General features: G+C 66.3%; 57 protein-coding genes (2 of these 57 running past the window's edge). 29 read left to right on the top strand and 28 right to left on the bottom strand.

The window, feature by feature from the left end; genetic code table 11:
* The 12 genes from ABUA28_RS06700 to ABUA28_RS06645 form a co-directional block, all read left to right on the top strand.
* Positions 1-338, top strand: partial view of a MarP family serine protease gene (locus ABUA28_RS06700; protein WP_349903249.1) — the 3' end only. It extends 847 nt beyond the left edge of the window; 338 of the gene's 1185 nt are visible here — the last part of the coding sequence; its start codon lies beyond the left edge, outside the window; its stop codon occupies positions 336-338.
* Positions 339-376: 38 nt separating this feature from the next.
* Positions 377-1378, top strand: a complete 1002-nt coding sequence (locus tag ABUA28_RS06695; RefSeq protein WP_349903248.1) for an acetylxylan esterase — start codon at positions 377-379, stop codon at positions 1376-1378.
* The gene (locus tag ABUA28_RS06690; protein WP_349903247.1) at positions 1371-2246 is read left to right on the top strand and encodes a Cof-type HAD-IIB family hydrolase; all 876 of its coding nucleotides are present in this window, start codon (positions 1371-1373) and stop codon (positions 2244-2246) included. The genes ABUA28_RS06695 and ABUA28_RS06690 overlap by 8 nt, the downstream gene beginning before the upstream one ends.
* Positions 2247-2313: 67 nt before the next feature.
* Positions 2314-3000 (top strand): response regulator transcription factor, encoded by a 687-nt coding sequence (locus tag ABUA28_RS06685; RefSeq protein WP_349903246.1) that lies wholly within the window; start codon positions 2314-2316, stop codon positions 2998-3000.
* Complete coding sequence (locus tag ABUA28_RS06680; RefSeq protein WP_349903245.1) at positions 2997-4376, top strand: sensor histidine kinase; 1380 nt, start codon at positions 2997-2999, stop codon at positions 4374-4376. The genes ABUA28_RS06685 and ABUA28_RS06680 overlap by 4 nt, the downstream gene beginning before the upstream one ends.
* A gap of 165 nt (positions 4377-4541) precedes the next feature.
* Positions 4542-4826, top strand: coding sequence for a hypothetical protein (locus ABUA28_RS06675; protein ID WP_349903244.1), 285 nt, complete (start codon positions 4542-4544; stop codon positions 4824-4826).
* Positions 4817-4948, top strand: a complete 132-nt coding sequence (locus ABUA28_RS06670; protein WP_349903243.1) for a hypothetical protein — start codon at positions 4817-4819, stop codon at positions 4946-4948. Before ABUA28_RS06675 ends, ABUA28_RS06670 begins: the two co-directional genes overlap by 10 nt.
* Positions 4945-5739 (top strand): polyprenol monophosphomannose synthase, encoded by a 795-nt coding sequence (locus tag ABUA28_RS06665; protein WP_349903241.1) that lies wholly within the window; start codon positions 4945-4947, stop codon positions 5737-5739. The genes ABUA28_RS06670 and ABUA28_RS06665 overlap by 4 nt, the downstream gene beginning before the upstream one ends.
* Positions 5729-6250 (top strand): GtrA family protein, encoded by a 522-nt coding sequence (locus tag ABUA28_RS06660; protein WP_349903239.1) that lies wholly within the window; start codon positions 5729-5731, stop codon positions 6248-6250. The genes ABUA28_RS06665 and ABUA28_RS06660 overlap by 11 nt, the downstream gene beginning before the upstream one ends.
* 31 nt (positions 6251-6281) lie before the next feature.
* Positions 6282-6983: a hypothetical protein gene (locus tag ABUA28_RS06655; protein ID WP_349903238.1), complete on the top strand. Its 702-nt coding sequence runs from the start codon at positions 6282-6284 to the stop codon at positions 6981-6983.
* Positions 6980-8578, top strand: coding sequence for a DNA polymerase Y family protein (locus ABUA28_RS06650; protein WP_349903236.1), 1599 nt, complete (start codon positions 6980-6982; stop codon positions 8576-8578). The genes ABUA28_RS06655 and ABUA28_RS06650 overlap by 4 nt, the downstream gene beginning before the upstream one ends.
* Positions 8578-11982 (top strand): error-prone DNA polymerase, encoded by a 3405-nt coding sequence (locus ABUA28_RS06645; protein ID WP_349903234.1) that lies wholly within the window; start codon positions 8578-8580, stop codon positions 11980-11982. Before ABUA28_RS06650 ends, ABUA28_RS06645 begins: the two co-directional genes overlap by 1 nt.
* Before the next feature lie 21 nt (positions 11983-12003).
* Here the strand turns inward: ABUA28_RS06645 and ABUA28_RS06640 are convergent, their stop codons facing one another.
* Together ABUA28_RS06640 and ABUA28_RS06635 are read right to left on the bottom strand one after the other, a co-directional pair.
* Positions 12004-13242, bottom strand: coding sequence for an aminotransferase class I/II-fold pyridoxal phosphate-dependent enzyme (locus ABUA28_RS06640; protein ID WP_349903232.1), 1239 nt, complete (start codon positions 13240-13242; stop codon positions 12004-12006).
* 10 nt (positions 13243-13252) lie between these two features.
* The gene (locus ABUA28_RS06635) at positions 13253-15046 is read right to left on the bottom strand and encodes a DEAD/DEAH box helicase (RefSeq protein WP_349903231.1); all 1794 of its coding nucleotides are present in this window, start codon (positions 15044-15046) and stop codon (positions 13253-13255) included.
* Between the two features lie 62 nt (positions 15047-15108).
* Here ABUA28_RS06635 and ABUA28_RS06630 point away from each other — a divergent pair, with 62 nt between their 5' ends.
* Positions 15109-15888 carry an SGNH/GDSL hydrolase family protein gene (locus ABUA28_RS06630; RefSeq protein WP_349903229.1) on the top strand — a complete coding sequence of 260 codons (780 nt, stop codon included), beginning with the start codon at positions 15109-15111 and terminating at the stop codon, positions 15886-15888.
* A gap of 18 nt (positions 15889-15906) precedes the next feature.
* Here the strand turns inward: ABUA28_RS06630 and ABUA28_RS06625 are convergent, their stop codons facing one another.
* The 3 genes from ABUA28_RS06625 to ABUA28_RS06615 form a co-directional block, all read right to left on the bottom strand.
* Positions 15907-17007, bottom strand: coding sequence for a fatty acid desaturase family protein (locus ABUA28_RS06625; RefSeq protein ID WP_349903228.1), 1101 nt, complete (start codon positions 17005-17007; stop codon positions 15907-15909).
* Between the two features lie 142 nt (positions 17008-17149).
* Positions 17150-18385, bottom strand: coding sequence for a D-alanyl-D-alanine carboxypeptidase family protein (locus ABUA28_RS06620; RefSeq protein WP_349903226.1), 1236 nt, complete (start codon positions 18383-18385; stop codon positions 17150-17152).
* Positions 18386-18413: 28 nt separating this feature from the next.
* Positions 18414-19217, bottom strand: a complete 804-nt coding sequence (locus ABUA28_RS06615) for a TrmH family RNA methyltransferase (RefSeq protein ID WP_349903224.1) — start codon at positions 19215-19217, stop codon at positions 18414-18416.
* 85 nt (positions 19218-19302) lie between these two features.
* Here ABUA28_RS06615 and ABUA28_RS06610 point away from each other — a divergent pair, with 85 nt between their 5' ends.
* Positions 19303-20130: a Sir2 family NAD-dependent protein deacetylase gene (locus tag ABUA28_RS06610; RefSeq protein ID WP_349903298.1), complete on the top strand. Its 828-nt coding sequence runs from the start codon at positions 19303-19305 to the stop codon at positions 20128-20130.
* Positions 20131-20184: 54 nt separating this feature from the next.
* Positions 20185-20829, top strand: coding sequence for a histidine phosphatase family protein (locus ABUA28_RS06605; RefSeq protein WP_349903223.1), 645 nt, complete (start codon positions 20185-20187; stop codon positions 20827-20829).
* Here ABUA28_RS06605 and ABUA28_RS06600 read toward each other — a convergent pair.
* On the bottom strand, positions 20826-21902 hold the full coding sequence (locus ABUA28_RS06600; RefSeq protein ID WP_349903222.1) for a glycosyltransferase: 1077 nt from the start codon (positions 21900-21902) through the stop codon (positions 20826-20828). The two genes, ABUA28_RS06605 and ABUA28_RS06600, sit on opposite strands and share 4 nt — an antisense overlap.
* Positions 21899-22798, bottom strand: coding sequence for an alpha/beta fold hydrolase (locus ABUA28_RS06595; RefSeq protein ID WP_349903220.1), 900 nt, complete (start codon positions 22796-22798; stop codon positions 21899-21901). Before ABUA28_RS06595 ends, ABUA28_RS06600 begins: the two co-directional genes overlap by 4 nt.
* A 104-nt stretch (positions 22799-22902) precedes the next feature.
* On the opposite strand from ABUA28_RS06595, the gene treS reads away from it, so the two are divergent.
* Together treS and ABUA28_RS06585 are read left to right on the top strand one after the other, a co-directional pair.
* On the top strand, positions 22903-24627 hold the full coding sequence (treS, locus tag ABUA28_RS06590) for a maltose alpha-D-glucosyltransferase (RefSeq protein WP_349903218.1): 1725 nt from the start codon (positions 22903-22905) through the stop codon (positions 24625-24627).
* Positions 24628-24636: 9 nt separating this feature from the next.
* Positions 24637-25323, top strand: coding sequence for an exonuclease domain-containing protein (locus ABUA28_RS06585; protein ID WP_349903216.1), 687 nt, complete (start codon positions 24637-24639; stop codon positions 25321-25323).
* A gap of 21 nt (positions 25324-25344) precedes the next feature.
* On the opposite strand, the gene ABUA28_RS06580 is transcribed toward ABUA28_RS06585, so the two are convergent.
* From ABUA28_RS06580 to glgA, 3 genes are all read right to left on the bottom strand, one after another.
* Positions 25345-25596, bottom strand: a complete 252-nt coding sequence (locus ABUA28_RS06580; RefSeq protein ID WP_349903215.1) for a type B 50S ribosomal protein L31 — start codon at positions 25594-25596, stop codon at positions 25345-25347.
* 85 nt (positions 25597-25681) lie between these two features.
* Positions 25682-26464: an ABC transporter ATP-binding protein gene (locus ABUA28_RS06575; RefSeq protein ID WP_349903213.1), complete on the bottom strand. Its 783-nt coding sequence runs from the start codon at positions 26462-26464 to the stop codon at positions 25682-25684.
* Positions 26465-26473: 9 nt separating this feature from the next.
* Positions 26474-27661: a glycogen synthase gene (gene glgA, locus ABUA28_RS06570; protein WP_349903211.1), complete on the bottom strand. Its 1188-nt coding sequence runs from the start codon at positions 27659-27661 to the stop codon at positions 26474-26476.
* 47 nt (positions 27662-27708) lie between these two features.
* On the opposite strand from glgA, the gene ABUA28_RS06565 reads away from it, so the two are divergent.
* Both ABUA28_RS06565 and serB read left to right on the top strand, forming a co-directional pair.
* Complete coding sequence (locus ABUA28_RS06565) at positions 27709-28947, top strand: glucose-1-phosphate adenylyltransferase (protein WP_349903210.1); 1239 nt, start codon at positions 27709-27711, stop codon at positions 28945-28947.
* Between the two features lie 61 nt (positions 28948-29008).
* Positions 29009-29662, top strand: coding sequence for a phosphoserine phosphatase SerB (gene serB, locus ABUA28_RS06560; RefSeq protein WP_349903208.1), 654 nt, complete (start codon positions 29009-29011; stop codon positions 29660-29662).
* Between the two features lie 28 nt (positions 29663-29690).
* Here serB and ABUA28_RS06555 read toward each other — a convergent pair whose 3' ends face one another.
* Complete coding sequence (locus ABUA28_RS06555; protein ID WP_349903206.1) at positions 29691-30401, bottom strand: beta-ketoacyl-ACP reductase; 711 nt, start codon at positions 30399-30401, stop codon at positions 29691-29693.
* Between the two features lie 123 nt (positions 30402-30524).
* Here ABUA28_RS06555 and ABUA28_RS06550 point away from each other — a divergent pair, with 123 nt between their 5' ends.
* The 3 genes from ABUA28_RS06550 to ABUA28_RS06540 are packed head-to-tail and all read left to right on the top strand — an operon-like array spanning position 30525 to position 31931.
* Positions 30525-30821 (top strand): DUF3099 domain-containing protein, encoded by a 297-nt coding sequence (locus ABUA28_RS06550; RefSeq protein ID WP_349903205.1) that lies wholly within the window; start codon positions 30525-30527, stop codon positions 30819-30821.
* A 7-nt stretch (positions 30822-30828) separates the two neighbouring features.
* Positions 30829-31089 (top strand): hypothetical protein, encoded by a 261-nt coding sequence (locus ABUA28_RS06545; protein ID WP_349903297.1) that lies wholly within the window; start codon positions 30829-30831, stop codon positions 31087-31089.
* The gene (locus tag ABUA28_RS06540) at positions 31086-31931 is read left to right on the top strand and encodes an SURF1 family cytochrome oxidase biogenesis protein (protein ID WP_349903203.1); all 846 of its coding nucleotides are present in this window, start codon (positions 31086-31088) and stop codon (positions 31929-31931) included. Before ABUA28_RS06545 ends, ABUA28_RS06540 begins: the two co-directional genes overlap by 4 nt.
* Here the strand turns inward: ABUA28_RS06540 and ABUA28_RS06535 are convergent.
* The gene (locus ABUA28_RS06535; RefSeq protein ID WP_349903201.1) at positions 31928-33526 is read right to left on the bottom strand and encodes an ABC-F family ATP-binding cassette domain-containing protein; all 1599 of its coding nucleotides are present in this window, start codon (positions 33524-33526) and stop codon (positions 31928-31930) included. The genes ABUA28_RS06540 and ABUA28_RS06535 overlap by 4 nt on opposite strands.
* A gap of 106 nt (positions 33527-33632) precedes the next feature.
* On the opposite strand from ABUA28_RS06535, the gene ABUA28_RS06530 reads away from it, so the two are divergent.
* On the top strand, positions 33633-34247 hold the full coding sequence (locus tag ABUA28_RS06530) for a biotin transporter BioY (protein ID WP_349903199.1): 615 nt from the start codon (positions 33633-33635) through the stop codon (positions 34245-34247).
* Positions 34248-34361: 114 nt separating this feature from the next.
* Here the strand turns inward: ABUA28_RS06530 and ABUA28_RS06525 are convergent, their stop codons facing one another.
* The 7 genes from ABUA28_RS06525 to ABUA28_RS06495 form a co-directional block, all read right to left on the bottom strand.
* On the bottom strand, positions 34362-34691 hold the full coding sequence (locus ABUA28_RS06525; protein ID WP_349903198.1) for a metal-sulfur cluster assembly factor: 330 nt from the start codon (positions 34689-34691) through the stop codon (positions 34362-34364).
* 4 nt (positions 34692-34695) lie between these two features.
* The gene (gene sufC, locus ABUA28_RS06520) at positions 34696-35460 is read right to left on the bottom strand and encodes a Fe-S cluster assembly ATPase SufC (RefSeq protein WP_349903196.1); all 765 of its coding nucleotides are present in this window, start codon (positions 35458-35460) and stop codon (positions 34696-34698) included.
* Between the two features lie 21 nt (positions 35461-35481).
* Positions 35482-35805, bottom strand: coding sequence for a non-heme iron oxygenase ferredoxin subunit (locus ABUA28_RS06515; protein WP_349903194.1), 324 nt, complete (start codon positions 35803-35805; stop codon positions 35482-35484).
* 4 nt (positions 35806-35809) lie between these two features.
* Complete coding sequence (sufD, locus tag ABUA28_RS06510) at positions 35810-37030, bottom strand: Fe-S cluster assembly protein SufD (RefSeq protein WP_407075419.1); 1221 nt, start codon at positions 37028-37030, stop codon at positions 35810-35812.
* A complete protein-coding gene (gene sufB, locus ABUA28_RS06505) occupies positions 37031-38449 on the bottom strand; it encodes a Fe-S cluster assembly protein SufB (protein ID WP_349903192.1) in 1419 nt (472 codons plus the stop codon).
* Between the two features lie 221 nt (positions 38450-38670).
* Positions 38671-39636, bottom strand: coding sequence for a COX15/CtaA family protein (locus tag ABUA28_RS06500; RefSeq protein ID WP_349903190.1), 966 nt, complete (start codon positions 39634-39636; stop codon positions 38671-38673).
* Positions 39636-40562: a heme o synthase gene (locus ABUA28_RS06495; protein WP_349903188.1), complete on the bottom strand. Its 927-nt coding sequence runs from the start codon at positions 40560-40562 to the stop codon at positions 39636-39638. Before ABUA28_RS06495 ends, ABUA28_RS06500 begins: the two co-directional genes overlap by 1 nt.
* 302 nt (positions 40563-40864) lie before the next feature.
* On the opposite strand from ABUA28_RS06495, the gene tkt reads away from it, so the two are divergent.
* The 6 genes from tkt to pgl are packed head-to-tail and all read left to right on the top strand — an operon-like array spanning position 40865 to position 49050.
* Positions 40865-42958 carry a transketolase gene (tkt, locus tag ABUA28_RS06490; protein WP_349903186.1) on the top strand — a complete coding sequence of 698 codons (2094 nt, stop codon included), beginning with the start codon at positions 40865-40867 and terminating at the stop codon, positions 42956-42958.
* A 31-nt stretch (positions 42959-42989) separates the two neighbouring features.
* Complete coding sequence (gene tal, locus ABUA28_RS06485; RefSeq protein ID WP_349903184.1) at positions 42990-44120, top strand: transaldolase; 1131 nt, start codon at positions 42990-42992, stop codon at positions 44118-44120.
* Positions 44117-45715, top strand: a complete 1599-nt coding sequence (locus ABUA28_RS06480; RefSeq protein ID WP_349903182.1) for a glucose-6-phosphate isomerase — start codon at positions 44117-44119, stop codon at positions 45713-45715. Before tal ends, ABUA28_RS06480 begins: the two co-directional genes overlap by 4 nt.
* A gap of 46 nt (positions 45716-45761) precedes the next feature.
* The gene (gene zwf / locus ABUA28_RS06475; protein WP_349903180.1) at positions 45762-47303 is read left to right on the top strand and encodes a glucose-6-phosphate dehydrogenase; all 1542 of its coding nucleotides are present in this window, start codon (positions 45762-45764) and stop codon (positions 47301-47303) included.
* Positions 47300-48280: a glucose-6-phosphate dehydrogenase assembly protein OpcA gene (locus ABUA28_RS06470; RefSeq protein WP_349903178.1), complete on the top strand. Its 981-nt coding sequence runs from the start codon at positions 47300-47302 to the stop codon at positions 48278-48280. The genes zwf and ABUA28_RS06470 overlap by 4 nt, the downstream gene beginning before the upstream one ends.
* Positions 48277-49050: a 6-phosphogluconolactonase gene (gene pgl, locus ABUA28_RS06465; RefSeq protein ID WP_349903176.1), complete on the top strand. Its 774-nt coding sequence runs from the start codon at positions 48277-48279 to the stop codon at positions 49048-49050. The genes ABUA28_RS06470 and pgl overlap by 4 nt, the downstream gene beginning before the upstream one ends.
* Before the next feature lie 47 nt (positions 49051-49097).
* Here pgl and ABUA28_RS06460 read toward each other — a convergent pair whose 3' ends face one another.
* The 9 genes from ABUA28_RS06460 to uvrC all read right to left on the bottom strand — a co-directional run.
* A complete protein-coding gene (locus ABUA28_RS06460) occupies positions 49098-49463 on the bottom strand; it encodes an RNA polymerase-binding protein RbpA (protein WP_349903174.1) in 366 nt (121 codons plus the stop codon).
* A gap of 8 nt (positions 49464-49471) precedes the next feature.
* A complete protein-coding gene (secG, locus tag ABUA28_RS06455) occupies positions 49472-49723 on the bottom strand; it encodes a preprotein translocase subunit SecG (RefSeq protein WP_349903173.1) in 252 nt (83 codons plus the stop codon).
* An 85-nt stretch (positions 49724-49808) separates the two neighbouring features.
* Positions 49809-50606, bottom strand: coding sequence for a triose-phosphate isomerase (gene tpiA / locus ABUA28_RS06450; protein WP_349903171.1), 798 nt, complete (start codon positions 50604-50606; stop codon positions 49809-49811).
* Positions 50597-51811, bottom strand: a complete 1215-nt coding sequence (locus ABUA28_RS06445) for a phosphoglycerate kinase (RefSeq protein ID WP_349903170.1) — start codon at positions 51809-51811, stop codon at positions 50597-50599. The genes tpiA and ABUA28_RS06445 overlap by 10 nt, the downstream gene beginning before the upstream one ends.
* A 28-nt stretch (positions 51812-51839) precedes the next feature.
* On the bottom strand, positions 51840-52850 hold the full coding sequence (gap, locus tag ABUA28_RS06440) for a type I glyceraldehyde-3-phosphate dehydrogenase (protein ID WP_349903168.1): 1011 nt from the start codon (positions 52848-52850) through the stop codon (positions 51840-51842).
* Positions 52851-52965: 115 nt separating this feature from the next.
* Positions 52966-53592, bottom strand: coding sequence for a superoxide dismutase (locus ABUA28_RS06435; RefSeq protein ID WP_349903166.1), 627 nt, complete (start codon positions 53590-53592; stop codon positions 52966-52968).
* A 95-nt stretch (positions 53593-53687) separates the two neighbouring features.
* On the bottom strand, positions 53688-54668 hold the full coding sequence (whiA, locus tag ABUA28_RS06430; protein ID WP_349903295.1) for a DNA-binding protein WhiA: 981 nt from the start codon (positions 54666-54668) through the stop codon (positions 53688-53690).
* A gap of 50 nt (positions 54669-54718) precedes the next feature.
* Positions 54719-55594, bottom strand: a complete 876-nt coding sequence (gene rapZ / locus ABUA28_RS06425) for an RNase adapter RapZ (RefSeq protein ID WP_349903165.1) — start codon at positions 55592-55594, stop codon at positions 54719-54721.
* 65 nt (positions 55595-55659) lie between these two features.
* A protein-coding gene (gene uvrC / locus ABUA28_RS06420) for an excinuclease ABC subunit UvrC (protein WP_349903163.1) crosses the window boundary here: on the bottom strand, positions 55660-56060 show its final stretch. It continues 1477 nt past the right edge of the window; only the last 401 of its 1878 coding nucleotides appear in the window; its start codon lies beyond the right edge, outside the window; its stop codon occupies positions 55660-55662.

Here is a 56060-nt window from a genome sequence, read left to right as displayed (position 1 = left end):
TCGGAGCACCCGCGGCGTTCGACGGCTATCCGCTCGGTGGCCCGTTCCAGTCCGGGGCGGCCAAGGTGCAGAGCGTTCCCACGGTCGAGATGCGCGACATCTACGGCGACAATCCGCAGCCGGTCGAGTTGTATTACCTGTCTGCCGCGGTGCAGGAGGGGAACTCGGGCGGACCGCTGCTGAACCAGGCCGGGCAGGTGGCAGGCGTGGTGTTCGCCAAGTCGACGACCTCGTCGTCCGTGGGTTATGCCCTCACCATGAAGGAGCTCTCCCCCGTGGCGGATTCGGCCTCATCGCTGTCGACGTCGGTCGCGTCTGGTCACTGCGTCAAGCGCTGACTGCCAGACTGGACGTCGAACGACGGGAGCTCCACAGCGTGCTTAATGACTGGCCACTCGATGAACTGCAGCGGTACAACCCCGAGATAGCCGAGCCACCCGGTCTCACCGACTTCTGGCAGCGCACCCTCGGTGAGACGCGCACGCACGGGCTGAATGCGCGTTTCGACCCGGTTGACACCGGGCTGACGCTCATCGACACCTACGACGTCACCTTCGCGGGGTACGGCGGCCAGGAGGTGCGCGGCTGGCTGCGCGTTCCGGCGGGCGCGGGCGCGCCGTTGCCCACGGTCGTCGAGTACCAGGGCTACGGTGGCGGCCGCGGACTCGCCCACGAGCCCACCCTGTGGCCGCTGGCCGGGTATGCGCACCTGCTCATGGACACGCGCGGACAGGGCTCGGTGTGGAAGGTCGGCGCGACACCGGATGCCGAGCCGGGGTCGAACCCTGAGCAGCCCGGTTTCATGACCCGTGGCATCCTCTCCCCGGAGACCTACTACTACCGGCGCCTCATGACGGACGCCGTGCGCGCCGTCGAGACCGCTGCGGTGCACCCGGCGGTCGACCCGGCGCGCATCGTGGTGAGCGGGGCCAGCCAGGGCGGCGGCCTCGCGCTCGCCGTCTCCGCGCTGCTCTCGGAATCGCTGCCCGGCTCTTCCGGACTGCCCGCCCTCGCCGGAGTGATGGCAGACGTGCCGTTCCTCTCGCACTTCGAGCGCGCGATCCTCATCACCGACGGCAATCCCTACGGCGAGATCGCCCGATACCTGTCGATCCACCGCGATCGCATCGAGCAGGTCATGCACACCCTCTCGCACTTCGATGTCGCCGGCCTCGTGCGCCGTTCGAGCATCCCCGCGTTGTTCTCGGTGGCGCTCATGGACACGACCTGTCCCCCGTCGACCGTCTACGCCGCGTACAACAACTACGCGGGGCAGAAGGAGATCAGGGTCTACCCGTTCAACAACCACGAGGGTGGGCAGGTCGACCAGGATCGCGTGAAGCTGGCCTGGCTGAGGGAGCTGTTTGCCCGTGGCTGAGCCTGTACCTCCGTTGGGCCTCCTGCTCGATGTCGACGGACCGATCGCGAGCCCGGCGGCTCGAACCATCGCCATCCGGAGCATCCTCGACGATCTCGTGCTGCTCGCCGGCGCCGGGGTGCCCATCGCGTTCATCACCGGCCGCTCGGACACCTTCGTGCGCGAGCAGGTCGTCGCGCCGCTGCTGGACGCGGGGCTCCCACCGGACGCGCGGATGTTCGCGGTGTGCGAGAAGGGCGGCACCTGGGCCGAGATCACGGCCCGGGGACTCGGGGAGCTCACGATCGATGACAGCGTCGCGCTTCCCGATGACCTCGAGGAAGAGATCCGAGACCTCGTTGCGACACGCTTCGCCGGCACGATGTTCTTCGATGAGACCAAGCACGCCATGATCTCGATCGAGCAGCGGACGGATGTCGACCACGCCCGCTATCTTGAGGCCCAGCCCGCGATGAACCAGGCCGCGTTCGACGCGCTCGTGCGGCATGGTCTCGGAGCTCACCTCGGCGACCGGGAGGTACCTGATGCCGACGGCCGCGTGCCCTTCCGGGTGGACCCGACGGTGATCTCGACAGACGTCGAATCCGTGCTGCTCGACAAGGATCGCGGGGCAGAACGCGCACTCGCCCACTTCGCCGAGAGCGGTCCGCTTCCGCGGCTGTGGCGCTCGGTCGGGGACTCGCGCAGTGACTATCTCATGGCCGACCACCTGCACAGCGAGGGATTCGAGGTCGCGCACGTCGACGTGCGGCCGAGCGACGGCATCCTGCAGCGGCCGTATCCGATCGTCACGGAGGGCGAGCTCATCCACGACGAAGCCGGGGCGGCGTTCCTGGCCCACTGGACTCGAAAGCTGGGCCTGCGCTGAAAAAGTTCATGGCACCGGGGTGTATCTGCCGGGGAACGTGCCACGATGCAGGAATGCACTGCGACGGATGGGAGACATCGTGAAGATCCTGGTCGTCGAGGACGACCCGGAGATGGGCCGGTTGATCGAGCGCGGCCTGCGCGTGGAGGGCTATGACGTCGTCGCGGTCGACAACGGGGTCGATGCCCTGATCGCGGTGAGCAAAGAAGAATTCGCGCTCGCCGCAATCGACGTGATGCTCCCGCGGATGTCGGGCTTCGAGATCTGCCGCCACATCCGCGACACCGGCAGCACGATGCCCGTGCTCCTGCTCACCGCGCGCAATGCCGTGGAGGATCGGGTGTTCGGGCTCGACTCCGGTGCGGACGACTACCTCACCAAGCCCTTCGCCTTCGTCGAGCTGACCGCGCGGATCCGGGCCCTGCTGAGGCGCGATGCGAGCGGTGGCAAGCTCACCCTCTCCGTCGGACATCTCGTGCTCGACTCGGCGTCGCTGCGCGTCCTGATCGGAGAACGACAGCTCGCGATGAGCCCGAAGGAATTCGCGCTGCTCAGATTGCTCGCGACGAAGCTCGGCACGACGGTGAGCAGGGTGGGCATTCTCGAGGAGGTCTGGGGTTCCGCGGAGAACATCGACCACAACATCGTGGAGCAGTACGTGAGCTATCTGCGCCGCAAGCTCGATCCTGCACAGTCCGGCGTGCGTATCACCACCGTCCGGGGCGCCGGCTACATGCTGGAGCTGACCGAATGAGGCGTCTGGGCTCTCGCCTGTCGATTCGCTGGCGAATCACCCTCGGGAGTCTCGTGATCGCGGCGCTCTTCTTCGGGGCCACCGGCATCGTCTTTCGGTTCCAGGTGGATTCGATCCTGCACCGCACGGCGTCGACCCTGCTCTCCAACGACGCAGAGCAGTTCCAGACCTCCCTCGTGTCGAGCGCCGGAAAGAGCGTCGACCAGCCGGGCCGGGGCCAGCTGGTCGCGGTCGTCGATCCGAACGGTGAGGTCAAGGTGAACACCCTGCCGCACCTGCTCACCGGGCGTCTCGGCACCCTGCTCGAGATGGATTCGACCGTGAAGACGATCAATTCGAGGGACGACAGCTACCTGGTTCGAAACGAGACGGTGAAGACCGCCGCGGGGAGCTGGCACATCGTCACGGCCCGCAACCAGGAGACCTTCACGATCCTTCTCGACCAGCTCACCATCGCCCTGCTCATGGCCGCGGGCCTGCTGCTCGTGGGCTTTGGTGCTGCCTCCTGGCTGCTCACGGGAGCGGCACTGCGTCCGGTGACCAGGATGCGTACGCAGGCAGAGGAGCTCAACAGCCGAGGCTCTGCAGAACCCCTCGCCGTTGGACCAGCCAGGGACGAGCTCGCCGCACTCGCAACCACGCTCAACGAGTTCATCCTGCAGCTGCGGCACTCCGCCGAGCGGGAACGACAGATGGTCTCGGATGCCAGCCACGAGCTGCGCACGCCCATCGCCGTCCTGAAGACCCAGCTCGAGCTCGCCCACCTGGCCCGTGGGGACGCGACCGCTCTCGAGGAGGAGATCACCGCGGCGGAGCACTCCGTCGACCGACTCGCGCGCCTCGCCAACGGGCTGCTCGAGCTGTCCCAGGTGCAGGCTGCGGGCACCGGCGACGTCAGTTCGTTCGCGACACTGGCCGTGGAGCTCGCGAACTCGGTGGATCGTGCTCGGCTGCTGGCCGCATCCGCGGAGATCACCGTGGACTTCGAGATCTCCGAGATCGTCGAACCGCTCGACTACCCGATCGCGGCCGAGAACTTCGGGCGCGTGGTGAGCAATCTCACCACCAACGCGATCACCGCGCTGTCGGACGCGGGCATCGGCACCGTGCGAGTCGTGCTCGGCCAGGCCCGGGAAGACCTGATCCTCACGGTCAGTGACGACGGCCCCGGGATCCCTCCGGACTTCATCCCCGTCGCCTTCGACCGCTTCTCCCGCCCGGACGAGTCACGGAGCACCCACGCGGGCGGTGGTGGTCTGGGCCTCGCCATCGTCAGCGCCATCGTGACCTCGGCGCGCGGCACCGTGACCCTCGAGAACCGCGCGAACGGCGGCGTACGCGCCACCGTCATCGTGCCCGTGACCTCCCCACGCTGACGGTCAGCGGGGCCTGCGCCTCCACGCATCCTTGAGGGTTTCTGTATGAACTCTCATCGTCAACCGTGCCAATCCGGGCCTCGACTCAGGCGGCCGTGACGAGCATGGAAGAACACGGCATTCACTCCTGAACGCCGCGATTCTGACAGCGGGAGGGGGAGTTCAATGACCGCGACCGTCACCCCGCACAGCGTCATTGCGCCGGTCCCGGATCCCCGCGTGCACGGAGTGCGGTCGATGCGCCTGCGTACCCTGGCCATCGGGATCGGCCTGCTCGCCGCTGCGATCTCCTTCGCCGGCTCCTGGGTTCCGTCATTCTGGGGCGATGAGGCCGCGAGCATCATGTCAGCAGAGCGTCCCGTCTCCACGCTGTTCCCGATGCTCGGCCGCGTCGACGCGGTTCACGGGCTGGCTGGACGGTATCGGACACCGTCTGGGCGATGGAGATGAAGCCAGCGGGGGCATCCGTGCCCGCAGACGTGCTCGAACTCCGTCAGCTGGGGTTCCAGGTGCAGCACGAATATTCGGTGCACCGCACCGTCATCTACGAACTCGGCAGGAGCGGTTCATGAAGCAGGGAGACACCTTGAGCAGGACACTCGTCATCATTCCGACCTACAACGAGCGGGAGAACCTTGAGTCGATGGCTCAGCGCGTGCTGCACAGCGACCCGGACATCGAACTCCTCATCGTCGACGACAACTCACCGGATGGCACGGGCGCGCTCGCCGAGGACCTCGCGTTCCGCGAACCCCGCCTGCACGTGCTCCACCGCCCGGGCAAGCAGGGGCTCGGCGCCGCATACCAGGCGGGCTTCCGCTGGGGACTCGGCCGCGGCTACGAGGTGCTCGTGGAGATGGACGGCGACGGCTCCCACCAGCCCGAACAGCTCCACCGCCTCCTCACCGCGATCGCTCATGCCGACATGGTGATCGGCTCGCGCTGGGTCGCCGGAGGACAGATCGAGAATTGGCCGCTGCGACGGATGCTGCTCTCGCGCGCGGGGAGTCTCTACGCGAGGATCGCCCTCGGGCTGCCCTTCCACGACATCACGGGCGGGTATCGGGCGTTTCGGGCATCGGCGCTGGACGCCATCGACCTGTCCACCGTCGCGAGCGAGGGCTACTGCTTCCAGATCGACATGCTGTGGCACGCGTATCGACAGGGGCTGCGCATCGCCGAGGTGCCGATCACGTTCGTCGAGCGCCAATTCGGTGTCTCTAAGATGGGCGCAGGTATCGTGAAGGAGGCCATCACGCGAGTCACCCTGTGGGGACTCGCGGGGCTGCCCGCCAGACTGCTCTCCCCCGCACATCGATACACCACGCCGATCCACCAACAGGAGGCCGCACATGTCGCGTGAGGCCAGGGTCGCATTCCTGCGGGAGCTCGTGACCTTCGGCCTGGTGGGCGGCGTCGGCCTGGTCGTCGACATCGTGGTGTTCAACGCGCTGAGGACCACCGTGCTCTCCCCCGACTTCGTGCACGAGGGGCCGCTCTGGGCCAAGGTGATCTCCACGACGCTCGCGATCGGGTGCAATTGGATCGGGAACCGATTCTGGACCTACCGGGATCGCCGTCGCAGCGACGTCGTGCGCGAGGGCATCGAGTTCGCCGTGGTCAGCGGTGCGGGCATGGCGATCGCGCTCGGCTGCCTGTGGGTCTCGCACTACCTGCTCGGATACACCTCGCTGCTCGCAGACAACATCGCGACCAACGTCGTCGGCCTCGCCCTCGGAACGGCCTTCCGCTTCGCGCTCTACCGCTGGTGGGTGTTCGGGGCTTTCCGTCGGAACCGCCATTCCTGGCCGAATCCGATCGCCACGACCTCGCACCCTGCAGCCTCGATCCCCGCGGATGTCGGAGGCAATTGACATATTCGAATGTATGTTCGAATATGGGGGAATGCCTCCCGCCAGCACAGCCGTCGCACCCCGGGAAGGGGCTGCTCGCGAGACGGTGCGCGAGCTGCAGGCGCGGATCGGGCGGATGCAGGCGACCAAGCTCGATGCCCGCGCCATCCCCACGCACGCGGCCCTGTCCGGCCTGCTCCCCGGTGGCTCGCTCAAGCAGGGCGCGAGCTACTCGGTCGAGGGTTCGCTGACCCTTCTCATGGCTCTCCTGGCCGGGCCATCGGCGGCCGGATCGTGGTGCGGGGTGGTCGGGGTTCCGGAGTTCGGGATCGAGGCCGCCGTCGCCCAGGGAATCGCACTCGAGCGGTTGGCGCTGGTGCCGCATCCCGGCGAACACTGGCTGACGATTGTCGCGGCCCTGGCCGACGTGCTCTCGGTGGTGGCCGTCCGTCCGCCGAAGCGGGTGGGCGATGCCGTCGCCTCGAGGCTGGGCGCGCGGATCAGGCAGCGTGGCAGCACGCTCCTCGTGCTGGGCGGGTGGCCGCAGAGCGAAGCCGTTCTCGGCCTCTCGGAGAGCCGGTGGAGCGGCGTCGGCGATGGCCACGGCTACCTGGCTGCACGGCAGGCCACGGTGACCGTGGTCGCACGCGGCGGGCGTCAACGCAGCGGGAGGCTGTGGCTGCCCGATCCGGAGCAGCAGTTTCGGCCGGTTGAGGCGCAGCAGTTTCCTGCAGTGCGGAGGGCCGCGGGATGACAGGCCGTCCCGTGTCGGCAGCCCGCAGCAGTTCGGCGATTCGCCGTGGGCAGATCGACCGCACCATGGTGCTCTGGTGTCCGGACTGGCCCGTCACGGCAGTGCTGCTGGCCAAGGGACTTCCCCCGGATGCGGCGATCGCGCTGGTGGATCGCGGTCTCGTTTTCGCCTGCTCGGCCACGGCCCGCCGCGAGGGGGTTCGACGGGGGCTCCGGGTGCGGGAGGCCCAGTCGCGCTGCACAGCGCTGCTGGCGCTCCCCTACGATGCCGCACTCGACAGCCGGGCCTTCGAGCCGGTGATCGCCGCCATCGAAGAGACCATGCCGGGGGTGCAACTGCTGCGCCCCGGCACCTGCGCCCTCCGCATCCGCGGCCCTGCCCGATACTACGGCGGAGAAGAAGAGGCCGCGCTGTGGCTGCTCGACCGGCTCGATGCCGCGGGCATCCACGGTGCCAGGGTCGGCATTGCGGATGGGCCGTTCACGGCCGAGCGCGCGGCGAGGCTGCAGAGGCACCAGAGGATCGCGATCGTTCCGGAGGGCGAGTCCGCGTCCTTCCTCGAACCGCTGCCCGTCGGCCTCCTGGACCAGCCGCAGCTGGCGACCCTGCTGCGCCGTCTCGGCATCCGCACGCTCGGGGACTTCGCCGCGCTGCCCGGCATGGCGGTACGGGACCGTTTCGGGGAATCCGGCGCACGGCTGCACGCGCTGGCCGCCGGGCAGGACAGCCGACCGATCGTGCCGCGCGTTCCGCCGGAGGAGTTCGACAGCTCGATCGACTTCTGGCCGGGCCTCGACCGGATCGACCAGGTCGCATTCGGTGTGCGGGAGTCGGCCGATCGGTTCATCGAGCGGCTCAGGGCGGCGAAACTGGTGTGCACGGCCCTCCGGGTGGAGATCGAGTCGGAGGCGGGTGAGATCTCCGAGCGCGGCTGGTTGCATCCGCGCTCCTTCACCGCGGCGGATGTCGTCGACCGGGTGCGCTGGCAGCTCCAGGGCGGCAGCAGCGGGGACAGCGGCCTCGGCTCGGCCATCGTCGGGGTGCGGATAACACCGGACAGGGTCGACGCCATCGGCAACCATGAGGAGGGGCTCTGGGGATCGGGGCCGGACGAGCGGGTTCACCATGCCCTCTCCCGGGTGCAGAGCATGCTCGGTCATGGCGGGGTGCTCACCGCGACGGTGAGCGGCGGGCGTACCCTGGCCGACCGCTGCGAACTGACCGCCTGGGGTGACCCGGTGTTTCCCGAAAAGCCCGCAGCCCGGCCGTGGCCCGGCGCGCTGCCCGCGCCCTTCCCCGCGACGGTGTTCCCACTCCCCCAACTCGTCTCCGTGGTGACGGCGACGGGCGAACAGCTCGGCCTGGATGCCCGCGGGATGCTCTCCGGTGCACCGGCGGGCTTTTCCCCCACGAACTCCCCACGCGACTCCCGACCGATCCGGGGCTGGGCCGGCCCGTGGTCGATCGACGAGCTGTGGTGGGATGCCGACCGGGCCCGCAGGGCGGCAAGGTTCCAGCTGCTCGACTTCGATGGCGTGCCCTGGCTCCTGGTCATCGAGGGCGGCTCCTGGTGGGCGGAAGCGAGGTACGACTGATGGGCTGGAACAATCCGCCCATCCCCTGGGCCGAGTTCGAGAGCAAGCTCTCCAACCGCCCGAGTGCGGCCTCTTTTCATGGTGACGGCGGCGACAGTCCGGCCTGGTCACGCAAAAAACCGCGATACGAGCCGCTCCCCCTGCCGCCGGCCGATCCCGCGGCCGTGCCATACGCGGAGCTGCACGCGCACTCCACCTTCAGCTTCCTCGACGGCGCAAGTTCCCCGGAAGAACTGCTCGAGCAGTCCGTGCGGCTGGGACTGCACGCCCTCGCGCTCGTCGACCACGACGGCTTCTACGGCGTGGCCAGCATGGCCGAGGCGGCGGAGGGCTACGACCGGGTCGGTACCGTGTTCGGCGCGGAGCTCTCGCTCGGCCTGGGCGGCCCGCAGAACGGCATGGCAGACCCGGAGGGCAGCCACCTGGTGGTGCTCGCCCGCAAGGAGGAGGGCTACCACCGGCTGGCCGGGGCCATCACCTCTGCGCAGCTGAACGGGGGTGAGAAGGGCAAGCCGCAGTACGAGCTGGCCGAGCTGGCCGAACGGGCCGCGGGCCAGTGGATCGTGCTCACCGGATGCCGAAAAGGGTCGGTGCGCCAGGCGCTGCTCGCCGGGGGCAGGCACGATGGCCCTCCGGCCGCGGCCAGGGAACTCGACCGTCTCATCGAACTCTTCGGGCACGACAGCGTCGTCGTCGAACTCCTCGACCACGGAGGCCCGCTCGACAGCGGCTACAACGACGTGCTCGCGGGCCTTGCCGCCCGCCGCGGGTTGCGCGTGGTGGCGACGGGCAACGTCCACTACGCGCTGCCGGAGCAGCATCGGGTCGCCGCGGCGTTGGCGGCGGTGCGGGCGCGCAGGAGCCTGGAGGAACTGGACGGCTGGCTTCCGGCATCCGGATCGGCGCATCTGCGCTCGGGGGCCGAGATGGCCGCCCGCTTCGCCCGCTATCCCGGGGCCATCGAGACGACGGTCGAGGTGGCAGACGAACTGAGCTTCCGGCTGCGCACCGCCAAGCCGAGACTGCCGAAACAGGAGGTTCCCGAGGGACACACCCCGATGAGCTGGCTGAGGGAACTCGTCTGGGATGCGGTGCCCTCCCGGTTGCCGAAACTGGACGAGGAGGGCAAGGCGCGCATCGAACGGGAGCTCTCGGTCATCGAGAAGAAGGACTTCCCCGGCTACTTCCTCATCGTCTACGACATCGTGAGATACGCGCGCAGCAAGGGCATCCTCTGCCAGGGCCGTGGCTCGGCCGCCAATTCGGTCGTCTGCTACCTGCTGAGCATCACGGCGGTCGACCCGCTCCGCTACCACCTCCCCTTCGAGCGCTTCCTCTCCACCGCGCGCGACGAAGAGCCGGACATCGACGTCGACTTCGACTCCGAACGGCGCGAAGACGTCATCCAATACGTCTATGGGAAGTACGGGAGGCAGAACGCCGCGCAGGTGGCCAATGTCATCCAGTACCGTCCCCGGTTCGCGGTGCGGGACATGGCCAAGGCGCTCGGCTACAGTCCTGGGCAGCAGGATGCCTGGTCGAAGCAGATCGAGCGCTGGGATATGCCCGCGTCCGGTGGCGAGAGCGAGATCCCCGATCCGGTGCTCGATCTCGCGCGGCAGGTCGAGAAGTTTCCCCGGCACCTCGGCATCCACTCCGGAGGCATGGTGCTCACCGAACGACCGGTCGGCGAGGTCGTGCCCATCGAGCACGCGCGCATGGACGGCAGGACGGTGGTGCAGTGGGACAAGGACGCCTGCGCTTGGATGGGACTGGTCAAGTTCGATCTGCTGGGTCTCGGCATGCTCTCCGCGCTGCAGTACACCTTCGACCTCGTGCAGGACAACCTCGGCGAGGCGTGGACCCTCGATTCCATTCCCAAGGAGGAGCAGGGGGTCTACGACCAGCTGTGCCGAGCAGACGCGATCGGCGTGTTCCAGGTGGAGAGCCGCGCCCAGCTGAGCATGCTCCCCCGCCTGCAGCCGCGCGAGTTCTACCACCTCGTCGTGGAGATCGCCGTCGTGCGGCCCGGGCCGATCCAGGGCGGGGCGGTGCACCCGTATGTCCGCCGGAAGAGGGGGTTTGAAGAAATCGACTATCCGCACTCGCGCCTGGAGAAGGTGCTGAAGCGCACACTCGGGGTCCCGTTGTTCCAGGAGCAGCTCATGCAGATCGCCGTGGAGGTCGGCGGCTGCAGCATGGAGGATGCCGACCTGCTGCGGCGTGCCATGGGCTCGAAGCGGGGCAAGGAGAAGATCGAGTCACTGCGGGAGAAGATCTACGCGGGCATGTCGGAGAACGGGATCGTCGGCCGGCAGGCGGACGAGATCTACGCGAGGATCGAGTCGTTCTCCGGCTTCGGCTTCGCCGAGAGTCACGCGCTCAGCTTCGCCCTGCTCGTCTACGCCAGCGCGTGGATGAGGCTGCACTATCCGGCAGCCTTCCTCGCCGCCCTCCTGCGCGCGCAGCCCATGGGCTTCTACTCGCCGCAGTCGCTCGTTGCGGACGCCCGGCGGCACGGCGTCGCGGTGCTGCGGCCGGACATCCTGCGCTCCGGGGTGGATGCCGGGCTCGAGCTGGTCGGCGCACGGACCTCCCCCACGGGCGACGATCGGTGTGTGGACCGGGAGCAGCCTCCGATCGGGCCGTTCGACCGCACCGCGCACTTCGATACCGACGACCACCGACGTGACGGGGCTTTTGCGGTGCGGCTCGGTCTCGCCGAGGTCTCGGGTATCGGTGCGGACCTGGCACAGCGGATTGTCGCCGAGCGCGAGAGTGCGGGTGATTACACGAGCATGGCCGACCTGGTGCGACGGGTCGGGCTCCAGACCGTCCAGCTGGAGTCGCTCGCGGCAGCGGGAGCCTTCGAGTCGCTCGGCCTGTCGCTGCGCGAGGCGCTCTGGGCGGCGGGCGATGCAGCCCAGAATCGGGCGGAGTACCTGGGCGGCAGCATGGTCGCAGTCCAGCCTCCCCTGTTCTCGATGCCCTCCGAGGCCGAGGTGCTGCTCTCCGACCTGTGGGCGACGGGGATCTCGCCCAACGACCACATCATCCGGCACCTCCGCCCGGCGCTCGATCGTCGTGGTGCCCTCAGCTCGACGCAGCTCGCGGAGGCGGAACCGGGCAGGCGGGTCGAGGTCGGCGGGGTCGTCACCCACCGTCAGAGGCCGCAGACCGCGAGCGGCATCACCTTCATGAACCTGGAGGACGAGACCGGCCTGGTCAACGTCGTCTGCAGCGTCGGGGTGTGGTCGCGTTATCGGCGCATCGCACGCGACAGTCGGGCGCTCATCGTCCGCGGCATGCTGGAGCGCTCCCCGGAGGGAGTCACGAACCTCATTGCCGACCGTTTCGAGCCGCTCGAGATCCTCGCCCAGACGAGTTCTCGGGACTTCCGCTGACCAGATAGATCCCCGCGGCTCTTATGCCGAGGTGGCCAGACCCCGCTCGGCTCGTGCCAGCAGCACGCAGGTGCACAGGCCGTCGATGGCGGCCCGCACGTCTTCGAGCGAAGCGAAGCTCGGGGCGATGCGGATGTTGGAGTCGCGCGGGTCGTCGTGGTACGGGAAGGTGGCCCCGGCCGCGGTCACCGCGATGCCCGCCTGCTTCGCGAGCTCGACCGCGCGGCTGGCGCAGCCCTCGCCCGCCTCGAGGCTCACGAAATAACCGCCCGCCGGAACGGACCATTCGGCAACACCGGCCAGGCGCGCCGTGAGGATCTGCTGCACGACGTCGAAACGCGGCGCGAGGATCGCGCGGTGCCTGCGCATGAGCTCACGCACGCCGTCCGCATCCTTCAGAAAGAGCGCGTGGCGCAGCTGGTTGAGCTTGTCCGGCCCGATGGTTCTCGCGGAGCGGTAGCCGCGCAGCCAGGAGACGTTCGCCTCTGAGGCTCCGAAGAACCCGACGCCGCCGCCGGGGAAGGTGATCTTCGAGGTCGAGGCATAGACGAGCGGACGGTCGGCGTTACCGGCGGCAGCGGCGAGCCCGAGCACGTCGATCACGGCGGGTGTCTCGTCCGTGAGGTGGTGCACGGCGTAGGCGTTGTCCCACATGAGGCGGAAGTCCGGCGCGGCGGTCGGCATCCCGACGAGGCGGCGCACCTCGTCTTCGGAGTAGGTGACCCCGGTGGGGTTCGAGTACATCGGCACGCACCACATGCCCCGGATGCCCGCGTCCTCCGCCACGAGGCGCTCGACGCGATCGAGGTCGAGCCGTCCGTCCACGAAGGGCACCGGGATCATCCGGATCCCTAAGGACTCACAGATGGTGAAGTGCCTGTCATAGCCGGGAACCGGGCACAGGAAGGCGAGGTTCTCGACGTCCTTCCACGGGGCGCTGCCCCCGGGAACACCGTGCAGCATCGCCGTCGAGACGGTGTCGTACATGATCGGCAGGCTCACCGTGTCCGGCGCGAGAAGCTGGTCTACCGGGATGCCCAGCAGCTCACCGAAGATGGTGCGCAGCTCGGGCAGCCCGTCGAGGCCGCCGTAGTTGCGCAGGTCCGTCCCTACCGCGTCGCGGTATTCGTCGCCGGGCAGGGACAGCAGTGCGTTCGAGAGGTCGAGCTGCTCGGGCGAGGGCTTGCCCCGGGTCAGGTCGAGGGTGAGCTTCTTGGCTTGCAGTTCTCGGTAGCTGTGCTCCAGCGAGGTTTCGGTCACCCGATTAACGTTACCGGCCCGAGCCCGTGCGTTTGCGCAGCAGATCGATGCGCGATTGCAGTTGTGTAACGCTCGCCTGGGCCACCGCCGGACCACCGCACATCCTGCGCAGTTCCGCGTGGATGAGCGCGTGCGGCTCCCCGCTCAGCTTGGCCCGCATCCCCACCAGACTGTTGAGCAGGGTGCGCTGTTCCTTGAGGGTGCGGTAGAGCGGCGGAGGTGGTTCCTCGCCTGCGGCGATCTGCCTGCGTCTGCGGTCCTCACCCCGTCTGGCCTGCCTGGCCTGCCTGGCGCGCAGGAGGTCGCGCACCTGTTCTGGTTCGAGGAGTCCCGGGATGCCGATGAAGTCCTCCTCCTCGAGGCTGCCGGGCTCCGCGGCGTAGCCGAACTCCGTTCCCTCGTAGAGCACGCGGTCGAAGTTCGCCTGCGACTCGAGCGCCTTGAAGTCGAACTCGTAGAGGTTCTCCGCGGACGCGGACTCCGAGCTGTTCGCCTCCTCCACGAGCTGGTCGTCGAGCAGCAGTTCCCCCGTGCCTCGGTCGAGGGCGTGGTCGCGCTCGAGCTCCATCTGGCTGGCCAGGGCCAGGATGCTCGGCACGCTCGGCACGAAGATGGACGCGGTCTCTCCGCGACGCCTCGTGCGCACGAAGCGACCGATCGCCTGCGCGAAGTAGAGCGGTGTCGATGCGGAGGTCGCATAGACGCCGACTCCGAGGCGTGGGATGTCGACGCCCTCCGAGACCATGCGCACCGCGACGATCCAGCGCTCTGACGACTTGGAGAAGCTCGCGATTCGCTCGCTCGCCGCCTTCTCGTCCGAGAGCACGACCGTGGGCATGCGGCCCGTGATCGACTTCAGGAGTTCGGCGTAGGCGCGCGCGGCGAAGTGGTCCGTGGCGATGACGAGTCCGCCGACGTCCGGAACGGCGGCCCGCACCTCACTCAGCCGCCGGTCGGCCGAGCGCAGCACCGACGGCATCCACTCGCCCTCGGGGTCCAGCGCGGTGCGCCAGGCCTGCGCCGTGACGTCCTTCGTGTCGCCCTCGCCGAGCCTCGCCTCCATCTCGTCACCCGTGCGGGTGCGCCAGCGCACCTTGCCGGCGTAGGCCATGAACATCACGGGGCGCACGACGCCGTCCTTCAGCGCGCGGCCGTAACCGTAGGAATAGTCGGCCCGCGAGGTGCGGATGCCGTGCTCGTCCGGGTAGTAGGTGACGAACGGGATGGGTGAGGTGTCCGAGCGGAACGGCGTCCCGGTGAGCGAGAGGCGCCTGGCCGCCGGTTCGAAGGCCTCGCGGATGGCGTCACCCCAGCTGAGTGCGTCCCCGCCGTGGTGCACCTCGTCGAGGATCACGAGTGTGCGCGCGCCCTCGGTGAGTCCTCGGTGCAGCGTCGGCCTCTTCGCGACCTGCGCGTAGCTGACGGCGATGCCGTGGTAGTGCCTCGCCTGTCTGCCATGGCTGTTCTTGAAGCCGGGGTCGAGACGGATGCCCACCCGGTGTGCCGCGTCGGCCCACTGCCGCTTGAGATGCTCTGTCGGTGCCACGACGGTGATGCGGTCGATCGTCTTGCGCGCCAGAAGCTCCGCGGCGAGCCGGAGGGCGAAGGTGGTCTTCCCTGCGCCCGGCGTTGCGGCGGCGAGAAAGTCGCGCGGTTCCCTCTCGAAGTAGGCCTCGAGCGCCTCTTCCTGCCAGGCGCGCAGCTTGTCTGCCGTGCCTCGTGCCGCGCGCTCGGGGAAGGAGGGAGAGAGATGCTCCGCCGCCGAGGTGCCGACCTGGTAGCCGAAGGGAAGCGGAGTACTCACTTGAAAAGACATTACCCGGTGCGGGTTGGCATGCCGTCACAAGGTGATGCATCGTTGATTCCATGACACAGGAACATCCGTGGTCGCGTTACGTCGCCGTCGGCGACTCCTTCACCGAGGGAATCGGGGACCCGGAGCCGAAGAGTCCCGGTGGCTTTCGCGGCTGGGCCGATCGCGTTGCCGAGGTGCTGGGAGAGGGCACGGACGACTTCGCCTACGCGAACCTCGCCATCCGCGGACGGCTGCTGCAGCAGATCCTCGACGAGCAGATCGAACCGGCTCTTGAGCTGCGGCCCGATCTCGTGACGATCTCCGCGGGCGGCAACGACATCATTCGCCCGAACACCGATCCGGATGACGTGGCAGAGCGCCTCGAGGGCGGCGTCGCACGCCTGCGCTCAGACGGCGCGACCGTGGTGCTGTTCAACGGACCGGACATCGGCATGACTCCCGTGCTCGGCCGGGTGCGCGGCAAGGTCGCGATCTACAACGAGAACCTGCGGGCGATCGCCTCGCGGCACGACCTCGTCGTCGCCGACATGTGGGCGCTGAGGGAACTCAAGGACCCGCGCATGTGGGCGCCCGATCGGCTGCACTTCTCCCCCATCGGCCACAACACGATCGCGCGGATGGTGCTTGACGCTCTGGGTGTGGAAAACGACCTCGAACCCTATTCGCCGGAGCCGCTGCCTCCGCGTCCATGGCGCCAGGCGAGGGTCGAAGACATCGGCTGGGCGCGCGAATACCTCGTGCCCTGGGTGATCCGGCGCATCCGTCACCAGTCCTCCGGAGACGGGATCAGCCCCAAGCGTCCCGGCGATGGGGAGGCCTGGCGCAGATAGTGCGGGTCAGCCGGTGGCTCAGCGCCCGAACTGGGTCGCGGCCGGGCAGTCGAACGGGTCTCCCCCGGCCGCGAGCCCCACGCGGTTGAGGTACCTCACGACGATCCCGTAGGACTCCACGAGCGTCGTCTCGGTGTACGGCACCGTGTGCGTCTCGCAGTACTCCTTCGCGATCTCCTGCGCCTTGGCCAGGTGCGGCCTCGGCATGTTCGGGAACAGGTGGTGCTCGATCTGGTAGTTGAGTCCGCCCATGAAGGTGTCCATGACCCAGTTGCCCTTGATGTTGCGGGAGGTCAGCACCTGGCGGCGCAGGAAGTCGACCTTGCTGTCGTGATCGAGGATGGGCATCCCCTTGTGGTTGGGCGCGAAGGTCGCGCCCATGTAGACCCCGAACACTGCGACCTGCACACCGATGAAGGCAAACGCCATGCCGAGCGGCAGGAAGAGGAAGATCACCGCGAGATACGCGCTGATCCTCGTGACCAACATGGAGATCTCGAGCCAGCGCTTGTCGACCCTGCCCCGGCCGAACACCGTCTTGAAGCCGAGGATGTGCAGGTTGATGCCCTCGAACATGAGCGCGGGGAAGAACAGGTAGCCCTGGCGCTTCGTCGCCCATGCGTAGAGGCCGCGGGCTTTGGACGCGTCCTCCGGGGTGAACGAGACGAAGTCGCGTTCGATGTCCGGGTCCTTGCCGAGGATGTTCGGGTTGGCGTGGTGCCTCGAGTGCTTGGTCATCCACCATGAATAGCTGATGCCGACGAAGAAGTTCGCGAGAACCCGCCCTACGACGTCATTGACCTTGCCTGAGGCGAACACCTGGCGGTGTGCGGCTTCGTGGGCGAGGAAGGCGTACTGGGTGAGGATCACGCCGAGCCCACCCGCGATGAGCAGCTGGTACCAGCTGTCCCCCAGCAGCACGAAACCCGCGATCGCCCCCGCAAGGCCGAGAGTGAGGATGCCGAACATCATCAGGTAGAAACTGGTTCGCTTCTCGAGCAGGCCGGCGTCCCTCACGGTGCGCAGCAGCGCCGAGTATTCGGTCGTCGGATTGGCTCGGCTCCCACCCACGCGAGTCCTGGTGAAGGTGACGACGGGAGCTGCGGCAGAATCGGCCACGATACCTCGTTTCGGGGAATGACTTCCCAGCCGAGTAACGAAGCGGGCGCTCCTGGATACCTCCGACTCTAATGACACTGGCTGTGAATGGCGTGAACGTAATACACTTTCGCCATACATTCCCATAGGGGAATAGAAGTTATCAGAGTTGCAGTGGATTGCCCAACCGCCACAGGATGCCCGGGTCTGCGATGCCTCGATCGAGCGACAGCGGCACGGTGATCTTCGTCGTTCCCACGGTGAAAACAACGCTTCCGACTCGCTCCCCCGCCTCCGCGAGGCCGGTTCTCTTCGTCGTCACCTTCGAGGTGATCGGGGTGTCTGCCCAGACAACCACCGGATGATTCGATTCCGCGACGGCGTGCACCGTGGAGTCCCACGGTGTGGAATACCGCGCGAAGCTCTGCCCCACCGTGGTGAGGGTCACGCTGTGGAAGCCCTTCTTTGCCGTGCTGATCAGGCTGCGCACCGCCGCGTTGAGCGAGGGATGGTCCACGCCGCCCAGGACGACGCCGACGAGGGTGATCTTCCGGTCTCCGACGGTGAATCTCGAGGAGAACAGCAGGCAGGCGCCTGCTTCGTCGAGCGTGCCGGTCTTGATGCCGTCGACCCCGTTGTGACCGAGAAGCCTATTCGTGTTCGTGATGGTGCCCACGTACGGAATCGTCACGCTTGTGGTCGACACGATGCGCGCGATGACCGGATTCGCCAATGCGAGCTTGCCGATGGCCACCAGGTCATCCGCTGTGCTCGTGTTCCCCGGGTTCATACCGGAGCTGTCGAGAAGTGTTGTGTGGGTGAGGCCGTGGGCGGAGAGCCAGCTGCGGGCAGCCTCGAGGAATGCGGGCTGCGAGCCGAAGGCCCAGCTCGAGTACGACTCTGCGTAGTTGTTCGCCGAGGCGATGAGCATGACCTCATTGACCTGTAGCTGGCTCAGGGACATCCCTGCTCGCACCGGCTTCGTCTCGCCGTTCCGTGCCATGTACGCGTGCACGAGCGACGCGTCGTGCGCGTCGAAGGTGATGGTCGGCCCCGATTCGCCGAGGGCAAGCGGCTTGGCGTCCAGGACGACGAGACTCGTGATGACCTTCGTGATGCTGGCGATCGACCGCGGTGTCATATCCGCCCCGCTGCCATCGGCACTCGCCAGGATGCCGGGGAAACCGATGGCACCGATCGCACTCGAGCCGAAGCCCGGCCAGTCCAGCGCTGCCGCAGGCTGGGTCTTGGCGGGTGCGGACTGCACCTGCGCGGCGACCGGAGGGACAGGCGCCAGCAGGGTCACCGGCAGATAGATCCCTGCCGAAAGCACGACTGCCGCCGTGGTGAAGACGGAGAGTCGCCTGGCGAGGTAGTTGGGTCGTCGAGGCGGCTGCACCCGCCCATGATAGTTCGACGGCGTGGAGTTACCTGACCCGAAGCGCCCACAGCGCAACCGCGCTGGCCGAGGCGACGTTGAGCGAATCGACCCCGTGCAGCATCGGGATCGTGACCACGGTGTCCGCGTTGCGCAGGGCGTGATGGCTCAGGCCGTCACCCTCTGTTCCGAACAGGATCGCGAGGCGCTCCGGTGCATCGGCCGCGAAGTCATCCAGATCGACGGCGACGTCGGAGAGCGCGAGTGCCGCGAGATGGAAGCCGGATGCCCTGAGGATGTCCGCGCCCTCCGGCCAGTCCGGCAGCCTGGTCCACGGCACCTGCAGCACCGTTCCCATGCTCACGCGCACGCTGCGACGGTAGAACGGGTCCGCACAGCGCGGGGTGATGAGCACGGCATCCGCGCCGAGACCGGCTGCGGCACGGAAGATCGCACCGACGTTGGTGTGATCGACGATGTCCTCGAGCACGACGACCCGTCGCGCGCCCGCGATGAGCTCGCCGACGGGAGCGAGTGGCGGTCTGTGCATCGCGGCCAGTGCACCGCGGTGCAGGTTGAAACCGGTGAGGGTCTCCAACAGCTCCCCCGGCCCGACATAGATCGGAACATCATAGGGGGCGAGAAGCCGTTCCATCTCGGGAAGCCACTGCTCCTGCACGAGAACGGAGCGCGGCCGATGTCCGGCCTCCAGCGCGCGCAAGATGACCTTGCTCGACTCCGCGATGTAGAGTCCGCCGGCTGGCTCGCTGAGCCTGCGCAGCGCGACATCGGTGAGGCGGGAATAGTCCGCGAGCCCCTCATCGCCCAGGTCGGTGATGCGGACTATCTGCACGAGAACTCCCTAAGCTGTGAAGTGCGATGTCAATGCGGGAGGAGCGGATGTGACCACCGATTCTCCGGCGACACTTCCAGCGGCGATGGCGACAGCTTCCGCTTCCGCACTGGAACGCGCGGTGGAACTGCTCGCCGGGCGCAGCATCGCGGTACTGACCGGAGCAGGTGTGAGCACCGACTCCGGCATCCCAGACTATCGCGGAGCGGGAGCCCCGGTGCGGACGCCGATGACCTTCGAGAAATTCCTCTCGGGCGAGGAATTCCGCAGGCGCTACTGGGCTGGAAGCCACCTCGGCTGGAAGCGTTTCGACGGTGCGAGACCGAACGCGGGGCACTTCGCCCTCGCCAGGCTCGAGCGCGACGGGGTCACGAACGGCGTCATCACCCAGAACGTCGACGGACTGCATCTCAGGGCCGGATCGGAGCACGTCGTGGATCTCCACGGCACCATGCACAGGGTGCGCTGTCTGAACTGCGGCCAGACCTTCGCCCGTGACGACATCGCCCGCAGGATCAGCGAGGCGAACCCCTGGCTCGACCTCGACGAGGCGCGCGAACTCGGGCCTGACGGCGACGTCGTCTTCACCCACCTCGACGACTTCGCGGTGCCGGAGTGCACGGTCTGTGGCGGGATACTCAAGCCCGAGGTCGTGTTCTTCGGCGAGTTCGTTCCGAAGGAGAAGTTCCACGAGGCACTCTCGCTCGTGCAGTCCGCCGACGCGCTCCTCATCGCAGGGTCATCACTCGCGGTCAACTCTGGCATCCGCTTGCTCGATCGGGCGGTCAAGCGCCACATTCCCATCGTGATCGTGAACCGCGGGGCGACCAAGGGAGACTCTCGCGCCGACGTCACGATCGACGCGGGCACCTCAGAAGTGCTCACGACACTCGTGGAGAGGCTGGATCGGTAGTCTGGAGAGAGTTGTGGCGTGACCGGGCCACGCCGAGCGGAGAAAGCGATACCGATGACTCTTCTGTACCTCGTGCGGCACGGTGAGACCGATTGGAATCGCCAGCGGCGCATCCAGGGCAGCACGGACATCCCGCTCAACGACACCGGGCGCGCACAGGCCGCGCGCGCGGGCGCGCTGCTCGCCAGGCGCGAGTGGGACGGCATTCTTGCCAGCCCGCTCTCTCGCGCATACGAGACGGCGCGAATCATCGCGGATCGGGTCGGGCTCGAGGCACCGGCCACCCTCGACGAGGTCGTCGAGCGCGCGTACGGGGATGCCGAGGGCCTGAGCGCCAGGCAGCTCGAGCGTCGCTTCCCTCCCGGTGTCGCCGTGCCGGGCAGGGAGAGCAGGGAGAGCGTCGCGGCGAGGGTGCTTCCCGCACTGCTGCGGCTGGCGGAGGGCCACCTCGGCCAGCGCTTCATCGTCGCCACCCACGGAGGGGTGATCCGCACCGTGCTCAACGCGGTCGCGCCCGGCGTCGCGGGTCACCGCGGTGTGCCGATCAGCAACGGATCGATCCACAGCTTCCGGCTGAACGACGGCGCACTCGAACTCGTGGCCTTCGATGACCCGATCGACGATGCCTCGATCGAACCGGGCGCCGCGGACCTCACGCAGCAGAACGCGATGGAGCGACGGGAGCCCGATCTCCGCTAGGAGCGCTTCGCCGCGGGAACGAGCGAACTGAGCAGCGTCAGCAGGGTCTGTGCGCCGATCTCCCAGTTGAACTCTGCGCCCTGCCTGCGGGCGAGCGTGGAGAGGTGCGCCCAGCGGTTCTCATCGTCAACGGCAAGGACGGCATCCGCGAAGGCCCGCGGATCGTCCTGATCGAAGAAGGTCGCGGCCGTTCCCCCGACCTCGCGGAAGACCGGGATGTCGCTGATCACGAGCGGAGTCCCCTCGATCATCCCCTCGATCAGCGGGATGCCGAAGCCCTCGTCACGACACGCCGAGACCATGGCGACGGAGTCGCGCAGGTGTGCCCGGTACTCGTCGTCACTCACCCCGTTCTCGAACACGATCGAATTCGCTGGGGCGAGGGCCGAGAGCCGGTTCCTCGCCTCGTCGCTGATGCGACTCAGCAGGTGCAGCCTGTACCCGGGCAGGAAGTGCAGGCCCGCGGCCAGTGTCTCCACGTTCTTGTTCGGCATGAAGGTTCCCATGTAGACGAGCTTCTTCGTACCGGGATGGCTTCGCACCGGAGCACCGGAGTCCGGTACGCCGGGGCGGATCACCGTGATCGGACGCTTGGTCAGCGAGACCTCGCGCATCTCACGCTCGCAGTTGTACGAGCCGGTGACCACGGCGTCCGCACGATTGAGCGTGATCCGCTGCGGCCAGTAGAACAGGTGGAATGCCCGCCAGCCTGCCCTGATCGCCCAGCTGAACTCCTTGGGAGGCGTGCGCGTGCGGTAGAAGACCATGTCGTGCAGCGTGAGCACGAGCTTGAACCTGCGACCGATCGAGCCGATCATCTGCATGGGACTGAAGACGACATCCGGATGCTCGCGGTTGAGCGAGAGAAGCGAGATCCAGGGCTCGAGAAGGCTGGTTCCCGGGCGCGCCATGATCCACGGCAGGTCAGGGAGCATCTTCAGCTGGCGCTCGTCGCTGATGAGCATGGTCACGGGGTGCAGCCTGGAGAAGGCCTCGACCAGCCCAGCCGTGTATCGACTGATTCCGTCGTGCCGCTCGAATCGGGTGTAGCGGCAGTCGAAGATGACCTTCATCGTTCGCTCGGTACCTCCAGGAATTCGCGAATGGCCTCTGCCGCGAGATCGGGGACCTCGTAGTGGATGAGGTGGCCGACGTCGGGCAACACGGTGAGGCTCGCGTGGGGAAACAGTTTCTCGAGCTCGTACTGCGCAGACACCGGAGTGATGTCGTCGAGCTCCGCGGCGACGAGCAGGGTGGGCACGTCGATCTTCGCGGCGAAATCGCTCACGTCGGCGCTGATCGACGCGTCGAAGGCCTCGACCACGACGTCCCGGCTGGCGAAGTTGTTGAAGTAGGTGTGGTGCTCGGAGTGGATCCACCTGCGCAGTGCCTTGTCGTGCGTCTTGGCGAGGCTCACGCTCATGAAGTGCACGATGAGCCAGCGCTTGAGCAGGAAGCTGCCCACCCTCTCCGGGAGTTTGCCTGCGAGGCGGTAGTACAACACGGTGAGTTTCGTCGCCAATGGTCTCGGCCCCTCGAGGCCCGAGACGGCGATCGGGTTGATCAGGATGAGCTTCGGCGTCTTCAGACCGAGGACGATCGCCTGGGACGAGATGATCGAACCGAAGGAATGCCCGAGCGTGACCGCGGTTCCACCGAGGCCGAGAGCGTCGATGAAGGCGATGAGCCAGCGGGCGTAGCCCTCGATACTGTGCGGCACCTCGGTCAGCGGTGTCGACTCACCGAATCCGGGGAGGTCTGGGCTGATCCAGCGCACCCCGGGAAGCTGCGCGATGACGGGCTCGAGCCCGTGATGTTCCCCCCGGTACCCATGCGCCACGACCACGGTCGTGGCAGCATCGGGGTCACCGTACACCCAGTACCGGGTGATGCCGCCCAGGAGAGCCACCTCGTGTTTTTCGATGGGGACCTTGGCGAGCAGGGCGGCAAAGGGAGAATTGACGTTCATTTGACTTCAGTCTACGGATTTCGGCTCAGGCAAGCGTTTGCAGGAGGGACTTAGACTCGGAGATAGCACTTTGTTACCGTTTCAGCCGTCGTCGAGGGGGCGCCGTGAGCTTCACCGCACCTATCCAACTGCCAGGGCTTACTCTCGACCCGCAATGGTACAGGCGATCGGTGTTCTACGAGGTCATGGTTCGCTCGTTCGTCGACAGCAACGGCGACGGCGCCGGGGACATCCAGGGGCTGATCTCGCGCCTGGACTACCTGCAGTGGCTCGGCGTCGACGCACTCTGGCTTCCGCCGTTCTTCCAATCCCCCCTGCGCGACGGCGGCTACGACGTCTCGGACTTCCACGCGATCCTTCCGGAGTTCGGCACGCTCGACGAGTTCAAGGATCTCGTGACCAAGGCGCACGAGCGCAACATGCGCATCGTCATCGACTACCCGCTCAACCACACCTCCGACCAGCACGACTGGTTCCAGCAGTCCAGGAGCGACCCGGAGGGGCCGTACGGCGACTACTACGTCTGGAGCGACACGGACGACAAGTATCCGAACATCAGGATCATCTTCGTCGACTCCGAGGAGTCGAACTGGGCGTTCGACTCTGTTCGTCGGCAGTTCTACTTCCATCGCTTCTTCTCGCACCAGCCAGACCTCAACTTCGAGAACGCCGCCGTCCAGGAGGATGTCATGGAGGTCATCCGCTACTGGATGGACCTCGGTGTCGACGGTATTCGCCTCGACGCGATTCCCTACCTCTACGAGTCGGAGGAGGGTAACGGAGAGGGTGAGGCGCCGACCCACGACTTCATCAAGCGGATGCGGGAGATGGTCGATCGGGACTACCCCGGCCGCATCCTCATCGCCGAGGCGAACCAGTGGCCGCGGGAGGTCGCTGCCTTCTTCGGCACGGAGGAGGAGCCGGAGTGCCACATGGCCTTCGACTTCCCGGTGATGCCCCGCATCTTCTATTCGCTCAGGTCGCAGCAAGCCGACGAGCTCGTGCGCGTGCTCTCCGAGACCACGGACATCCCGGAGGGCGCCGGATGGGGCGTGTTCCTGCGCAATCACGACGAACTCACGCTCGAGATGGTGTCGGAGGAGTACCGCCAGGCCATGTACGGCTGGTACGCCTACGACCCGAGGATGCGTTCCAACATCGGCATCCGTCGACGGCTCGCTCCCCTGCTCGACAACTCGCGGGCGGAGCTCGAACTCGCTCACGCGCTGCTGTTCTCTCTTCCGGGAAGCCCCTTCCTCTACTACGGGGACGAGATCGGGATGGGCGACAACATCTGGCTGCCCGACCGAGACAGCTCGAGAACGCCGATGCAGTGGACCCCGGATCGCAACGCGGGATTCTCCTCCGCGGACCCCGGCAAGCTCTACCTCCCCGTCGTGCAGTCGCTCGTCTACAACTACACGCTCATCAACGTCGAGTCGCAGCTCGCCCAGTCGCGTTCTCTGCTGCACTGGGTTCGCAACGTCATCCACGTGCGCAAGGCCCACCCCACCTTCGGGCTCGGATCGCTCACGGTGCTCGAGACCGATCACGAGTCCGTACTCGCGTTCGTGCGCTCCTATCCGGGTTCTGGCACGCAGTTCGGCGATTCGAGCGAGGACGTGCTCTGCGTGTTCAGCTTCGCCCACAATCCCGTCTCGGCCACGATCACTGCGGAGCAGTTCGCCGGATCGGCCCTCTTCGATCTTTTCGGCGGAAGCGAGTTCCCGTCGTTCAACGACGACGGATCACTCACGCTGACCCTGGGAACACAGAGTTTCTACTGGCTCCACGTGGGCACTCCCGGAAATGCCGGTGGTCGGCCATAGGCTGGCAGCGTGACTACAACTTGGTATGACGAACTCGGCGTCTTCGACCTGGAGACCACAGGAATCGATGTAGAGACGAGCCGAATCGTTTCGGCCACCGTCGCGGTCATCGATGCGGACGGCGTGGTGCGTGAGCGCACCGACTGGCTCGCAGACCCCGGGGTCGAGATTCCTGCCCAGGCCAGTGCCGTGCACGGCATCACGACGGAACGCGCGCGGGCAGAGGGGCGGATGGCCGCGGAAGTCGTCGCAGAGATCGTCGCCTCACTCAGCTCGCTCCTGGAGCGCGGCGTCGCGGTCACCGTCTACAACGCGTCGTACGACCTCACACTGCTCAACCGCGAGGCGCGCAGGCACGGTATCGCCCCGCTCGACTCCCCCGCACCCATCATCGACCCGCTCGTGATGGACAAGGCGGTCGACCGCTACCGCAAGGGCAAGCGCACGCTCGAGTTCGCGGCACGGTTCTACGGAGTCGAATTGCTCGACGCCCACGACGCGGGCGCGGATGCCATTGCGGCGGGGCGCGTCGCCCAGGCGATCGCCCGGCGCTATCCGGAGAGGCTCGGGGCCGATGTGAACGAACTGCACGAGCTGCAGGTCGGCTGGTGTGCGGAGCAAGCTGCCAGCTTCCAGGAGTACATGCGGCGCAGCAGGCCGGACTTCACGGCATCCGGTGCCTGGCCGGAGCGGTAAGCCGGCTGGAGCCGGGGTGTGTCAGGCGCCGAAGCCCTTGTAGCGCGAGTTGAACTTCTCGACGCGGCCGGCGCTGTCGAGGATGCGCTGCTTGCCCGTGTAGAACGGGTGCGACTCTGACGAGATCTCGACGTCGATCACGGGGTAGCTGTTTCCGTCTTCCCAGTCGATCGTCTTGTCGCTGCTCACGGTGGAGCGCGTCAGGAAGGTCGCCCCCGACGCGAGGTCGCGGAAAACGACCGGAGCGTACGTGGGGTGGATGTCAGACTTCATCGTTATTCCTTGACTGTGACGTAGATGTGTTGCGGATGGTTATAAAAGATTCGGCAGAGAAGGCCGACTAGAAATGCTACCAGAACTAGGCGGCCCGTGCGGAGAAGCGCCCCTGGCTGTGCTGCACCTCGAGCTCGAGGCCGTAGGTCTCGCTGAGGTTCTCAGAGGTGATGACCTCGTCGATCGCGCCGGCGGCCTGCACGGAGCCGTCCTTGAGCAGCAGGGCATGGTCGAAGCCACGCGGGATCTCTTCGACGTGGTGGGTCACCATGACGATTGCCGGGGCGTGCGGTGCGCTCGCGTAGCCGCCGAGCAGCTGCACGAGCTCCTCCCTGGCTCCGAGGTCGAGGCTCGCGGCCGGCTCATCGAGCAGCAGCAGCTCAGGGTCGGTCATCACGGAACGGGCGATCTGCACGCGCTTCTGCTCTCCGTCGCTCAGCTCTCCGAAGAGGCGGTTCTCGAAGGCGTCGAGCTTCCACTCGGCGAGCACGCGCTGCGCACGCCGGACATCGATCTCCTCGTAGCTCTCGTTCCAGCGTCCGGTGACGGAGTACGCGGCCGTCAGGACGACGTTCAGCACGGTCTCCGTCGCGGGAATCCGGCGCGCGAGCGCCGTCGACGCGAACCCGACGCGAGGGCGGAGTTCAAACACGTCGACCCTGCCGAGCTGGTCATCGAGGATGTGCGCGGTACCGGAGGTGGGGTGAAGCATTGCGGCACAGACCTGAAGGAGCGTCGTCTTGCCCGCGCCGTTAGGGCCGAGGACAACCCAGCGCTCGTCATCGGCGACGGTGAGGTCGACGGAGTCGAGGATGGGATTGCCGTCGCGGACGATCGTGACGTCGGAAAGCTCGAGAACGCTGGCCATGCCTCAACCCTAACGCGCCACGAGAGAGCGATAGATCTCCTGGGTCTTGCGACTGATCATGTCCCACCCGAACTCGTGTTCTGCCCTGGCCCTGCCTGCCTCGCCCATCCGATTTGCGCGCTCGGGATCGCTGATCACCTCGATGATCGCCGCCGCGAGGTCCCGCACGAAGGCGTCCGGGTCCTCCGGGGTCCCCGTGCCATCGTGGAGCTGCTGGATCGGCACGAGGCGGCCGGTCACGCCGTCATCGACGACCTCCGGGATGCCCCCGGTCGCCGTGCCGACAACGGGGGCGCCGCACGCCATGGCCTCGAGGTTCACGATGCCGAGTGGCTCGTAGACCGAGGGGCACACGAAGGTGGTCGCCGCGGTGAGCACGGCGGAGAGCTCGCGCCCGCTGAGCAGTCGCTCCAGCCAGACCACGCCGGTCCTGTGCCGCTCGAGCTCGGCGACGCCTGCCCGTACCTCAGCGAGGATCTCCGGGGTGTCCGGTGCACCCGCACAGAGCACGAGTTGCACGTCTTCGGGAAGGAGTGCCGCGGCGCGCAGGAGATACGGCAACCCCTTCTGGCGAGTGATCCTGCCGACGAAGACCACGGTCGGCCGCTCAGGATCGACGCCGAGTGCGCGCAGGAGCTCGTCGTCGTGCACGGGCTGCCAGCGCTCCAGGTCGATTCCGTTGTGCACGACGTGCACCTTGTCTGCGTCGAGGAACGGGTAGGAGCTCAGGATGTCCGTGCGCATGCCGTGACTGACCGCAATGATTGCGTCGGCATCCGCGAAGGCATTGCGCTCGAGCCAGCTCGAGACGCGGTATCCGCCACCGAGTTGCTCCGCCTTCCAGGGGCGCAGGGGCTCGAGGCTGTGCGCGGTGATGACGTGGGGAATGTCGTGCAGGAGCCGCGCGAGCTGCCCAGCCCCGTTCGCATACCAGGTGTGGGAATGCACGAGATCGGCACCGGCGACGTCCCGCGCCATCTGCAGGTCGACGCCGATCGTCGCGATGGACGGATTCGCGCCACTGAGCTCTGCGGGCACCAGATAGCTCTGCACGCCCTCCTCGTCTCGCGGGGCGCCGAAGCACCGCACCCTGACGTCGAGGTCTGCGCGGAGGGAGCGGACCAGTTCCGCTACGTGCACTCCAGCACCGCCATAGACCTCCGGCGGATATTCACGGGTAACGACATCGACTCTCACATGAGGAACGCTAGTACACGGCCACCTCTCCCCCGTACTCTGGGAGCATGGTGGCCAAGAAGATATTCGGAATCGTGCTCGCCGGCGGAGAGGGCAAGCGACTCATGCCGCTCACGGCGGATCGCGCCAAGCCCGGTGTGCCATTCGGAGGCAACTATCGCCTGATCGACTTCGCCCTCTCCAACCTCATCAACTCTGGCCTGCGGCAGATCGTCGTTCTCACCCAGTACAAGTCGCACAGCCTCGACAGGCACGTCTCCCAGACCTGGCGGCTGTCTGGGCTCACCAACTCCTACGTCGCATCCGTGCCCGCCCAACAGAGGCTCGGCAAGCGGTGGTTCGCGGGGTCAGCCGATGCCATCCTGCAGAGCCTCAACCTGTTGCGTGATGAGAAGCCCGACATCGTTGTCGTCGTCGGTGCTGACCACGTCTACCGCATGGACTTCAGCCAGATGATCGATGCCCACATCGCCTCGGGCGCGGGCGTCACGGTCGCGGCGATCCGCCAGCCGATCGCGCTCGCGGACCAGTTCGGCGTGATCGAGACCAGGGTGGGCGATCCGACCAGGATCGCCGCCTTCCACGAGAAGCCCAAGAACCCGACGGGTCTGGCGGACTCGCCCGGTGAGGTGCTCGCATCCATGGGCAACTACGTGTTCGACGCGAGGGTGCTGATCGATGCCGTACTGCGCGACGGCGAACTCGCGGACTCCAACCACGACATGGGTGGAGACATCGTGCCGGACTTCGTCTCGCGCGGCGACGCCGCCGTGTACGACCTCAACCGCAATGAGGTGCCTGGCGCGACCGATCGTGACCGGTACTACTGGCGCGATGTGGGAACCATCGACTCATTCTTCGACGCGCACCAGGACCTCATCTCGGCCCTTCCCATCTTCAATCTCTACAACTCGGAGTGGCCCATTCACAGCCAGCAGCTGAACTCACCGCCGGCGAAGTTCGTCCGTGACGCGCATGGAAACGTCGGAACGACCATCGACTCGATCGTCTCGCTCGGCTCACTGCTGTCCGGTGCCCACATCGAGCGCAGCGTGCTCGGCCCGTGGGCGACGGTGGAATCCGGAGCCCACGTCACAGACTCGATCGTCTTCGACCGGGTGAGGATCGGGCCGAACGCCCTCGTGCGCAGGGCTATTCTGGACAAGGAGGTCGTGGTTAACGAAGGCGCGACTGTCGGTGTGGATCCCGAGGCCGACAAAGCGCGAGGATTCACCGTCACGGACTCCGGCATCACCATTGTCGGTAAGGGTGTCCACGTCGTTTGAACCCGCATCGCGCTGACCGTCTCCTGGCGCGCGAACCGCACAGGAATGGCCACACGAACACATGGTGCAGACTCCATCGACCGGCTTTCTCGTCGTGCTCGACGTCGACTCGACCCTGATCGAAGACGAGGTGATCGAGCTGCTCGCGGATGCTGCGGGCTCGCTCACGGCTGTCGCGGCGATCACCTTCCGGGCGATGAACGGCGAACTCGACTTCGAACAGTCCTTGCGCGAGCGGGTGGCGACCCTCGCCGGGCTTCCCGAGAGTGTGTTCGACGACGTCGCCGGGCGCATCCGGGTGACCAGGGGCGTGACGGAGATGATCGCGGGTGTGCACGATGCCGGCGGCAAGGTCGCCGTGGTCTCCGGTGGGTTCCACGAACTCGTCGATGGCCTGGGTCAGCAGCTGGGACTCGACTACTGGAGCGCGAATCGACTCGAGGTGGTTGACGGGCGGCTGACCGGAGGACTCGTCGGTCCGATCATCGACTCCGCGGCCAAGGCGGAGACGCTTCGTCGCTGGGCCGCGGATGCCGGAATCCCGATCGAGCGCACCGTCGCGGTGGGGGACGGCGCGAACGACCTTCCCATGATGGCGGTTGCCGCGCTGTCCGTGGGCTTCGACGCGAAGGCTCCCGTGCGGGACGAGGCCGACCTCGTGATGGATCGCCGCGACCTGTCACAGCTGCTCGCGCTGCTGGGACTGCGGGGCTAGAGCCTCGATTGCTCGGTGACGCGGGCAGTCAGTGGCCCATGCCGAGGCCGCCGTCGACCGGGATGACCGCGCCGGAGATGTAGGCGGCGTCGTCGCTCGCCAACCAGGCGATGACCTTGGCAACCTCTGCCGTGCTTCCGTAGCGCCCGGCGGGGATCGACTTGAGGTACTCGGCCTGTTGGGCTTCAGGCAGTTCCGCCGTCATGTCGGTCTCGATGAAGCCGGGCGCGACGACGTTCGTCGTGATGTTGCGCGATCCGAGTTCCCTCGTGAGGGATCTCGCCATCCCAATGAGTCCGCTCTTGGACGCGGCGTAATTGACCTGGCCGGCGGAGCCGAGCATGCCGACGACGCTCGAGAGCAGGACGATGCGGCCAAACCGGGCCTTGAGCATCCCCTTCGATGCGCGCTTGACGACTCGGAAGGTTCCCGAGAGGTTGGTGTCCACGACGGCGGTGAAGTCCGCGTCACTCATGCGCATGAGGAGCGTGTCCCGCGTGATTCCGGCGTTGGCGATGAGCACCTCGACCGGACCGAGCTCCGCCTCGACCGCCGTGAAGGCCTCGTCGACGGATGCGGCATCCGTCACGTCGGCCCGAACGGTGAGGCTCCCCGACGGTCCGTCTCCGGAGCGTGCCGTCACAGCGACGCGGTGTCCCTGCGCGAGGAACTCCTCCGCGATCGCATACCCGATGCCCCTGTTTCCTCCGGTGATGAGCACTGTTCTTGGCGTCGTCATGGGGTTCTCGCTCTCGTGGGGAATCTGTGGCTGGCCACGGCGGAAGACGAGTCTTGGCCGTTCAGGCAAACTCCCGCAATCTTAGTCTTAGGCTTGGGGTGAGCCCCTAAAGAGACAGCAGCGATGAAACAACAATCGATCACCACACTCCCCCGGTCGCCGGAAGACGACCGGCACAGTCGCATGGTCAAGTACTCGGTGATGATGGCGATTCGCGTCGTCTGCATTGCCCTGTGCCTCTTCGTGCAGGGATGGTGGCTTCTCGTCTGCGCCATCGGTGCCATTGCGCTCCCGTACGTCGCCGTCGTCGTCGCCAACAGCGTGAGACGCCCCAGCACTGAAACGGTGCTGCGACCGGGTGGGGTCGTCCCGGTGAATCAGGGTGAGACGCCACGGGCCGGCGACAGTCGGGTGGAATGAGAGCATGATGCTGCACGAGGCCGAGTCTCGGCTGGTGTGCTCGCGGGCCGGCTGCCGGGCGGATGCCGCGTGGAACGTCAACTGGCGCAATCCCAGGATCCACACTGCGGACCGCGTCAAGGTGTGGCTCGCCTGCGATGAGCACCGGCAGTATCTCTACGACTATCTCACCACCAGGTCGTTTCCGGTCATCGTGACCCCGCTCGACGAACACGTCGACAGCGTGCCGGATTCCACGGTGCAGCATCCGGCGACGGGCCCGGCGTGAGCCACTGGCGCATCCTGCTGACGAGACGCTGGCTGGGCTATCTCGGGTTCGCCATCGCCTTCGCGATAGCGTGCTCGTTTCTCTCCTCCTGGCAACTCTCGCGAGGCAGGGAGGCGGTCGCGGCCAACGCGCTCCTCTCGGCCAACTTCGACTCGGTTCCTGTCGATCTGGAACAGGCACTACCGCACCTGGACGCCTACGCGGCACACCAGCAGTGGCTTCGGGTGAAGGCGGTCGGGCACTACCTTCCCGACAAGGAACTGCTCGTGCGCAATCGACCGACCAATGACGGTCCGGGCTTCGAGGTGCTCACTCCCCTCAAGCTTGCCGATGGCTCGATCTTCATCGTGGATCGAGGGTGGGTACCGACGGGAAGCAAGCAGGATGCTCCCGACTCTGTCCCCGCGGCACCGAGCGGCGAGGTCACCGTGATCGCGCGGCTCCAGGCGAGCGAGCCGCAGCTCGACAGCCGGAGCGCATCGGGCAACCAGGTCGCGACGATCCACCTGCCCCAGATCGGCGCCAGAGTCGGCGGCAGCGTCTACACGGCCGCGTACGGCGTGCTCGACAGCCAGACGCCCGCGGGCACCGCACTCACCAGGATCGATGCCGAACCTCCTGTGCAGAATGAGGGTCTGCACTGGTCATACATGATCCAGTGGGTCATCTTCGCCCTGATCGGCTTCTTCGGCCTCGCCTACGCCGTGAGACAGGAGTATCGACTGCGCAACGTGGATGACCCGGCCGAGCGTGCCAGGGCGGAGGAACGCGAACGCAGGCGCGCGCTCAAGAAGTCTGACGCCGACATCGAGGACGAGATCCTGGATTCAGTGCCGCGTTAGGCGAGCGTCACCAGCTCCGCGTAGTCGCGGTTCCACATGTCTTCGACTCCGTCCGGGAGGATCAGCACCCGTTCCGGGTTCAGGGCCGCCACGGCTCCCTCGTCATGGCTCACCAGGACGACCGCGCCCGTGTAGTTGGCGAGGGCATCCAGGATCTCGGTGCGGGACGCCGGGTCGAGGTTGTTTGTCGGCTCGTCGAGCAGCAGCACGTTGGCGCCGGAGACCACGATCATCGCGAGGGCGAGCCTCGTCTTCTCACCTCCGGAGAGCACGCCCGCGGGCTTGTGGGAGTCATCCCCCGTGAACAGGAACGAGCCGAGCACCCGGCGCGCCTCGGTCTCTGTGAGGTTCGGAGAAGACGAGACCATGTTCTGCAGCACGGTGCGCTTGACGTCGATGGTCTCGTGCTCCTGTGCGTAGTAGCCGATGCGCAAGCCGTGCCCCGGCTCCACCACGCCGGTGTCCGGCTCGTCGACGCCCGCGAGGATCCGCAGCAGCGTCGTCTTTCCCGCGCCGTTGAAGCCGAGCACGACGACCTTCGACCCGCGATCGATCGCGAGGTCGACCGCGGCGAAGATCTCGAGGGAGCCGTAGCTCTTGGAGAGATTGGTCGCCATGAGCGGCGTCCTGCCGCAGGGCACAGGCTCGGGGAAGCGAAGCTTGGCCACCCGGTCGACCGTGCGCACGTCCTCGAGCCCGGAGAGCATCTTTTCGGCGCGACGCACCATCTGGTGCGCGGCGGCGGCCTTGGTCGCCTTTGCGCCGAACCTGGCCGCCTGCATCTGAAGAACGGAGGCCTTCTTCTCGATGTTGGCGCGCTCCTTCTTGCGGCGCTCCTCGTCCGCGGCGCGCTGGCGCTGGTAGTTCCGCCAGCCCATGTTGTAGATGTCGATGACCTGGCGGTTCGCATCGAGATAGAAGACCCGGTTCACGGTCTCTTCGACGAGGTCGATGTCGTGGCTGATCACGATGAGTCCGCCCTGGAAGGCCTGGAGGAACTCCCGCAGCCACACCACGGAATCCGCGTCGAGGTGGTTGGTCGGCTCGTCCAGGAGCATCGTCTCCGCCCCGGAGAACAGGATGCGGGCGAGCTCGATGCGCCGCCGCTGGCCGCCGGAAAGCGTGGAGAGCTGCTGGTCGAGGATGCGATCCGGGAGGCTCAGGTTGCTCGCGATGGATGCGGCCTCTGCCTCAGCCGCATAGCCGCCCAGGGCGAGGAAGCGGTCTTCGAGCGTGCCGTAGCGGGTCATGGCGGCGCTGCTGACAGCCGGGTCGCTGCTGCCCATTGCAACGGTGGCCTCTTCCATGCCGAGGACAATCTGGCCGAGCCCGCGGGCATCCAGGATGCGCGTGCGCGCAAGATCCTGCGGGTTGCCGGTGCGCGGGTCCTGGGGCAGATACCCGATCTCGCCGACCCGGTCGATCGTGCCCGCGGTCGGCTGCCCCTCGCCCGCGAGAATCTTCGTGAGCGTGGTCTTCCCCGCGCCGTTGCGCCCGACGAGTCCGATCTTGTCGCCCCGTTCGACGCGGAAGGTCACGTCTTCCATGAGCACTCTCGCGCCGACTCGTAGTTCGACATCGTGCACGCTGAGCACAGGCAAAGTCCATTTCTTTGTGTTGCCGCGACAACGGAAGTCAAGGGGTAGGCACCTAGTATATTTCGTGGGCACCATGAGAATGCCCGGAGCCAAAGGAGAATGAATGTCTAACCTGACCCTCGCAGTCGGCCGCCCCACCATCGCAGACCGGGTGTTCGCACGCGGGATTCCCATGGACATCGCACTCATCGCCGCTGGCGCAGGGCTCACGGCCATTGCCGCGCAGGTCAGCATTCCGATCTGGCCGGTTCCCATCACGGGCCAGACCCTCGCCGTGCTCCTCGTCGGCAGCATTCTCGGTGCACTGCGCGGCACCCTCGCCATGGTCCTCTACGCGGTGCTCGGCATCGTCGGGCTTCCGGTGTTCAGCGACGCGACGCACGGCATGAACATCATCCTCGGGCCGACCGGTGGCTACATCATCGGCTTCATCTTCGCCGCGGGCTTCACCGGATGGCTTGCCCAGCGCGCCTGGGATCACCGCATTCTCGGCGCCGTGCTCTCGTTCCTCGGCGGAACGGTCGTCACCTTCGCGATCGGTCTCCCCTGGCTTGCAGCCTCGCTTCACCTGAACGTCGAACAGACCCTGGCCGCGGGCCTCTACCCGTTCATCATCGGTGGACTCGTCAAGGCGTTGCTCGCCGCGGGCATCATCCGTCTCTCCTGGCACCAGATCGCTGCGGCAGACAACCGCGACGAGCGGGACGGCGGCTTCTAGACCCGCGGTTTCTCCACCCGCGGTTTCTCCACCCACACCGTTCGCACGACTGAAAAGCCGTGTGGCGACTGGTTGCTCAGTCGCCACACGGCTTTGTCGATGAGGTCGCGCGAGTTACATCGCGAACCCGAGGGCTCGCATCATGTCGCGGCCGTCATCGGTGATCTTGTCCGGTCCCCACGGTGGCATCCACACCCAATTGATGCGGAACTGGTCGACGACGCCGTGGAGAGACTCTGCGATCTGCTCCTCGATGACATCGGTGAGGGGGCACCCGGCAGAAGTCAGCGTCATGCTGATGATCAGCGCGGTGTTCTCTTCGTCCCAGGTGAGGTCGTAGATCAGACCGAGATCGACGACATTGACCCCGAGCTCGGGGTCCATAACGTCCTTGAGCGCCTCTTCCACCTGGTCGAAGAGCGCCGGAGCCAATGCAACTGCCATGTTCTCACCCTACTTTCGAGTCTTCGAGATAGCGATCATATCCGGAGTTCTCCAAGGCGTCTGCCAGTTCTGGGCCGCCACGCTCTGCGACCCGACCGTCGACGAAAACGTGCACGAAGTCGGGGCGGATGTACCGCAGGATGCGCGTGTAGTGGGTGATGAGCAATACGCCGAGGTCGGTCTTGGCCTTCGCGCGGTTGACGCCCTCCGAGACGATCTTGAGTGCGTCGACGTCGAGGCCGGAGTCGGTCTCGTCAAGAATCGCGAAGCGGGGCTTGAGAACCTCGAGTTGCAGGATCTCGTGGCGCTTCTTCTCTCCGCCGGAGAAGCCCTCGTTGACGCTGCGGTCGGCGAAGGCGGGATCCATCCGGAGGTTCTTCATGGATTCCTTGACCTCCTTCATCCATCCGCGGATGGCCGGGGCCTCGCCGTCGAGAGCGGTCTTGGCCGTGCGCAGGAAGTTCGACACCGCGACACCGGGAATCTCGACCGGGTACTGCATCGCGAGGAACAGGCCGGCGCGCGCACGGGCATCCACTGTGAGCGAGAGCAGGTCCACACCGTCGAGCGTCACGGAACCGCCCTCGACGTGGTACTTGGGGTGACCGGCGATGGTGTAGGCCAGGGTCGACTTGCCCGAACCGTTCGGCCCCATGATGGCGTGGGTCTCGCCGTCTTTGACCGTGAGGTCGACGCCCTTGAGAATCTGTTTGGCGCCCTGCTCGGTCTCGACGCTGACGTGGAGGTCTTTGATGTCAAGTACAGACATGGTCTGGTTGCTTTCCTTGGATTAGTTGTTGAGGATGGGCGTTGGATCGATGTAGACGTCGCCGTCCACGATCGAGACGGTGAAGACGGGCACGGGCTCGAACGCCGGCAGCGTGAGTGCCTTGCCCGTCACGAGCGAGAACTTGGACCCGTGGGCCCAGCACTCGATGGTCTCGTCTTCGACGAAGCCCTCCGCGAGGGAGATGTCGCCGTGGGTGCAGGTGTCGCCGATCGCGTGCACGACTCCGGCGGAGTCGCGCACGACCGCGATCGGCACGTCGTCGATGACGACGCGCACGGCGGCTCCCACCCCGATCTCGGACTCCGGGCAGATCTTGACGGGCATCCGATCACTCCGCCTTGCTGGCCAGGAGCTCGGCTTCGATAGCGGCCTGCAGTCTGGCTTCGAGCTCGGGGAAACCGATCTTCTGCACGATCTCCGAGAGGAAGCCGCGCACGACAAGGCGCCTGGCCTCGTCCTCCGGGATTCCGCGGGCCTGAAGATAGAACAGCTGCTCGTCGTCGAAGCGCCCCGAGGTGCTCGCGTGCCCCGCACCGAAGATGTCGCCGGTCTCGATCTCGAGGTTGGGGATCGAGTCTGCGCGCGCACCCTCGGTCAGCAGCAGGTTACGGTTCTGCTCGTAGCTGTCCGTGCCCGGTGCGCTCGGGCGGATGAGCACGTCGCCGACCCACACGGTGCGAGCGCCCTCACCCTGCAGCGCGCCCTTGTAGCTCACGCGTGACTTGGTGCTCGGCGCGTCGTGATCGACGAAGACCTGCTGCTCGAGGTGCTGCCCTCCGTCGGCGAAGTACACGCCGAACAGTTCGACATCGCCGCCTTCTCCCCCGAGGTGAACGGAGGGGTTGATGCGCAGAACCTTGCCGCCGAGCGAGACGAGCACGTGCTTGAGGTGCGCGTTACTGCCCACCTCGGCGAAGTGCGAGGCGAGGTGCACGGCATCCGCGTTCCACTCCTGAACGGACACGACGGTGAGGTTTGCCTCCTCCTCGATCTGGATCTCGAGGTTCTCGCTGAGATCGGCCGTTCCGCTGTTGTCGATGATGACGAGACCGCTGCTGTGCTTCTTCGCCGTGATCACCATGTGCGCAGCGCGCGCGGCGTTTCCGAAGGAGTTCCGCACGATGTTGACGCGTGAGGGCTCCTCCCCGCTGATGGTGATGGAGAGTGCCTTGTCGAAGGTCGTCCAGGCGTTGGCCGAGGCGCGATCCTCCGGCGTGCCCACGGAGCCGACGCGGGCGTCGCTCCTGTCGATCCATTCGACGGTCGTGCCGCCCGAGGCGGTCACGGTGTATTCGTACGGGCTACCGTCGGGCTGCGCGGTGAGGAGCGAGCTCAGGAGTGCGACGGGAGTGCGCTTCCACTCCGCCTCGAAACCGGAAACGGTCTCGAAATCTGCGACATCATACGAACTGAAGCGTGCAGAGCGCGTCTGCACGGGGATCAGTCCCCAGCCACCGTCGGTGTGCTGCTTGGAGCCGAGACGCGAGTGGTCGATCTGCGCTGATTCTGTGGGCATTGCTGTGGTCGTGGGAATGGCGTTGGCTGACATCTAGCCGACTGATCCTTCCATGCCCATCTCGATGAGTTTGTTCAATTCGAGGGCGTATTCCATGGGAAGTTCGCGCGCGATCGGCTCGATGAACCCTCGCACGATCATGGCCATGGCTTCGTCTTCCGGCATGCCACGCGACTGCAGGTAGAACAGCTGTTCGGCGCTCACGCGCGAGACAGTCGCCTCGTGGCCCATCTGTACGTCGTCTTCACGGATGTCCACGGTCGGATAGGTGTCTGACCGGGAGATGGTGTCGACCAGGAGGGCATCACAGCGCACCGTGTTTGCGGAATGGTGCGCGCCCTTGGCGATCCGCACCTCACCTCGGTAACCGGAGCGACCCCCACCGCGAGCGATCGACTTCGAGACGATCGACGACTGCGTGTACGGCGCCATGTGGATCATCTTGGCGCCGGCATCCTGGTGCTGGCCGGGCCCAGCGAACGCGACGGACAGCGTCTCGCCCTTGGCGTGCTCGCCCATCAGGTAGATCGACGGGTACTTCATGGTGACCTTGGAGCCGATGTTGCCATCGACCCACTCCATCGTCGCGCCCTCGTAGGCGAGTGCCCGCTTGGTGACGAGGTTGTAGACGTTGTTCGACCAGTTCTGGATCGTCGTGTAGCGAACGCGCGCGTTCTTCTTGACGATGATCTCGACGACCGCGGAATGCAGCGAGTCCGAGGAGTACACCGGGGCGGTGCAGCCCTCGATGTAGTGAACGTAGCTGCCCTCGTCCGCGATGATCAGGGTGCGCTCGAACTGGCCCATGTTCTCGGTGTTGATGCGGAAGTAGGCCTGCAGCGGGATCCGCACGTGGACGCCCGGCGGGACATAGACGAATGAACCGCCAGACCACACCGCGGTGTTGAGTGCCGCGAACTTGTTGTCACCGGCGGGGATCGCGGTTCCGAAGTATTCCGTGAAGAACTCCGGGTGCTCGCGCAGCGCTGTGTCGGTGTCGAGGAAGATGACGCCCTGCTCCTCGAGCTCCTTGTTGATCGTCTGGTAGACGACCTCGGACTCGTACTGGGCCGAGACGCCGCTCACGAGCTGCTGGCGCTCCGCCTCGGGGATTCCGATGCGCTCGTAGGTGGTCTTGATGTCCTCTGGAAGGTCTTCCCAGCTCGTCGCCTTCTTCTCGGTAGACCGCACGAAGTACTTGATCTTGTCGAAGTCGACACCGGAAAGGTCCGCGCCCCAGGCGGGCATGGGCTTCTTGAAGAAGATCGAGAGGGCCTTGAGTCGGTTCTTGAGCATCCACTCCGGCTCGTCCTTGTGAGCCGAGATGTCGGCAACCACCTCGGGAGAGATCCCACGTTTGGCGGATGCGCCGGCGACGTCGGAGTCCGACCAGCCGAATTCGTAGATTCCCAAGCTTTCCAGCTCGGGGCGGTCGATCAGGACGTCTGACATGACTCTCCTCTTTGTTCCTGCTGTTGCTAACCCCGCTGGGTGAACCAGTATTCCTCGCGCGACGTGGGCGCGGGGCCGGGGACGATGCCGTATTTGTGAACCGGGCGGACCTTCCTCGACGAACCTTCGTTCGGCCGTCGACCGGCTATATGGGAACAACCCTGACGTCGGCGTCAACAGTTACGCACTGAACACCCGGTAACTGAACCAGTGCCTCAATCCTACAGGCTCACGGCTTCCCGTGGCTGGAATTGCTCGTGGACGATGCCGCGGAACAGCGTGGGATTGACCTCCAGCAGCACGCGAAGGGCACCGACCCAGACGAACGCCGCACCGAGAAGATGAATCGCGACGAGCAGCGCGGGAAGGGAATCCAGCGCCTGCGTGACCCCGATCGCGCCCTGGACGATCACGACGACGATGAACACCGCGACCCGGAATCTCGCCAGCGCCGCACCGGAATCACGGCGAAGCACGACCCAGAGCACGATCGCGAGGACGAGCACGGCGGCCCCGAGCAGCCCGTGGGCTATTGTCAGCGCCGTCCAGTCCAGCGGCATCCGTTTCACCGCGGCAGAATCGCCGGAGTGCGGCCCTGAACCGGTGACGAGCGTGCCCACGAGGATGAGGACGAGGCTGACCAAGACGATGATCCAACTCAGCCGCCGCGAGAGTGCGGTGGTCTGCACCGGTTCGGCATCCGGCTTCTCGTGGACTCGGTGCCAGGTCAGGGTCGTTGTCGTCAGCAGCGCGATGGCCAGAACGAAGTGCATGGCGACGACCCAGGCGTTGAGGCCGGCGAGCACCGTGACTCCTCCGGCGACCGCATTGGCAACGACAAGCCAGAACTGCGACCAGGCGAGTCGGGTGAGGGATCGTTCGCGCGGCTTCTGCAGGCGGGCGGCGATGATGACCCAGGCGACGGGCACGGCGATGAAGGCACTGAACAGTCGGTTGCCGAACTCGATGATGCCGTGGATGCCCATGACACCGGTCGGAGACAGCGATCCCGGGTTGCAGTCCGGCCAGGTGGGGCAGCCGAGGCCGGAACCCGTGACCCGCACCACTCCCCCGGTGAAGATGATGAGAATGCTCACGACCAGCGCCCAGGTCGTCGCCCAGCGCAGGGCGCGCGACGACAGCGTGAAGCGATCAGCGAGAAAGTCGAACGGTGTACGCATCGCCATCAGAGGACGAAGTAGAGCAGCGGGTCGATACCCACCGCGACGAACAGCAGGGTCAGGTAACTGATCGAGCTGTGGAACACCTTCATCGGCTTGACCTCACCGTGCCTGATCGCCATCGAGTACAGGCGGTGCGATTCGAAGATGAACCAGCCGCCCGAGACCGCGGCGAGCACGGTGTAGACGATGCCCATCTGCCCGACCGGGATCAGGAGAAGCGAGCAGGCCACAGTGGCCCAGGCGTAGAGGATGACCTGCAGGCCGACCTGCGTTCTGCCCCGCACGACCGCGAGCATCGGGACGTTCGCCGTCGCGTAATCGGTGCGGTACTTCATGGACAGCGGCCAGTAGTGCGGTGGTGTCCAGAGGAAGATCACGACGAAGAGGATGAACGGCGTCCAGCTGAGCGAGCCCGTGACGGCGGTCCAGCCGATGAGCACGGGGAAGCATCCGGCGATCCCGCCCCAGATGATGTTCTGCGAGGTGCGGCGCTTGAGCACGAGCGTGTACAGCACGACGTAGAACAGGAGCGCGACGAGCGACAGGATGGCGGACAGCCAGTTCACGAGGAACCCGAGCCAGGCCACGGAGGCAGCACCGATCACCCAGGAGAAGACGAGCGCCTCGCGGTCGCTGAGCTCGCCCGTGACGAGCGGCCGCTTGCTCGTGCGCTTCATCACCCGGTCGATATCGCGGTCGATGTAGCAGTTGAACGCGCCGGCCGACCCCGCGCTCAGGGCGCCGCCGATGAGAGTCGCCAGAACGAGCCAGAGATTCGGGATGCCACGCTGCGCCAGGATCATCACCGGCGCGGTCGTGACGAGAAGGAGTTCGATGATCCGTGGTTTCGTGAGTGCGACATACGCGCGAAGCTTTCGCGAAAAACCGATCGTCTCGCGTTCGACGCGAGTGTGTACAGCTACGTCCATTACTCCTCTATCGCAGGTGCATGAGCCCACCGTCGATTCTAGGCTGAAGTTCCGTGAGTGGGTGCCCCGACCCGTATCGGTGAATAGTGCAAGGCCCCACGGTCACTCGCCGCTTTCTCTATACTTGATAATGCTTGCCAGCCGCGAGCCTTCTTATTCCGATCCCCACCGCAGTGCCCATCACCGCAGCGGTGTGGTTCATCGGTTGCCTGCGGCAGTGCCGATGATGTCCGGGCGAGTGCACACTCAGAGTGATCGATCCCGACACGGGCGGTCGCCTTTAACGAAGGGTCATCAAGTACGTGACAACTCTCCAGTGGGATCCCATCGATGACAAGGCAGTCGACACAGCACGAGTTCTTGCTGCCGACGCAGTCGAGAAGGTCGGCAACGGTCATCCCGGCACGGCAATGAGCCTCGCTCCTGCGGCGTATCTGCTGTTCCAGAAGGTCATGCGTCGTGACCCGAGCGACAATGAGTGGATCGGGCGAGACCGTTTCGTGCTCTCGGTCGGGCACAGCTCGCTCACCCAGTACATCCAGCTGTATTTCGGGGGATACGGACTCGAGCTCGACGATCTCAAGGCGCTGCGCACCTGGGGCTCGAAGACTCCTGGTCACCCGGAGTACGGTCACACCGCTGGAGTCGAGATCACCACTGGACCGCTCGGCCAGGGCATCTCTTCCGCCGTCGGCTTCGCCTACGCGGCGCGCTATGAGCGTGGCCTGTTCGACCCGGATGCCGACGAGGGGACGAGCCCGTTCGATCACTACGTGTACGTGATCGCGGGCGACGGCGACCTGCAGGAGGGCGTCTCGAGCGAGGCGTCATCGCTCGCAGGGCACCAGGAGCTCGGCAACCTCATCGCGATCTACGACAGCAACCAGATCTCGATCGAGGACGACACCAACATCGCGTTCACCGAGGACGTGAAGGCGCGCTACGAGGCCTATCACTGGCACGTGCAGGTCGTCGACTGGAAGAAGACCGGTGTCTACGTCGAAGACGTCGCGGCACTGGGTGACGCGATCGAGGCCGCGAAGGCCGAGACCGGCAAGCCGTCCCTCATCATCCTCAAGACCATCATCGGCTGGCCGTCGCCGAAGAAGCAGAACACCGGCAAGATCCACGGATCGGCACTCGGCGCCGACGAACTGGCAGCAGTCAAGGAGGTGCTCGGCTTTGACCCGGCCAAGCACTTCGATGTCGACCCGGCCGTCATCGCCCACACCCGCAAGGCTCTCGAGCGCGGCAAGCAGGCCCACGACGAGTGGAACGTGCAGTTCGACGCATGGGCTGCGGCCAACCCGGAGCGCAAGAAGCTTCTCGATCGCGTGCTCAGCGGCGCGCTTCCCGACGGCGTCGAGGCCGCACTCCCCCGGTTCGAAGCGGGCAAGGACATGTCCACGCGCGCCGCGTCGGGCAAGGTGCTGAACGCGCTCGGCGCGGTGATCCCGGAGCTGTGGGGCGGTTCCGCCGACCTCGCGGAGTCCAACAACACCACGATCGAGGGAGCGGCAAGCTTCGTGCCGAGCGAGCGCTCGACCCACGAGTGGGCGGGAACCGAATTTGGTCGCGTCCTGCACTTCGGGATCCGCGAGCACGCCATGGCCGCGATCCTCAACGGCATCGTGCTCCACGGCAACACCCGTCCGTACGGTGGCACGTTCCTGATCTTCAGTGACTACATGCGGCCGGCCGTGCGCCTCGCCGCTCTCATGAAGGCGCCGTCGATCTTCGTCTGGACCCACGATTCCGTGGCACTCGGCGAAGACGGCCCCACCCACCAGCCGATCGAGCAGCTCGCAAGCCTCCGGGCGATCCCCGGCCTCGACGTCGTGCGCCCCGCGGACGCCAACGAGGTCGCCTGGGCCTGGAAGACGATGCTCGAGCGTCGCAACGGTCCGGCCGGTATCGCCCTCACGCGCCAGAACATCCCGGTGTTCGAACGTGGAGACGGTGACGCCAGTGGAGACGTGTTCGCCAGTGCGCGCAACGTCTCCAAGGGAGCGTACGTCCTTGCCGAGGCGCCGAACGGCACGCCGGATGTGATCTTCATCGCGACCGGCTCGGAGGTGCAGATCGCGGTCGACGCCCGCGAGCAGCTCAGGGCAGAGGGCATCAATGCCCGTGTCGTGTCGGCCCCGAGCCTCGAGTGGTTCGAGGAGCAGAGCGCGGAATACCGCGAGTCTGTGCTGCCGAAGAGCGTGAAGGCCAGGGTCTCGATCGAGGCCGGGCTCGACCTGAGTTGGCGGGGCTACGTCGGCGATGCGGGCCGCAGCGTCTCGATCGAGCACTTCGGGGCATCCGCCGATTACAAGACCCTGTTCAGAGAGTTCGGTATGACGACAGAGCACGCCATCGCCGCAGCCAAGGATTCACTGGCCGCCCTGTAGGCGCCGCAAACATACGAGGAAAAGAGACATCATGACGAACACCGCATCTCCGCTGGACACACTGACTTCACTGGGAGTGAGCATCTGGCTCGACGACCTCTCGCGTGACCGGATCGTCTCCGGCGGGCTCCAGAAGCTCATCGACGACAGGCACGTCGTCGGTGTGACGACCAACCCCACGATCTTCGCGACCGCCCTGGCCAAGGGAACCACCTATGACGCGCAGGTCGCAGAACTCGCCGCGGCGGGCACCTCGGTGACCGACGCCGTGTTCGAGATCACCACGCACGACGTCGCGGCAGCCTGCGACATCTTCCGCCCGAGCTACGAAGCGAGCAACCACGTGGATGGCCGCGTGTCAATCGAGGTCGAGCCGAGCCTCGCCTACGACACCCCCGGCACCGTCGCCCAGGTCAAGCAGCTCTGGGCCAAGGTCGACCGCGAGAACGTCATGGTCAAAATTCCCGCGACCGAGGCCGGCGTGCAGGCCATCGCCGACGCGACCGCCGAGGGAATCAGCGTCAACGTGACGCTCATCTTCAGTCTCGAGCGTCACCGCCAGGTCATCAACGCCTTCCTGAGCGGCCTCGAGCGCGCGAAAGCCGCAGGCATCGACATCTCCACCATTCACTCCGTCGCCTCGTTCTTCGTCTCGCGCGTCGACGTCGAGGTCAACAAGAGACTGGATGCGATCGGCACTCCCGAGGCTCTCGCGCTGAAGAACAAGGCGGGCATTGCCAACGCTCGCCTCGCCTACCAGGTGTACGAGCAGGGCTTCTCGAGCGAGCGCGCGAAGGTCCTGCTCGCCGCGGGAGCCAACAAGCAGCGGCCGCTGTGGGCATCCACGGGTGTCAAGGACCCGTCGCTTCCCGACACGCTCTATGTCACCGAGCTCGCTGTGGCGGAAGTGGTCAACACCATGCCGGAGAAGACGCTCGAGGCCACCTTCGATCATGGAGACATCCAGGGCGACCGCGTGACCGGCCTGTACGACGAGGCCAATGCGCTGCTCGACCAGCTTGCGGCTCTCGGCATCTCCTACGACGACGTCACCGCACTCCTCGAGAAGGAGGCCGTGGACAAGTTCATCGTGTCATGGGGCGAGTTGCTCGACACCGTGACCGCTGCCCTCGAGTCCGCGTCCGTCGGAGCACAGAAATGAGCTTCGACATCACCGTCAGCGGTGCAGCGGGCGAGGCCGTCGAGCGCGTTGTTCCCCAGCTTGTGAGCGACCTCGTCGCCTCGCGCATCATCGGACAGGACGCGACTCTCTGGGGCCCGGAGGCCGAGGAGGAGGCCGCGAAGCGTCTCGGCTGGACCGAGGCCGTCGTCATCTCCGAGCCCCTCGTGGACGACATCGTCGCGCTGCGTGACAAGCTGCACGCGGCAGGCGTGAACCACGTCGTGCTCGCGGGCATGGGCGGTTCGTCGCTCGCTCCTGAGGTCATCACCCGCACGGCAGGAGTCGAGCTCACCGTGCTCGACTCCACCGCTCCGGGCCAGGTGCTCGCGGCCCTGAACGACCGCATCGAGACGACCGTCATCGTCGTGTCGTCCAAGTCCGGTTCAACGGTCGAGACCGACAGCCAGCGCCGCGTCTTCGAACAGGCGTTCAGGGACGCGGGCGTCGATCCGCTCGAGCGCATCGTCGTCGTGACCGACCCCGGTTCTCCACTGGACGTGTCCGCGCGTGCAGACGGCTTCCGCGTCTTCAACGCGGACCCCAACGTCGGCGGCCGCTACTCCGCACTCACCGCCTTCGGCCTCGTGCCATCCGGCCTCGCTGGCGTCGACATCGCGTCGCTGCTGGGCGAGGCCTCCGTTGTTTCAGGGCGCCTCGCGATCGATAGGGCGGACAACCCCGGCCTCATCCTCGGTGCGGCCATCGCGGGTACCAGGCCGCTCAAGAACAAGCTGGGCATCGTCTCCGACGGAACCTACATCGTGGGCTTTGCCGACTGGGCCGAGCAGCTCATCGCCGAGTCCACGGGCAAGATCGGCAAGGGAGTTCTGCCCGTCGTGCTCGACGCGCGCTCCCCCGAGCTGACCGAGAACCTCGACGACCTCCAGATCGTGCGCCTGGTCGAGAGCGCCAGGGCAACCGAGGAGGTCGCCGACGGCGAGATCGAGATCAGCGGCACGCTCGGTGCGCAGATCCTGGTCTGGGAGTTCGCCATCGCCGTCGCGGGTCGACTGCTCGGAATCAATCCGTTCGACCAGCCGGATGTCGAGTCAGCCAAAGAGGCGACTCGCGGGCTGCTCGACGCCCGCCCGGAGCCCGCGGCACCGGCGTTCGTCGAGAGCGGCATCGAGGTTCGCGGAACCTCCGATGTCGTTGACGGCTCCACCACGCTCGCGGCGGTCGTCGACGCACTCCTCGCGCAGCTCGGTTCGGACGGCTACGTCTCGATCCAGGCCTACGTCGACCGCGTCGCTCACCCGGAGCTCGCTCGGCTGCGTGACCTGGTCGCCGCACGCTGTGGGCGTCCGGTCACCTTCGGCTGGGGCCCGAGGTTCCTGCACTCGACCGGGCAGTTCCACAAGGGTGGGCCCGCGATCGGTGTGTTCCTCCAGATCACGGAGACGTCGCCTGTCGACGTCGAGATCCCGGAGCGGCCGTTCACCTTCGGCCAGCTCATCCAGGCGCAGGCCGCGGGCGACGCGAGCGTGCTCGCGCAGCACGGTCGGCCGGTCCTCACCCTCACGATGACGGACCCGGCGCAGAACATCGCCGCGCTGCACTCGCTCCTCGGCTGAGCACCCGCTCGTTCGCACGTCACACCTACAGAACTCAAGGAGTCGAATGTCGCCGGTGGAAATCACCCCGGAATTCAACCCGCTACGGTTGTCCTCCGATCGACGACTCAACCGCATCGCGGGACCGAGCAGTCTGATCATCTTCGGCGTGACGGGCGACCTGTCTCGCAAGAAGCTCATGCCGGCCGTGTACGACCTGGCCAATCGCGGGCTCCTGCCTCCGGGCTTCGCGCTCGTCGGCTTTGCCAGGCGAGACTGGGAAGATCAGGACTTCGCCCAGGTGGTGCACGACGCGGTCAAGCAGTACGCCCGCACGCCCTTTGTCGAGGAGGTCTGGGAGCAGCTCTCCCAGGGCATCCGTTTCGTCCAGGGCGAGTTCGACGATGATGCCGCGTTCGAGCGGCTGAAGGTCACCCTCGACGAGCTCGATCGCACGCGCGGAACGATGGGCAATCACGCCTTCTACCTGTCGATTCCGCCGAAGTCGTTCCCCCAGGTGACGGAGCAGTTGCGGCGTTCGGGTCTCGCGGAGCAGGTCGACGGCCAGTGGCGCAGGGTCGTCATCGAGAAGCCCTTCGGCAGCGACCTGACCACCGCACGGGAGCTCAACAACGTCGTCGAGTCTGTGTTCCCCGCGGATTCTGTGTTCCGTATCGACCACTATCTCGGCAAGGAGACGGTTCAGAACATCCTCGCCCTGCGCTTCGCCAACCAGCTCTACGAACCGATCTGGAACGCGAAGTACGTCGACCACGTGCAGATCACCATGGCGGAGGACATCGGGGTCGGAGGCCGGGCCGGGTACTACGACGGTATCGGCGCCGCCCGCGACGTCATCCAGAACCACCTGCTGCAGTTGCTCGCGCTCACGGCCATGGAGGAGCCCGTGTCGTTCAACGCGGCCGACCTCCGCGCCGAGAAGGAGAAGGTGCTCTCCGCGGTGCGTCTGCCGAAGGATCTCTCCACGGCGACCGCGAGAGGGCAGTACTCGAGCGGGTGGCAGGGCGGTGAACGTGTCGTCGGATTCCTCGACGAGGATGGCATGAACCCGCAGTCGCTCACCGAGACCTACGCGGCCATCCGCCTCGACATCGGCACCCGCCGGTGGGCGGGCGTTCCGTTTTACCTGCGCGCGGGCAAGCGCCTGGGTCGCAGGGTCACCGAGATCGCCGTCGTGTTCAAGCGCGCACCGCAGTATCTGTTCGCCGAGAGCCAGACCTCTGCGCTCGGCCAGAACGCGCTTGTGATCAGGGTGCAGCCCGACGAAGGAGTGACGATCCGGTTCGGCTCGAAGGTTCCGGGCGCGAGCATGCAGGTGCGTGACGTCACCATGGACTTCGGATACGGCCACGCCTTCACGGAGGCGAGCCCTGAGGCGTACGAGCGCCTCATTCTCGACGTGCTGCTCGGGGACCCGCCGCTGTTCCCCCGGCACCAGGAAGTCGAGCTCAGCTGGAAGATACTTGACCCGATCGAACAGTATTGGGCCACACTGGGACAGCCGGAGCAATACCGCCCAGGAACCTGGGGACCGAGCTCGGCAGACGAACTTCTCGCCCGCGACGGCCGAAACTGGAGGCGTCCATGATTGTCGATCTGCCCAACACCACGAGCAGCCAGATTTCGAAGGCACTCGTGAAGATCCGCGAAGAGGGCGGCGCGGTCGCCCTTGGACGGGTGCTCACCCTCGTGATCTCCACGGCACTCGGACACGAGGAAGAAGCGATCGAGGCGGCAAACGACGCCTCTCGCGAGCATCCGATGCGCGTCATCGTGATCTCGACGGACGCCGAAGCAGAGCGCTCGAAGGACGAGGCGCGACTCGATGCCCAGATCCGGGTCGGCGGAGACGCCGGCGCGAGCGAGGTGATCGTGCTCAAGGCCTACGGCGACACCGCTTCGGACGAAGAGGGCCTCGTCACCGGGCTCCTGCTGCCCGACGCGCCGGTCGTCGCCTGGTGGCCGGGCGAGGCCCCGCCCGTTGCGGCGGACTCCCCGCTCGGACGCATCTCCCAGCGAAGGATCACGGATGCCGCGGCGCAGAGCAACCCGCGCGAGTTCCTGGGCCACCTCGCCTCGACCTACCACCCCGGAGACACCGACTTCTCCTGGACCCGATTGACGCTGTGGCGCGCTCAGCTCGCCGCCGTTCTCGACCAGCCTCCGTACGAGGCGATCACGCAGGCAGAGGTGCACGGAGCGTCGGACTCCCCCTCGACCACGTTGCTCGCCGCGTGGTTGCAGTTGCAGCTCCAGGTGGAGGTGAGGCACGAACTGCTCATGCCATCGGCAGGAGCGCCCGGAATCCAGGGCGTGAAGCTGCACAGGGCCTCAGGAGTGATCGAGCTCGAGCGCACCCACGTGAACATCGCAACGCTCGCGCAGCCGAACCAGCCCGTTCACGACATCTCGCTCCCCCGGCGCAATCTGCGCGACTGCCTGGCCGAGGAGCTGCGCAGGCTCGACCCGGACGACCTGTTCGGCGACGTCATCCAGAAGGGCCTCGGGGAACTCGGCCAGCCGTCCACGGTGACGGCCGAGGACATCCTGGTGGGGGTGAAATGAGCAGGGAACGCAGGGTGCTCGTCCATCAGGATGCCCAGGCCCTCACCGCCGCGGTTGCCGCTCGTTTCATCACCAAGGTCGTCGATCTCCTGGACAAGAGGCCGGAGGTCAATGTCGTCCTCACCGGAGGAACGGCAGGAATCGGCGTGCTCCGCGCGATCAACAGCTCTCCGGCCAGGGACACCATCGACTGGTCGCGGGTGCAGCTGTGGTGGGGAGACGAGCGATGGCTCCCCTACGGCGACGCCGATCGCAACGACCAGCAGGCACGGGATGCGCTGCTCGATCATGTCGCTCTCGTGCCGGAGAACGTGCACTACTTTCCCGTGTCGGACGGCCCGCTCGAACTGGATGCGGCAGCGGTGGACTACGCGCGCGAACTCGCGGAGGCCGCGCCGGAGGGCGAGACAGCACCCCGCTTCGACATCACCTTCCTTGGCGTCGGACCCGACGGGCACATTGCGTCGCTCTTCCCCGGACGGGAGGAGGGCATCCGCACCACCGATACGACGGTCATCAGCGTTCGCAACTCGCCCAAGCCGCCGCCGGAACGTCTCAGCCTCACGCTCGGCGTACTGAACTCCTCCGACCGGATCTGGTTGGTCATGTCTGGCGTGGACAAGGCCTCAGCACTCGGCCTGGCTCTCGCCGGCGTGAGCAAGTTCGAGGTTCCTGCCGCAGCAGCGGAGGGCCGCAAGCGCACCGTGTTCTTCGTCGACAAGGATGCGGCAGCAGAGGTTCCGCCTGAGCTGATCGCGACAGACTACTAGCGCGCTGCGCCGGTGTAACTACTGCGCTGCTGTTACTGCGCTGCTATTTACTGGGCGGTGAGCTTGCCGCGCCGCGCGCGAAGCTGCTCGAGCGCCTCGTTGAGAAGCGTGACCGCTTCTTCCTCGGTGCGACGCTCTTTCACGTAGGCGAGGTGAGTCTTGTACGGCTCGAGCTTCGTCACCGACGGAGGGTTCTCTTTGTCCCTGCCTGCGGGAGAACCGCAATTGGGGCAGTCGATCTGCTCCGGGATCTCCTCGGGCTCAATGCTCGCGAGGAAGTACGGGCTCAGCTCGTGGCCGTTGGCACACCAGTAGAACACCTGCACGCGCTCCGCGTGAAAACCGCGATCCTGTTCGCCCATCGGGCCCGCGCCGACGCGCGAACCACGAATTGCACTACCACCTGAAGCCATGGTGTCTCCTAACCGGCTGCGTCGAACTTGGTGATGAGTCCGAGCACGATGATGCACGCGATCCAGATGACGCCCAGGAGCACGGTGATGCGGTTGAGGTTGCGCTCCGCGACACCGGACGCACCAAGATTCGAGGTGACCCCTCCACCGAACATGTCGGAGAGTCCGCCGCCATGACCGCGATGAAGGAGGATCAGCAGCGTCAGCAAAAGGCTCGTTATGCCAAGAAGCACCTGGAGGGTGACCTGGAGAACTTCCACAACGTGCCTTTCGGGTCTGCGCCCATTGGTATGTAAATGGACGCTGTTCAGTATAACCGGGATGTGTATCAGGTACCGACGTGCTTCAGGTACCGACGTGCTTCTGGTAGCGCACGATGCTGGAGAACTCCTGCTGGTCGAGGCTGGCCCCTCCGACGAGTGCTCCATCGACGTTCGGCTGCCTCATGAATCCGGCGATGTTATTCGCTTTGACCGAGCCGCCGTACAGGATCCTGGTGGCCGCGGCAGCCTCGTCGCCGATCGACTCGGCGACGACGGTGCGGAGCTGGGCAGCAACCTGCTCTGCCTGCTCCGGAGTGGCTGCCTGGCCGGATCCGATCGCCCAGACGGGCTCATAGGCCACGACGATGTCCGACCCGGCCTTGACGCCGTCCAGGGCTGCACGAAGCTGTGCAACGGGAACGGCACTCTGGCCGTGGACTTCGAGGTCTTCCGCGGTCTCGCCCACGCAGATCACCGGAACGAGATTGTGTGAGAGCGCTGCCGCGACCTTCGCCGCCACCGTCTCGTCGGTCTCCGCGTGCAGCGTGCGACGCTCGGAGTGGCCGATGATGACGTAGTGGCAGTCGAGCGCGGCGAGGAACGACGCCGAGATCTCGCCGGTGAAGGCGCCGGACTCGTGCGCGGAGACGTCCTGCGCGCCAAACGCGATCGGAAGACGGTCGGCGGCGACGAGGGTCTGCACGGAGCGCAGGTCGGTGAAGGGGGGGAACACCGCGACCTCGACTGAGTCGAAGTCGTGGCGGGCATCCTTGAGACTCCACGCGAGCTTCTGCACGAACGCGATCGACTGCAGGTGGTCGAGATTCATCTTCCAGTTGCCCGCGATAAGGGGTACGCGAGCAGAGGTGTTCACTGCCATCCGAGAGCCTCCAGGCCGGGGAGGCGCTTGCCCTCGAGGAACTCGAGACTGGCACCGCCTCCGGTTGAGATGTGTCCGAACTGGCCATCGTCGAAGCCGAGCGCGCGCACGGCCGCGGCCGAGTCGCCGCCACCGACGACAGACAGGCCCTTCACCTCGGTGAGCGCCTGCGCAACAGTCCTGGTTCCTTCGGAGAACGGAGCGAGTTCGAAGACGCCCATCGGGCCGTTCCAGAACACCGTCTCGGATGCCCGGATGACCTCGGCGAACCTCGAAGCGGTCTCCGGCCCGATGTCGAGCCCGAGACCGGAGGCACCCCACGGGGTGTCCTCGATCGAGTCGGCGGCGCGCACCTCGTGCTCCGCGTCCGCACCGAACTTCGAGGCGACGACGACATCCGTCGGCAGCACGATTTCGACGCCGAGCCTGCGCGCTTCGTCGAGGTATCCGCGCACGGTCTCGATCTGGTCGGTCTCGAGCAGGCTCGCGCCCACCCTGTGGCCGAGGGCGGCGAGGAAGGTGAACAGCATCCCGCCGCCGATGAGCAGTGAGTCGACCCTGGGCAGCAGGTGTCCGATGACGCCGAGCTTGTCCGAGACCTTCGAGCCGCCGAGGACCACCGCGTACGGCTTGGCCGGCTGCTCTGTGAGCCTGTCGAGTACGTCGAGCTCTGCGGCGATCAGCAGACCGGCGGCACTCGGAAGCGCCTGCGCCAGTTCGTACACGCTCGCCTGCTTGCGGTGGGCGACACCGAAGCCGTCGGAGACGAAGGCGTCGCCAAAGGCCGCGAGGCGCTGTGCGAAGGCCGCACGCTCATCCTCGCTCTTCGAGGTCTCCCCCGCGTTGAAACGAAGGTTCTCCAGGAGCGCGACGTCACCGTTCTGTAGGGCGTCCACGGCGTCTTTCGCCGCAGCACCGACGGTGTCTGCGGCGAAGGTGACGGGCTTGCCGAGCAGTTCGCACAGTCGCTGCGCGACCGGGGCGAGACTGTACTTCGCGTCTGGTGCCCCGTCGGGGCGCCCCAGGTGCGAGATCACGATGACCCGCGCGCCGGCGTGGATCAGGACGTTGAGCGTCGCGAGAGAGGCGCGAATGCGGCCGTCATCCGTGATCTCGCCGTCCTGCAGGGGGACGTTGAGGTCACAGCGGACGATGACCCTCTTGCCCTCGAGCGAGCCGAGGCTCTCGATAGTGCGCAGTGTCATGACTGTCGTTCTGCCGTGGCAGGGCGGCTCAGGAAAGACGCTCTGCGACGTACTCGGTGAAGTCAACGAGGCGGTTGGAGTAACCCCACTCGTTGTCGTACCAGCCGGCCACCTTGACCTGGTTGCCGATGACCTTGGTGAGGCCGGCGTCGAAGATGCAGGAGTGCGGGTCGCCCTGGATGTCGCTCGAGACGATCGGGTCCTCTGTGTAGCTGAGGAAGCCCTTGAGCGCTCCGCTCTCCGCGGCCTTCTTGTACGCGGCGTTGACCTCGGCGACGGTGACGTTGCGGCCAGCCTCGATGGTGAGGTCGGTGATCGAGCCGGTCGGAACCGGAACGCGAAGAGCGTAGCCGTCGAGCTTGCCGAGAACCTCTGGAACGACGAGGCCGAGCGCCTTGGCGGCACCCGTCGAGGTCGGAATGATGTTGACGGCGGCCGCGCGTGCGCGACGAAGATCCTTGTGCGGCCCATCCTGCAGGTTCTGGTCTGCGGTGTATGCGTGCACGGTCGTCATGAGACCACGCTCGATGCCGAACTCACCCAGGAACACCTTGACGAGCGGCGCGAGGCAGTTCGTGGTGCAGGAGGCGTTGGACAGGATGTGCTGCGTGGCCGGGTCGTACAGGTGCTCGTTGACGCCCATGACGAAGGTGCCGTCGTCATCCGTCGCGGGGGCGGAGATGATGACCTTCTTCGCGCCAGCGTCGATGTGCTTCTGCGCGTCCTTGGCATTGGTGAAACGGCCGGTGGACTCGATGACGATCTCGACGCCCAGGTCTCCCCAGGGAAGGTTCGCCGGCTCGCGCTCCGCGAGCACCTTGATGCGCTTGCCGCCGACGACGATGGCGTCGCCGTCGACCGAGACGTCCTGTGCCAGACGGCCACCGACGGAGTCGTACTTGAGCAGGTGTGCGAGGGACTTGGGGTCGGTCAGGTCGTTGACGGCGACGACCTCGAGGTCTGCGCCCTGTGCGAGTGCCGCACGAAGGTAATTGCGGCCGATGCGGCCGAAACCGTTGATCCCGATCTTGACTGTCAAGAGAACTCCTGATGCTGAGGCGCGATAAAGCGCAACTATGGGTTGGGGGATGATTGCGGGTCAACGCTGGCCCTGCGAGCGGTGCCCGGAACACGCGGTTCCGGGCAGGCCGCAGCTATGAGAGTACCAGCAGGCCGTTCGTCTTTTCGCGCGCGGCGTCGAAGCGCTTCTGCACGTTGGCCCAGTTGGCGATGTTCCAGAACGCCTTGATGTAGTCGCCCTTGACGTTCACGTAGTCGAGGTAGAACGCGTGCTCCCACATGTCGAGCAGCAGGAGTGGAACGGTTCCCGTGGCGAAGTTGCCCTGGTGGTCGTAGTACTGCTGCACGAGGAGCTTGCTGCCGAGCGAGTCCCAGACGAGCGCGCCCCAGCCCGATCCCTGGATGCCCGCGGCTGCCGCGGTGAAGTGCGCGACGAACTTGTCGAAGGACCCGAAGTTGTCGTCGATCGCCGCAGCGAGCTCACCGGTGGGCTTGTCTCCGCCGTCCGGTGAGAGGTTGGTCCAGAACACGGTGTGGTTCACGTGGCCGGCGAGGTTGAAGGCGAGGTCCTTCTCAAGCTTGTTGATGTTGGCGAAGTCGTTGGCGTCGCGTGCTTCCGCGAGCTTCGCGAGGGCCGTGTTGGCGCCGGTCACGTAGGCCTGGTGGTGCTTGTCGTGGTGGAGTTGCATGATCTTGCCGCTGATGTGCGGCTCGAGGGCGGCGTAGTCGTAGCCCAGTTCTGGAAGCGTGTATTCAGCCATTGATTTTCTCCTTGCCTGATGTCCCGGCGCGCGGAACAGCGCGAATTGCGGGTGACGATTTCAGTCTAGTAGCGCGGTGCGCGCGGCGTCCGGGCTCAGGCGTCCTCGTAGTCCGGGGGAAGGTTCGCGTCCGTGCCGGGGATGCCGAGGTCCGCGGCCCGCTTGTCCGCCATCGCGAGCAGCCGGCGGATCCGGCCGGCCACGGCATCCTTCGTCATCGGCGGATCTGCGTGGTGGCCGAGTTCGTCGAGGCTCGAGTCTCTGAACCTGAGTCGCAGCTCCCCCGCGTACTTGAGGTGGTCCGGCAGCTTCCCATCGAGGATCTCGAGGGCGCGCTCGACCCGGGCGCATGCGGCGACGGCGGCCTGCGCAGAACGGCGAAGGTTTGCGTCATCGAAGTTGACCAGGCGATTCGCCGTGGCACGCACCTCGCGGCGCTGCCTCAGCTCCTCCCAACTCAGCAGGGTCGCGTGCGCGCCCATGTGCACGAGCATCGCGCTGATTGCCTCGCCATCGCGGATGACGACCCTGTGAACGCCACGGACCTCGCGTGCCTTCGCGGAGATCTTCAAGCGCCCGGCCGCCCCTACGAGCGCCATGGCGGATTCGTTGCCGGGGCAGGTGATCTCCAGCGCGGCCGAACGGCCGGGGTCTGTGAGCGACCCGTGCGCGAGGAACGCTCCACGCCAGACGGCGGCGAGTTCTTCGCGAGAACCGGTCGTGAGTCGATTGGGCAGGCCACGGATGGGGCGTCGTCTCGCGTCGAGAAGGCCGGTCTGGCGCGCCAGGGTCTCCCCACCGTCGAGCACCCGCACCAGATAATGGCTCGTGCGCCTGAGGCCGGACGCGGAGATCACCGAGATCTCGCTCTTGACGCCGTAGAGCTCAGCGAGATCCTTGCGCACCCGCCGCGCGAGCTGCGCCGTGTCGAGCTCGGACTCGACCGCGATTCGCCCCGAGATGAGGTGCAGGCCACCGGAGAACCTCAGGATGGTCGCGAGCTCGGCGGCACGAACCGTGGTCTTGCTCACCTCGATGCGGGCGAGTTCGTCTTTGACGTCGGCGGTGAGGGCCAATCGAGTCTCTTCTTTCTGTGCGATGGGAGCCATCCTGGGTGTGGCAGTCGTCACTCGCGACCGAGGTCGCGATGTTTGACGCTGACGGCGACGCCGTCGTGTGAGCGGAGCATGGCTGCGAGTTGTTCCGTCACCGCGACTGAACGGTGCTTTCCCCCTGTGCATCCAATGGCGATCGTAGCGTGCCTCTTGTTCTCGCGCTGATAGCCGGCAAGTACCGGCTCGAGGGCTTTGGCGTAGTTCTCGATGAACTCGGCCGCACCCTCCTGGGCGAGGACGAAGTCCCGCACCTCCGCGTCGAGACCGTTGTGCATGCGCAGTTCGGGGATCCAGAACGGGTTGGGGAGGAATCTCATGTCGGCGACGAGATCCGCATCGGCCGGGAGCCCGTACTTGAAGCCGAAACTCAGCACGGTCAGGTGCAGGCCAGGGGTGTCATCGGAGGCGAAGATCTCTGCGGTCTTCGTCGCGAGCTGGTGGATGTTGAGGTCCGAGGTGTCGATGATGATGTCGCTGTCCTCGCGAATGGACAGCATCGTGGCACGCTCTGCGGCAATGCCGTCGAGGAGTGTTCCGTCGCCCTGCAGCGGGTGGGGGCGTCGCACCTGTTCGAAACGGCGCACCAGTTCGGCATCTGTCGCCTCGAGAAAGATGACCCGTACCGCGGTGCCTCCCCTGAGTTCGTGGACGATGCTCTGAAGGTCAGCGAAGAGCTTTCCACCGCGTGCGTCGACGATCGCGGCGATCCGAGGCAGCGTGTTTCCGGCGCGCCCCGCGAGTTCGACCAGAGGCCTGAGCATCTGCGGCGGAAGATTGTCGACGACATACCAGCCGAGGTCTTCCAGGGCGTTGCCGACGGTGGACCGCCCCGCGCCGGACATCCCCGTGACGATGAGCACTTCCTGGCTCTGACTGTCGTCGATCATCCGAATTTCGCCTTCGCTGGGTACTGCCTGGCCTGACCCAAGCCTAGCCAACCGCGCCGCCTCCGTCAGTCGTGGAGCCTGGAGACGATGGTCGAGGCAAGCGCCGCACCGATGCCGCTGACCTCGGCGATGTCGTCTGGCTGGGCGGCTTTGAGACGTGCAACGGAGCCGAAATGCCGAAGCAGGCTGCGCACGCGGGCGGGGCCGAGTCCCGGGATCTCGAGCAGGACAGAGGTGATGTCCTTCTTCCGTCGCTGTCGCTGGTAGGTGATGGCGAAACGGTGGGCTTCGTCCCTGATGCGCTGGAACAGGAAGAGAGCGTCGCTGTTACGGGGAAGGATGACCGGGTAGTCGGAGTCTGGAAGCCAGATCTCCTCGAGGCGCTTGGCGATCCCGCACAACTGGATGCCGGTGACACCTGCATCGTCGAACGCGCGCTGCGCCGCCGCAACCTGGGGTTGTCCGC

This window comes from Parafrigoribacterium humi, assembly GCF_040227205.1.
In the GTDB taxonomy this organism is placed as follows: domain Bacteria; phylum Actinomycetota; class Actinomycetes; order Actinomycetales; family Microbacteriaceae; genus Parafrigoribacterium_A; species Parafrigoribacterium_A humi.
The sequence above is the reverse complement of the archived record's forward strand: the minus strand, read 5'-3'. Positions and strand labels throughout refer to the sequence as shown.

What these genes read in the sequence shown, in the direction of transcription:
- sufB (WP_349903192.1), bottom strand. Translation starts at nt 38,449, where the DNA reads ATGTCAGACGTCCTGATCGACCGCCCCGAGCTGGAAAGCTTGGGAATC.
- zwf (WP_349903180.1), top strand. Translation starts at nt 45,762, where the DNA reads ATGTCGCCGGTGGAAATCACCCCGGAATTCAACCCGCTACGGTTGTCC.
- ABUA28_RS06525 (WP_349903198.1), bottom strand. Translation starts at nt 34,691, where the DNA reads ATGGCAGTTGCATTGGCTCCGGCGCTCTTCGACCAGGTGGAAGAGGCG.
- ABUA28_RS06435 (WP_349903166.1), bottom strand. Translation starts at nt 53,592, where the DNA reads ATGGCTGAATACACGCTTCCAGAACTGGGCTACGACTACGCCGCCCTC.
- ABUA28_RS06580 (WP_349903215.1), bottom strand. Translation starts at nt 25,596, where the DNA reads ATGAAGTCTGACATCCACCCCACGTACGCTCCGGTCGTTTTCCGCGAC.
- ABUA28_RS06530 (WP_349903199.1), top strand. Translation starts at nt 33,633, where the DNA reads ATGTCTAACCTGACCCTCGCAGTCGGCCGCCCCACCATCGCAGACCGG.
- ABUA28_RS06460 (WP_349903174.1), bottom strand. Translation starts at nt 49,463, where the DNA reads ATGGCTTCAGGTGGTAGTGCAATTCGTGGTTCGCGCGTCGGCGCGGGC.
- pgl (WP_349903176.1), top strand. Translation starts at nt 48,277, where the DNA reads ATGAGCAGGGAACGCAGGGTGCTCGTCCATCAGGATGCCCAGGCCCTC.
- ABUA28_RS06445 (WP_349903170.1), bottom strand. Translation starts at nt 51,811, where the DNA reads ATGACACTGCGCACTATCGAGAGCCTCGGCTCGCTCGAGGGCAAGAGG.
- ABUA28_RS06515 (WP_349903194.1), bottom strand. Translation starts at nt 35,805, where the DNA reads ATGCCCGTCAAGATCTGCCCGGAGTCCGAGATCGGGGTGGGAGCCGCC.
- ABUA28_RS06500 (WP_349903190.1), bottom strand. Translation starts at nt 39,636, where the DNA reads ATGGCGATGCGTACACCGTTCGACTTTCTCGCTGATCGCTTCACGCTG.
- ABUA28_RS06670 (WP_349903243.1), top strand. Translation starts at nt 4,817, where the DNA reads ATGGAGATGAAGCCAGCGGGGGCATCCGTGCCCGCAGACGTGCTCGAA.
- rapZ (WP_349903165.1), bottom strand. Translation starts at nt 55,594, where the DNA reads ATGATCGACGACAGTCAGAGCCAGGAAGTGCTCATCGTCACGGGGATG.
- ABUA28_RS06555 (WP_349903206.1), bottom strand. Translation starts at nt 30,401, where the DNA reads ATGACGACGCCAAGAACAGTGCTCATCACCGGAGGAAACAGGGGCATC.
- tpiA (WP_349903171.1), bottom strand. Translation starts at nt 50,606, where the DNA reads ATGGCAGTGAACACCTCTGCTCGCGTACCCCTTATCGCGGGCAACTGG.
- ABUA28_RS06645 (WP_349903234.1), top strand. Translation starts at nt 8,578, where the DNA reads ATGGGCTGGAACAATCCGCCCATCCCCTGGGCCGAGTTCGAGAGCAAG.
- ABUA28_RS06495 (WP_349903188.1), bottom strand. Translation starts at nt 40,562, where the DNA reads ATGGACGTAGCTGTACACACTCGCGTCGAACGCGAGACGATCGGTTTT.
- ABUA28_RS06610 (WP_349903298.1), top strand. Translation starts at nt 19,303, where the DNA reads ATGGCGACAGCTTCCGCTTCCGCACTGGAACGCGCGGTGGAACTGCTC.
- ABUA28_RS06470 (WP_349903178.1), top strand. Translation starts at nt 47,300, where the DNA reads ATGATTGTCGATCTGCCCAACACCACGAGCAGCCAGATTTCGAAGGCA.
- sufC (WP_349903196.1), bottom strand. Translation starts at nt 35,460, where the DNA reads ATGTCTGTACTTGACATCAAAGACCTCCACGTCAGCGTCGAGACCGAG.
- ABUA28_RS06650 (WP_349903236.1), top strand. Translation starts at nt 6,980, where the DNA reads ATGACAGGCCGTCCCGTGTCGGCAGCCCGCAGCAGTTCGGCGATTCGC.
- ABUA28_RS06565 (WP_349903210.1), top strand. Translation starts at nt 27,709, where the DNA reads ATGGTGGCCAAGAAGATATTCGGAATCGTGCTCGCCGGCGGAGAGGGC.
- ABUA28_RS06680 (WP_349903245.1), top strand. Translation starts at nt 2,997, where the DNA reads ATGAGGCGTCTGGGCTCTCGCCTGTCGATTCGCTGGCGAATCACCCTC.
- ABUA28_RS06655 (WP_349903238.1), top strand. Translation starts at nt 6,282, where the DNA reads ATGCCTCCCGCCAGCACAGCCGTCGCACCCCGGGAAGGGGCTGCTCGC.
- ABUA28_RS06675 (WP_349903244.1), top strand. Translation starts at nt 4,542, where the DNA reads ATGACCGCGACCGTCACCCCGCACAGCGTCATTGCGCCGGTCCCGGAT.
- ABUA28_RS06660 (WP_349903239.1), top strand. Translation starts at nt 5,729, where the DNA reads ATGTCGCGTGAGGCCAGGGTCGCATTCCTGCGGGAGCTCGTGACCTTC.
- ABUA28_RS06545 (WP_349903297.1), top strand. Translation starts at nt 30,829, where the DNA reads ATGCTGCACGAGGCCGAGTCTCGGCTGGTGTGCTCGCGGGCCGGCTGC.
- ABUA28_RS06550 (WP_349903205.1), top strand. Translation starts at nt 30,525, where the DNA reads ATGAAACAACAATCGATCACCACACTCCCCCGGTCGCCGGAAGACGAC.
- ABUA28_RS06630 (WP_349903229.1), top strand. Translation starts at nt 15,109, where the DNA reads ATGACACAGGAACATCCGTGGTCGCGTTACGTCGCCGTCGGCGACTCC.
- ABUA28_RS06685 (WP_349903246.1), top strand. Translation starts at nt 2,314, where the DNA reads ATGGGAGACATCGTGAAGATCCTGGTCGTCGAGGACGACCCGGAGATG.
- ABUA28_RS06605 (WP_349903223.1), top strand. Translation starts at nt 20,185, where the DNA reads ATGACTCTTCTGTACCTCGTGCGGCACGGTGAGACCGATTGGAATCGC.
- serB (WP_349903208.1), top strand. Translation starts at nt 29,009, where the DNA reads ATGGTGCAGACTCCATCGACCGGCTTTCTCGTCGTGCTCGACGTCGAC.
- tal (WP_349903184.1), top strand. Translation starts at nt 42,990, where the DNA reads ATGACGAACACCGCATCTCCGCTGGACACACTGACTTCACTGGGAGTG.
- ABUA28_RS06480 (WP_349903182.1), top strand. Translation starts at nt 44,117, where the DNA reads ATGAGCTTCGACATCACCGTCAGCGGTGCAGCGGGCGAGGCCGTCGAG.
- ABUA28_RS06575 (WP_349903213.1), bottom strand. Translation starts at nt 26,464, where the DNA reads ATGGCCAGCGTTCTCGAGCTTTCCGACGTCACGATCGTCCGCGACGGC.
- ABUA28_RS06595 (WP_349903220.1), bottom strand. Translation starts at nt 22,798, where the DNA reads ATGAACGTCAATTCTCCCTTTGCCGCCCTGCTCGCCAAGGTCCCCATC.
- sufD (WP_407075419.1), bottom strand. Translation starts at nt 37,030, where the DNA reads ATGTCAGCCAACGCCATTCCCACGACCACAGCAATGCCCACAGAATCA.
- ABUA28_RS06600 (WP_349903222.1), bottom strand. Translation starts at nt 21,902, where the DNA reads ATGAAGGTCATCTTCGACTGCCGCTACACCCGATTCGAGCGGCACGAC.
- ABUA28_RS06665 (WP_349903241.1), top strand. Translation starts at nt 4,945, where the DNA reads ATGAAGCAGGGAGACACCTTGAGCAGGACACTCGTCATCATTCCGACC.